The organism is Streptomyces sp. 7-21 (assembly GCF_016741785.1).
In the GTDB taxonomy this organism is placed as follows: domain Bacteria; phylum Actinomycetota; class Actinomycetes; order Streptomycetales; family Streptomycetaceae; genus Streptomyces.
Genome location: NZ_JAERRL010000017.1, coordinates 57,672 through 104,960, shown reverse-complemented (window position 1 = coordinate 104,960; position 47,289 = coordinate 57,672). Strand labels below are relative to the sequence as shown.

The following is a 47,289-nucleotide window of genomic DNA, read 5'->3' as shown; positions in this document are numbered from 1 at the left end:
CTCGCCCGCCGCCTCGCGGCTGATGCCCCGGGACTCACGCAGGCGCCGCAGGTGCGTGCCGAGCACGATCCGCAGCACGGTCGGGCCGCCCTGTGGTCCGGCGAGGAGATCCCGCACCGACGAAGCCGGATCCGGCTGTCGTGACGCCATGTGTGTCCCCAGAAGTCTCGTATGCCCGCTGTTCCCTGCCGCCGGGCACGGCGCACCGTGGCTCCGGCGGCACCGAGGGTAACCCGTTCCGTCCCCGGAGTGCGGGGCCGCACGACCGGGCGCGCTCGCCGGGCGCCGCCGCCCGGCCCGTGCCATGGTGAGGCTGACGGCGCTGGGTGCGCGTGGGACGCGAGCGGAGGCCGGTGGCATGGAGTGGTCGCTGACGCGAACGGCGAGACGGTCGGCGTACTGGCTGGGCGCCGCGCTCGAACGGCACGCCGGGGTGCGCGTGTCGCGGGTGGAGCGGCGGCCGGCCGGACGGGCGGGGCGGCCGGGGGCGTCGGTGCGGCCGCCCGCCGACCCGGTGGCCGACCGGCTGCTGGTGGCGCCGGTGTTCGTGCTGTCGGCGCCGCGCTCGGGCTCCACGCTGCTGCGCGTGCTGCTGGACAGCCACCCGGAGCTGCACGCCCCCATCGAGACGCACGTGCGGCGGCTGTCGGTGCGGTGCACGACCCGGCTGGCGCGCGCCGCGATGGAGGCGTTCGGGCACAACACGGCGGATGTCGAGCACCTGCTGTGGGACCGGCTGCTCCACCGCGAACTCGTGCGCAGCGGCAAACGGGTGCTCGTGGAGAAGACGCCGAGCAACGTGTTCGTCGCCGAGCGGCTCGCGGTGTGCTGGCCTGACGCGCGGTTCGTGTTCCTGCTGCGCCACCCGGCGTCGGTGGCGCGGTCCTGGCACGAGGCCGATCCGGTGCGGCGGCCCATGAACCGGGCGGTGCCGCACACCCTCGCCTACATGGAGGCGCTGGAGCGCGCCCGGAAGCGGCTGGCCGGGCTGACCGTCAGGTACGAGGACCTGACGGCGGATCCGGCGGCGGAGACCCGGCGGCTGTGCGACTACCTGGGGGTGCCGTGGGCGCCGGAGATGCTGGCGTACGGGCGGCAGGACCACGGGGAGTTCCGCAAGGGCATGGGCGACTGGCGGGAGAAGATCCGCAGCGGCGCGGTCCAGCCGGGCCGCCCGCTGCCGGCGCCGGACGCGGTGCCGCCGGCGCTGCGGGAGATGGCACGGCGGTGGGGCTACCTCCCGGTCCCGGTGGCCGGCTGACGGCGGGCGGTGCGGGCGCTGCGGGCCGCAGCCGTGAGCGGGCGCGCCACCGGGGAAACCCCTCCGGAAAATACCGGTCGTTTTCCGGAGAGGTGAGCCCTTCTTCTCTCACGTGAGTCGCGCGCGGACGCGTCTCAGGGAGTCTTGACGGCCTTGACGGGCGCTTCTATCGTCCCGTCAGCCGCCCCGCGTTCGGAAGTTTTTCGGCGGCAGGCGCGCGCCGCGCGCTGTCTTCCCTCCGCTTCTCGCCGTCAAGGGGGAGTTCCCGCCGATGAAGAGACCGAAGATTCCGCACGTCGTCGCCGTGTGCGCGCTCGCCGCCGCGCTGGGTCTGTCGTCCGCCTCGGGTTCTTCGGACACAGCCAGCACACCCGGCACCGCCGCCGCCCCGCAGGCCGCCGAGCCCGCGGCGGCCGGGGGCGAGCACTGGGTCCACACCTGGGCCGCGATGCCGCAGCTGACGGAGCCGGAGAACATGCCGCCCCCGCCGTTCACCGCGGACGACGCCGTGCTCGCGGACACCACGCTGCGGCAGACCGTGCACGTGACGACCGGCGGTGACCAGATCCGGCTGCGGTTCTCCAACGCCTTCGGCGACGTGCCGCTGACCCTGGACGCCGTCTCCGTGGCGCTGCCCCTGGACGGGGCCGCGGGCACGGACGCGGTCGAGCCGGGCAGCGTCCAGCAGGTGACGTTCAGCGGCCGGGCCGGCACCACCATCCCGATGGGCGCCCAGGTGGTCTCCGACCCGCTGGACCTCGACCTGGCGCCGTCCTCCAACCTGACGGTGACGGTCTATCTGGAGGAGGGGCTGCCCTCCCAGAACCTCACCTCGCACCCGGGCTCGCGCACCACCTCCTACCTGCTGGCCGGGAACCACACGGACGCGCAGTCGCTCCCCGGCGCGACGCCGGTCGACCACTGGTACCTGCTGTCCGGCGTGGAGGCGTGGTCCAGCGGCCGGACGTCGGCGGTGGCCGTGCTCGGCGACTCGCTCACCGACGGCCGCGGCTCCACGACCAACGGGAACGACCGCTGGCCCGACCAGCTGCTCGAGCGGCTCCAGTCCCGCCCCGCCACGTCCGACGTCGCGGTGCTCAACCAGGCCGCGGGCGGCAACCGTGTCCTCAACGACGGGCTGGGCCCCAACGCGCTCGCCCGCCTGGACCGTGACGTCTTCGCGCACAGCGGCGTCGAGTGGCTGATCGTCTTCGAGGGCATCAACGACATCGGCACCGCGGAGGCCACCCCCGAGGCGCAGGAGCGGGTGGCCGCCGACCTGATCGCCGCCTACGAGCAGATCATCATCCGCGCCCACGCCCAGGGCATCCCCGTCTACGGCGCGACGCTGCTGCCGTTCGGCGGCAACGACCTCTACGACGACCCGTCCGGGAACCGCGAGGCGGCGCGGCAGACGGTCAACGAGTGGATCCGCACCAGCGGCGCCTTCGACGCGGTCATCGACTTCGACCGCGTGGTCCGCGACCCGGAGCAGCCGGACCGGCTCCTGCCGCACCTGCACGACGGTGACTGGCTGCACCTGAATCCCGAAGGCTACGGCGAACTCGCCGCGGCGGTGCCCGACCGGCTGTTCCGCTGACGCCGGGGGGCACCGGCCCGGGCGCCCTCGTCCGCCCGGGCCTGGCCTAGCGCCGGACGAGGGCGTCCCTGACCGAGGACCACGACCGCAGCACGTCCCGCTCCGGCCCCTCGGCCGCCGCCACGGCGTCGGCGTGGGCCGCGCCGAGCACCTCGTCGAGGCTGACCTGGCGGCCGGTGCGGGCCGACTCGACGGCGGCGGCGACCATCGCCAGGCTCATCGCGTTCTCGTGGACCTCACCCCGGGGCACCGTGCCGGTGCGCAGGGCGCGGACGAACGCGGCCAGCGCGCCCGCGATGCCGTCGGGGATGCCGTCGGGGATGCCGTCCGGCGCCGCCGGGGGCGTCTCCCCCGCCGTCGCCGCCCCCGTCTCCAGCTCCAGCTCGGGGGCGTCGTCGCCGTTCCACCGGGCGCTGCCATGGCGCCCGCTGACGCGCCAGGAGCCGTTCCAGGAGGTCTCCAGGCCCGGGCTGCACCAGCTGGCCGTGTACACGTAGCGGATGCCGCCGGTCATCTCGAAGAGCGCGGTGGCCGCCGCGTCGCCCCGGTACCAGCTCCAGGACGGGTTGTACTCCTGGCAGTAGACACTGACCGGCTCGGCGTCCAGCAGGTACCTGGCGGTGTCGAACGGGTGGATCGCCATGTCGAGCAGCAGCGGGTGCGCCATGGTGTCGCGGAACCCGCCGAAGCGCGGTGCCCGGAAGAACTCGGTGGTGCAGATGCCCAGCCCGCCCAGGGCCCGGGCCTGTTCCCGGAAGCGGTACAGCCGCGCGTCGTACCGGCGGGACTGGCTGACCATGAACAGCAGGCCGGCCGCCTCCGCGGCGGCGGCCAGGCGCAGCGCCTCCGGCAGCGTGGCGGCCGCGGGCTTCTCGCCGAGCACCGGCAGCCCGAGGCCGAGCGCCTCCAGGGTCACGGGCAGGTGTGCGGCGGGCACGGTGACGTCGATGACCGCGTGGGGTGCCGTGCGGGCCGCGAGCGCCGTCAGGCTGGTGCCGGTGGGGATACCGGGCGCGCCCGTCTCCTCGGCGGCGGCGCGGGCGGCGGCCGGGTCGAGGTCAACGATGCCCGCGAGACTGACGCCGGGCGACCCGGCCACGGCGCGCAGCCAGCCCCGCCCCATGGCGCCCGCGCCGACGACGATCACCCGCAGCGGTCCGGTGTCCGGCGGGAGGGTGCGGAAGGCCAGCGGAGTCACGCCGGGGTGCCCTCCTTGCCGAACCAGCCGGAGTCGCAGCGGGTCAGCTCCGGCTCCCGGCGCTCCGGCGCGGCGGGGACGGCCCACGTCACGGCGTTGGCGAGGACGCGGCGGACGCCGGGGTGGTGGTAGACGGGGTAGTCCTGGTCGCCGGGGCTGAAGTAGAAGATCTTGCCCTTGCCCCGGCGGAAGGCGCAGCCGCTGCGGAAGACCTCGCCGCCGGAGAAGGAGCTGACGAAGACCAGCTCGTCGGGGGCGGGTATGTCGAAGAACTCGCCGTACATCTCCTGCTCGTCGATGATGAGCGGGTGCGGCACCCCGGCCGCGACCGGGTGCGAGGGGTTGACCGTCCAGACCAGCTCGCGGTCGGTGCCGTTGCGCCACCGCAGCGAGCAGGTGGTACCCATCAGCGTGCGAAATATTTTCGAGAAGTGTCCGGAGTGGAGGACGACCAGGCCCATCCCGGCGAGCACGTGGCGCTGGACGCGGGCGACGACCTCGTCGGACACCTCGTCGTGGGCGATGTGCCCCCACCAGGTGAGCACGTCCGTCCCGGCCAGCACGGACTCGGTCAGGCCGTGCTCGGGCTCGTCCAGCGTGGCGGTGCGGACGACGGCGCCGCTGCCGAGGTGCTCGGTGATGCCGCTGGCGACAGCGCCGTGGATGCCGTCGGGGTACAGCTCCGCGGTGCGGCCGCCCTCCTGCTCGTGGCGGCCCTCGTTCCAGACGGTGACGCGGATCGGGGCGGGTGGTGGTGCGGACATGCAGCCTCCTTGCGGATCGGGGAAACGCACCGGGGAAGGCACCGGAAGACGCGGGGGCGGCGCCCGAGAACGGGAAAGAAGTTGCGAAACAATTTCCCCTCGACGCTACGGTCCGCCCCCGGCACCGTCAAGGCGTCCGCCGCTTGCCTGCCCTTCGGGGAAGCGGCCGGAAACCGCCGGTCCCGTGGACTACAGTGGTCCGAAAAATTTGCCGGAAGGCCCCGGGAGCGAACGTTGGCCGCCCATCAGTCACCGCGCCCCACCCTCGCCCGGATCGCCGCGGCGGCCGGGGTGTCGGTCTCGACCGTCTCGAAGGTGCTCAACGGCCGCGACGACGTGTCGGACGCCACGCGCCGCCGTGTCGACGCGGCGCTGCGGCGGCACGGCTACGTCCGCCGCGGCGTGCCGGCCCTGGGAGCCGCGCCGCGCACAGTGGACCTGGTGATGGGGTCACTGGACGGCTCGTGGCAGGCCAGCGTGGCCAGCGGCATGGAGGAGGCCGCGTACGAGGCGGGGCTGCACGTGGTGATCTCCGCCGCCCGCCAGGGCGGGCACGGCCCGGACTGGCTGGACCGGATCCTGGAGCGCGGCACCGCCGGCGTCGTGCTCGGCCTGGTCGAGCCCACGGCGGAGCAGCTGGCGCGGCTCGCCGGTGCGGAGGTGCCGTGCGTGGTCATCGACCCGCTCAGCGACCCGCCCCCCGGCGTCACGTCCGTCGGCACCAGCAACTGGGCCGGCGCCTACGAGGCGACCATGCACCTGCTGGAGCGCGGCCACCGCCGGATCGGCCTGGTGACCGGGCCGCCGCAGCACCTGTTCGCGCAGGCCCGCATCGCCGGGTACCACTCCGCACTCGCCGCGGCCGGGGCCGAGGCCGACCCGGACCTGGTGCGGCACGGCACCTACGACCGGGCCAGCGGCGGGGCGCTGGTGCGCGCCCTGCTGGCGCTGCCCGACCCGCCCACGGCGCTGTTCGTCTGCTCGGACCACATGGCCATCGGCGGCTACGAGGCGCTGGCCGGGGCCGGGCTGCGCGTGCCGGAGGACATCAGCGTCGTCGGCTTCGACGACCTGCCCGAGGCGGAGTGGGTCTCCCCGCCGCTGACGACGGTGCGGCAGCCCCTGAAGGAGATGGGCGGCAACGCGCTGCGCGTCCTGGCCCGCCTGATCGCCGGCGAGACCCCGCAGACTGCGCGGATCGAGCTGGCCACCACCCTGGTCGTCCGCGGCAGCACCCGTCCGCGGGACTGACGCCCCGGGCTCCGGAAGCGGCACCAGGGCTCACCGGGGGCAACACCGGGGGGCAACACCGGGGGCAACACCGGGGGGAGGTACCCGCCCGGCACGGCCAGGGGATATCTTGATGTCGAGACGATGACGGCGTGAAGCGAAGCGGAGCATCGGTGACTGAGTCGACCATCATCTACACCCACACGGACGAGGCCCCGGCACTGGCCACGTACTCGTTCCTGCCGGTGATCCAGGCGTACGCCGGGGCGGCCGGGGTTCCGGTCGAGACGCGGGACATCTCCCTGGCGGGGCGGATTCTCGCCGCCTTCCCGGAGCGCCTGCGCGAGGACCAGCGCGTCGACGACGCCCTCGCCGAGCTGGGCGAGCTGGCGAAGACGCCGGGTGCCAACATCATCAAGCTGCCGAACATCTCGGCGTCCATCCCGCAGCTGAAGGCCGCCATCGCCGAGCTGCGCGAGAAGGGCTACGACCTGCCCGAGTACCCGGACGAGCCGTCCACCGACGAGGAGCGGGAGATCCGCGAGCGGTACGACCGGGTCAAGGGCAGCGCCGTGAACCCGGTGCTGCGCGAGGGCAACTCCGACCGCCGCGCCCCCGCGTCGGTGAAGAACTACGCCCGCAACCACCCGCACCGCATGGGCGCCTGGTCCCCCGACTCGAAGACCAACGTCGCCACCATGGGCGCCGATGACTTCCGCTCGACCGAGAAGTCGGCCGTCATCGCCGAGGACGGCGCGCTGCGGATCGAGCTGGTGGGCGCCGACGGCTCCGTGACCGTGCTGCGGGAGTCCGTGCCGGTGCTGGCGGGCGAGGTGGTGGACGCCTCCGTCATGCGCGTCGCCGCGCTGCGGGAGTTCCTGGCGGCCCAGGTCGCCCGCGCCAAGGCCGAGGGCGTGCTGTTCTCCGTGCACCTGAAGGCCACGATGATGAAGGTCTCCGACCCGATCATCTTCGGTCACGTGGTGCGTGCCTTCTTCCCGAAGACGTTCGCGGCGTACGGCGAGACGCTGGCCGCCGCCGGGCTCAACCCGAACGACGGCCTCGGCGCGATCCTGGCCGGCCTGGACTCGCTGCCGCAGGGCAAGGAGATCAAGGAGTCCTTCGAGAAGGAGCTGGCCGAGGGCCCGGACCTGGCCATGGTCGACTCCGACCGCGGCATCACCAACCTGCACGTGCCCAGCGACGTCATCGTCGACGCCTCCATGCCCGCGATGATCCGCACCTCCGGCCACATGTGGGGCCCGGACGGCCAGGAGGCCGACACCCTCGCCGTACTGCCCGACAGCAGCTACGCCCCGATCTACCAGGTCGTCATCGACGACTGCCGCGCCAACGGCGCGTTCGACCCGGCGACCATGGGCTCGGTGCCCAACGTCGGCCTGATGGCGCAGAAGGCCGAGGAGTACGGCAGCCACGACAAGACCTTCGAGGTCCCGCACGCCGGGACCGTGCGGGTCACGGACGGCTCCGGCGCCGTCGTGCTGGAGCAGGAGGTCGCCGAGGGCGACATCTTCCGCATGTGCCAGACCAAGGACGCCCCGATCCGCGACTGGGTCAAGCTGGCCGTCACCCGCGCCCGCGCCACCGGCGACCCGGCGGTGTTCTGGCTGGACGAGAACCGCGCTCACGACGCCAAGCTCATCGAGAAGGTCCGGGCCTACCTGCCCGAGCACGACACCGAGGGCCTGCGCATCGAGATCATGGCGCCCGCCGACGCGATCAGGTTCTCCCTGGAGCGCATCCGCCGCGGCGAGAACACCATCTCCGTCACCGGCAACGTGCTGCGTGACTACCTGACCGACCTGTTCCCGATCCTGGAGCTGGGCACCAGCGCCAAGATGCTGTCGGTCGTGCCGCTGATGAACGGCGGCGGCCTGTTCGAGACCGGTGCGGGCGGCTCGGCGCCCAAGCACGTGCAGCAGCTGGTCAAGGAGAACTACCTGCGCTGGGACAGCCTGGGCGAGTTCCTGGCCCTGGCGGTCAGCTTCGAGCACTACGCGCAGACCACGGGCAACACCCGCGCCAGGGTCCTGGCCGACACCCTCGACCGGGCCACGGCGACGTTCCTCAACGAGGACAAGTCGCCCAGCCGCCGCCTGGGCGGCATCGACAACCGCGGCAGCCACTTCTACCTCGCCCTGTACTGGGCGCAGGAGCTGGCGCGGCAGACCGACGACGCCGAGCTGGCCGAGAAGTTCTCCGGCCTCGCCCGCACGCTGAGCGAGCAGGAGTCCGCCATCGTGGACGAGCTGATCGCGGTGCAGGGCTCGCCCGCCGACATCGGCGGCTACTACCGGCCCGACCCGGCCAAGGCCTCGGCCGTGATGCGCCCGTCGAAGATCTTCAACGAGGCGCTGGCGTCGCTGGGCTGACGGCCCGCACGCACCTGGCAGGCCGGGCGCCCGCTCCCCGCACGGGGGCGGGCGCCCGGCCGTTTCCGTGCCCGCGCGCCCCGGCTCCGCCCGCCGTACGGGCGGCGAACGGTCACCAGGTGCGCCCGAACGGGCATCGCCGCCCCGCGGACACCGCCCCCGCGTGCGCGTTCGACCGGCCGGACACGCCCGGAACGGGCAGGAACGGGCCCCGATCGCCCGGCGGCAGACCTGTTCCGCGCCCGGGAACACCGGTACAACAGGGCACACGGGCCCGAACGGGCACGGCAACGGCGCCGGGCGACCGGAGAAAGGGGCACGCCATGACCGCGGAAGAACGTCACCGCGCGATCGTCGGCATGGCCCGCCGCGACGGCTCCGTGGAGGTGACCCGGCTCGCCAGCGAGCTGGGCGTGGCCAAGGAGACCATCCGCCGCGACCTGCGGGCGCTGGAGGCCCACGGGCTGCTGCGCCGGACGCACGGCGGCGCCTACCCCGTGGAGTCGGCGGGTTTCGAGACGACCCTGGCCTTCCGCTCCACCATGCACGTGCCGGAGAAGCGGCGGATCGCGGCGGCCGCGGCCGAGCTGACCGGCGAGGCCGAGACCATCTTCATCGACGAGGGGTACACCCCGCAGCTCATCGCCGCCCACCTGCCGCGCGACCGGCCGCTGACCGTGGTCACCGCCTCGCTGGCCGCCGCGGGCACGCTGGCGGGCGAGCCGTCGGTGACGGTGCTGCTGCTCGGCGGACGGGTCCGGGGCGGCACGCTGGGCACCGTCGGGCACTGGACGGGCGCGATGCTGTCTGACTTCGTCATCGACCTGGCGTTCATCGGTGCCAACGGCATCTCGCGCGAGCACGGCCTGACCACGCCGGACCCGGCGGTCGGCGAGGTGAAGCGGCGCGCGGTCGCGGCCTCCCGGCGGCGGGTGTTCACGGGCATCCACACCAAGTTCGGCGCCTCGACGTTCAGCAGGTTCGCGGACGTCTCCGAGATGGACGTGATCGTCACGAGCACCCGGCTGAGCGTCACCGAGGCACACCGCTATTCCCTGCTGGGGCCGCAGGTCATCCGCGTGTGACCGCGCGCCCCACTCCGGCACACAGCGACCAGACGACGGGCCGTGCGGGCGCGCACGCCCGCACCACCCCCGGGAGTTGCCCATGAGGAGTTGGAGACACGGCGTCGCGCGCGCCGTGGCCTGCGCCGCGAGCGGGACGCTGCTCGTCTCGTGCGCCGGGTTCGGCGGCGCCGGGTCGCAGGGCGGCGACAGCATCAATGTGCTGATGGTCAACAACCCGCAGATGACCCAGCTGCAGAGCCTGACCGAGGAGCACTTCACCGCCGAGACCGGCATCAGCGTCAACTTCACGGTCCTGCCGGAGAACGAGGTCCGCGACCGGCTCAGCCTCGACTTCGCCAACCAGGCGGGCCAGTACGACGTGGCGACCCTCAGCAACTACGAGACGCCGATCTACGCCGGCAACGGCTGGCTGTACCCGCTGGACGACTACCTCGCCAGCGACGAGGACTACGACGCGGAGGACATCCTGCCGCCGCTGCGCGAGTCGCTGACCGGCGAGGACGGGCGGATCTACGCGCAGCCGTTCTACGGCGAGTCGTCGTTCCTGATGTACCGCACGGACGTCTTCGCCGAACACGGCCTGGTCATGCCGGAGCAGCCGACCTGGCACGACGTCGCCGAACTCGCCGCCGCCGTCGACGAGGCGGAGCCGGACATGAGCGGCATCTGCCTGCGCGGCCTGCCCGGCTGGGGCGAGCTGCTGGCGCCGCTGACGACGGTGGTGAACACCTTCGGCGGCACCTGGTTCACCGAGGACTGGGAAGCGGCGCTGACCTCGCCGGAGTTCATCGAGGCCACCGAGTTCTACGTGGACCTGGTGCGCGAGCACGGGCAGGCGGGCGCCGCCCAGTCCGGCTACGCCGAGTGCCTGAACAACATGGTGCAGGGCAACACGGCGATGTGGTACGACGCCACGGCCGGGGCGGGATCCCTGGAGACGGAGGACTCCCCCGTCCGCGGCAGGATCGGCTACGTGCCCGCGCCAGTGGAGCGGACGGAAAGCTCCGGGTGGCTGTACACGTGGGCCTGGGGCGTGCAGCGGTCCTCCGACCAGCCGGACGCCGCCTGGGAGTTCATCTCGTGGGCGTCCAGCGCGGAGTACGAGCGGCTGGTCGGCGAGGTCTACGGCTGGGCGAACGTCCCGGCGGGCAAGCGGGCGTCGACCTACGAGAACCCGGAGTACCTCCAGGCCGCCGGCGCCTTCGCGGAGGTGACGCGCGACGCCATCGCCGACGCCGATCCGCTCGACCCGGGAGTGCAGGCCAGGCCCGCGCCGGGCGTGCAGTTCGTCGGCATACCCGAGTTCACCGAGCTCGGCACGCGGGTGTCCCAGGAGATCAGCGCGGCCATCGCCGGACAGCAGAGCGTACGGGACGCGCTCGAGGCATCCCAGGGCCTGGCCGAAGAGGTAGCGGAGGAGTACCGGGACGAATGAGCGCCGCGACACACCAGACACCAACCGTCCAGGCGCCCCGGCCCGCCGCCGGCGGCACCGCACCGGCCAGGCCCGAGGGCCGCTGGGACGCCCGTTCGTGGGCGCGGCGGGCTCCGCTGCTGCCCGCCCTGGTCTTCCTGATCGCTGTCACGCAGCTGCCGTTCGCGGCCACGCTCGTGATCTCGCTGTTCGACTGGAACGCGTACCACCCGGACAACCGGTCGTTCACCGGCTTCGGCAACTACCAGGAAGTGCTGTCCGATCCGCTGCTGCGTGACTCCGTCCTCACCACCGCGGTGCTGACCGCGACCGTGGTACTGGTCAGCCTGGTGCTCGGGCTGATGGCGGCGCTGCTGCTGGACCGGAGGTTCCGGGGCCGGGGCATCGTCCGCACGATGATGATCACGCCTTTCCTGCTGGTGCCGGTGGCGGCGGCGCTGCTGTGGAAGCACGTGCTGTTCAACCCGGAGTACGGGCTGTTCAACGGCGCGCTCACGTGGCTGGGCGACCTGTTCGGCTTCGATCCGCCGCAGCCGGACTGGATCTCCGAGATGCCGCTGATGGCGGTGGAGGCGGCCCTGATCTGGCAGTGGACGCCGTTCATGATGCTCATCCTGCTGGCAGGGCTGCAAAGCCGCTCCGCCGAACTGGTCGAGGCCGCCCGGCTCGACGGCGCCGGGGCATGGCAGATCTTCCGGCACCTGACACTGCCGCACCTGCGGCGTTATCTGGAGCTGGGGGCGCTGCTCGGGTCGGTCTACGTCGTGCAGCACTTCGACGCGGTGTTCACGCTGACCGCCGGCAGCCTGGACACGGCGAACCTGCCGTACGCGGTCTACCAGGAGTTCTTCCGGGCGCAGGAGTACGGCGTGGCGTCGGCGGCCGGGGTGCTGGCCGTGCTGGGGTCGCTGCTGATCGCCGTCTTCGCGCTGCGCGTGGTGTCGTCGCTGTTCCGTGAGGAGGGCAGCCGGTCATGACGGTCGTGACGGCGCCCGCCGCCGCTGGCGGCGGGACGGTAACGGGGCCCGCGGCAAGGCTGCGGGCCAGAAGGCGGGCCGGCAACGCGGCCCTGGGCGTGCTGGCCTGGCTGGTCGGGCTGGTGTTCTTCCTCCCCGTGGCGTGGATGGCGCTGACGTCGTTCCACTCGGAGCCGGACGCCGCCACCAACCCGCCGTCGCTGACGGCGCCGCTGACGCTGGACGGCTACCGCGAGTTCTTCGGCGCCTCGACGGGGGCCAGTCCCTGGCCGCCGCTGCTGAACTCGCTGGGGGCGTCGGTCGGTTCGACACTGCTGGTGCTGCTGCTGGCGCTGCCCGCGGCGTACGCGCTGGCGCTGCGCCCGGTGCGCAAGTGGCGGGACGCGCTGTTCTTCTTCCTGTCGACGAAGATGCTGCCGGTGGTCGCCGGCCTGCTGCCGGTCTACCTGTTCGCGAAGAACACCGGGATGCTGGACAACGTCTGGCTGCTGGTGCTGCTGTACACCTCGATGAACCTGCCCATCGCGGTGTGGATGCTCCAGTCGTTCCTGGCGGAGGTGCCCTCGGCGGTCATCGAGGCGGCCCAGATCGACGGGGCGCGGCTCCCGGTGATCCTGGCCCGCGTCATCGCGCCGATCGTGATGCCGGGCATCGCGGCGACCTCCCTGATCTGCTTCATCTTCAGCTGGAACGAGCTGCTGTTCGCCAGCGTGCTCACGGGGATCGTGGCCGAGACGGCGCCGGTGTTCCTGACCAGCTTCATCACCAGCCAGGGCCTGTTCCTGGCGCAGGTGTCCGCCGCTTCACTCGCCATCTCCCTGCCGGTACTCGCGGCGGGGTTCGCCGCCCAGGACCGCCTGGTCCAGGGCCTGTCGCTAGGAGCAGTCAAGTGAAAGCAGCCGTCATCGAATCTCCGGGCACCATCACGCTGACGTCGCTGCCGGATCCCGCCCCCGGGCCGCGGGAGGTGGTGGTGCGGGTCGCCGCATGCGGCCTGTGCGGCACCGATCTGCACATTCTCCAGGGGGAGTTCGCCCCGTCGCTGCCGATCGTTCCGGGGCACGAGTTCGCCGGCGAGGTGGTGGCGACCGGCTCGGAGGTCACCGAGCTGTCGGCCGGTGACCGGGTGGCGGTGGACCCGTCGCTGTACTGCTACGAGTGCCGGTACTGCCGCTCGGGGCACAACAACCTGTGCGACCGGTGGGCGGCGATCGGGGTGTCGGTGGCCGGGGGCGCGGCCGAGTACGCGGTGGCGCCCGTCGCCAACTGCGTGCGGCTGCCTGACCACGTCGGCCTCCAGGACGCCGCGCTGATCGAGCCGCTGTCCTGCGCGGTGCGCGGGTACGACGTGATGCGGTCCGCGCTCGGCGCCCGGGTGCTGATCTACGGTTCCGGCACGATGGGGCTGATGATGCTGGAGCTGGCCAAGCGGACCGGCGCCAGCGGCGTGGATGTCGTGGACATCAACCCGGACCGGCTGGCCACCGCCCGGAAGCTGGGCTGTTCACGCGCGGCTGCCTCGGCCGACGAGCTGGACCGGCCGGAGGGCTGGGAGATCGTCATCGACGCCACGGGCAACGCCCAGGCCATCCAGGACGGCCTGGGCCGGGTCGCGAAGGCGGGCACGTTCCTCCAGTTCGGCGTGTCCGACTACGCGACGACGGCCGTGATCGAGCCGTACAAGATCTACAACCGGGAGATCACCATCACCGGTTCGATGGCGGTGCTGCACAGCTACGAGCGGGCGGCGGACCTGTTCGCCGCGGGCGTGCTGGACCCGGAGGTCTTCATCAGCGACCGGCTGCCGCTGGCCTCCTACGCCGAGGCGATCGACCGGTTCGCCGCCGGCCGCGGCCGCAAGATCCTCGTGCTGCCCTGACCGGCGGCTGACGCGGGCGGCCGGGGGCGTCCCGGCCGCCCGGCCGGAGGCGTGGGCCGCCTGCCGCGCGGCGGTGTGCTCACACCCCGGCGGCCTGGGCCCCGCCCCGGGAGAGGAAGTCGGCGAGCGGGAGGGTGGCGGCGCCGACGGTCACGGCGTCGGGGCCCAGCCGCCCCATCTCGATGCGCGCCCGCCCCGCCGGGTGGCGCAGCGCGTACCTGCGGGCGTACCGGCGCACGTCCGGCAGCAGCCGGGGCCCGAGGATCAGCCCGGCCCAGCCGCCGAGCAGGATGCGTTCCGGGTTGAAGAGATTGACGAGGTCGGCGATGCCCGCGCCCAGGTACTCGGCCGTTTCGGCGAGCACCGCGGCGGCGCCCTCGTCGCCGTCGCGGTCGGCGTCCAGCAGGGCGGCGACGGCGCGTTCCGGGCCGTCGCCGAGCGGGCGGCCGCCCGTCTCCGCCCACCGCCGCACCAGCGCGTCCGCGCCCACGTACGCCTCCAGGCAGCCGCGCGCGCCGCACCGGCAGGTGCGGCCGCCGACGGTCACGGTGGTGTGCCCCCACTCCCCCGCCGCGCCCGCCGGGCCGCCCAGCGTGGCGCCGCCCGTCACGACACAGGCACCCACGCCGGAGCCGAGCAGCGCCACGACGACGTCGCCCGCGCCGCGCCCGGCACCGAACCACATCTCGGCCTGCCCGAAGGTCCGGGCGCCGTTGCCGACGTAGCACGGCACGTCGGCGGGCCAGCCCGGGGTCCGCCGCAGCAGCGCCTCCAGCGGCACCGCGTGCCAGCCGACGGCCTGGCCGTGCACCACCGCGCCGGCGGGGGTCTGCTCGACGATGCCGGGCACGCCCACGCCGACCCCCAGCAGCCGCCCGGCCGCGCCGGGTACGTCGGCGAGCACCGCGCTGACCCCCTCGCCGATGCGTGCCGCGACGTACTCCGGGTCGTGCACCGGCCCGGCCAGCGGGTACTCGGCGCACGCCATTTCGTCCAGCGTCAGGCCGAACAGGCTTACCCGCACCCGGGTTTCGCCGACGTCGACGCCGATGAGCCGGCCGCCGTCGGGCGCAACGGCCAGCAGCGTGCGGGGCCTGCCGCCGTCGGACTCCACCGAACCGACCTCGCTGATAAAGCCGTCGGCCAGCAGACCGGCCGTCACATTGCTGACGGTTCCCGAACTCAGACCCGTCGCCGGGCCCAGCTCCTGCCGGCTGAGCGGTCCGTCGAAAAACAATCGCCGCAGCAGCAGCGCCCGGTTGCCTCGTCGCAGGTCGTGCACGGTCCGGCCGGTTACCGCTGTCATATGCCCCTCCGCCCCCGGTGGCTGGTTACCGTCCGGGCTCTTGACTCCCTTCACGCGAGCCACTTAGCTCACTTCTTAATTTAAGCCCCCCATGCCTTCAAGCCGTGCATCCAACCTGCCGCTGAGGAAGGGTCGATCATGCGCAGAACCCGAATGGCCACGGCTGCCGCCGCCCTGCTGGCCCTCGCCGCCACCGCGTGCGGTGGCGGTACCACCACGGGTGGCGGCGGTAGCAACGACAATCCCGGCACCCTCACGTACTGGGCCAGCAACCAGGGCATCAGCCTGGAACACGACGAGCGGGTGCTCCGCCCGCAGCTGGAGCGCTTCGAGGAACTGACCGGCATCGAGGTCGAACTCGAGGTCATCGACTGGGACCAGCTGCTCGACCGCATCCTCGCGGCCACCACCTCCGGCGAGGGCCCCGACGTGCTGAACATCGGCAACACCTGGTCGGCCTCGCTGCAGGCGACCGGCGCCCTCATGCCGTGGGGAGACGAGGAGTTCGAGGCCATCGGCGGCCGCGACCGGTTCGTGGAGTCGGCGCTCGAGGCCTGCGGCGCACCGGGCCAGGACCCGGCGGCCGTGCCGCTGTACTCCCTGGCCTACGCCCTGTACTACAACCGGGAGCTGTTCGACGAGGCGGGCATCGAGGAGCCGCCGGCCACGTGGGAGGAACTGATCGAGGTCGGCCAGCAGCTGACTGACGACGACACCTACGGCCTCGCGATCGAGGGCGCCAGCTACACCACCAACGCGCACCACGCCTTCACCTTCGGACAGCAGCACGGCGCTGACTTCTTCGACGAGGAAGGCAACCCGACGTTCGACACTCCCGAGGCCGCCCGCGCTATCGAGCAGTACATCGACCTGCTGGGCGAGGCGGACATCGCCGCGCCCGGCAACGCCGAGTACGCCCAGAACCAGTCCCTGTCCGACTTCTCCTCCGGCCGCGCCGCGATGCTGCTGTGGCAGGCGGCGGGCCGCGCGGTGCAGGAGCAGGGCATGGACCCCGACGCGTACGGCGTCGCGCCGGTGCCGTTCCAGGCCAACCCGCCCGAGGGCGGCCGGCACGTCAACTCCATGGTCGCCGGCATCAACATCGCGGTCTTCGGCAACACCGACAACCTCGACGGCGCCCTGGAGTTCGTGGAGTTCATGACGAGCGACGAGACGCAGCGCGCCCTGAACCAGGAGTTCGGCTCGCTGCCGCCGGTCCTGTCCGCCCAGGAGGACCCCGTGTTCGACACCGAGGAGCTGAACGTGCTGCGCGACACCCTCGCCAACAGCGCGGCCCCGCTGCCCCAGGTGCCGGAGGAGTCGCAGTTCGAGACGCTCGTCGGCACGGCCATGACCGAGCTGTTCGCCGAGGCGGCCCAGGGCAGGGACGTCACCGAAGAACGCGTCCTGGAAAAGCTGACCGAAGCCCAGCAGCAGATCCAGCAGTGATGACCACCACCACAACACCCGCGCCGGCTCCGGCGCTCGGCAAGAAACCCGGCCGCCGCCGCTGGCGGCGGCCGGGGCCCGGTTTCGCCCAGCGAGCCCTGCCCTACCTGCTGCTCCTGCCCGCCGTCGTGATGGAGCTGCTGGTCCACCTCGTGCCCATGGTCGTGGGCGTCGTGATGAGCTTCCGCGACCTCACCCAGTACACGATCGGGAACTGGGCCGAGGCCCCCTGGGCCGGGCTGACGAACTTCCGTGTCTCCGTCGACTTCAACGCCCCGATCGGTGAAGCGCTGCTGCACTCCTTCACCGTGACGTGCCTGTTCACCATCGCGGCGGTCACGCTGTCCTGGCTGCTCGGAGCCGCGGCCGCGGTGCTGATGCAGGACAAGTTCGCGGGCCGCGGCCTGCTGCGGGCGCTGTTCCTCACGCCGTACGCGCTGCCGGTCTACGCCGCCGTGATCACCTGGGCGTTCATCCTCCAGCGCGACAACGGCATGCTCAACCACGTCCTCCACGACCAGCTCGGCCTCACCAGTGAGCCGTCGTTCTGGCTGATCGGGGACAACAGCTTCATCTCGCTGGTGATCGTCTCCGTCTGGCGGAACTGGCCGTTCGCCTTCCTGATCCTGATGGCCGCGATGCAGAACATCCCCAGGGAGCTGTACGAGGCCGCGCAGATCGACGGGGCGAGCATCTGGCAGCAGATCCGCCGGGTGACGCTGCCGTCCGTCCGGTCCGTCAACCAGGTCCTGGTCCTGGTGCTGTTCCTGTGGACCTTCAACGACTTCAACGTGCCCTACCTGCTGTTCGGCCGGGCCGCACCCGAGTCCGCCGACATCATCTCGGTGCACATCTACCAGTCGTCGTTCGTCACCTGGAACTTCGGGCGCGGCTCCGCCATGTCCGTGCTCCTGCTGCTGTTCCTGCTCGTGGTGACGGCCGTCTACCTGATCGTCACCTCGCGCGGGCGGAAGGAACCCGATGTCTAAGCCGGTGATGTCCCCTGCGGCGTCCCGCCGGTCGCCCACGGCGCCGCCGCCGTCGTTCGTGTGGACCCGCCGCATCGTGCTCACGCTGCTGACGGTGTTCTCGGCCGCGCCCATCTACGTGATGCTCAGCAGCTCGCTGAAGCCGCTGGCGGACGTGAGCGGGCAGTTCAGCTGGATACCGAGCGAGCTGACGATCCAGCCCTACCTCGATATCTGGGAGACGATCCCGCTCGCGCGGTACTTCATGAACTCGCTGATCGTGGCGGGCTCGGCCACCGTGCTGTCGGTGGTGATCGCCATCTTCGCGGCCTACGCGGTCAGCCGGTACCGCTTCCCGGGGCGGCAGCTGTTCAGCGTGACGGTGCTGTCGACGCAGATGTTCCCCGGCATCCTGTTCCTGCTGCCGCTGTACCTCATCTTCGTCAACATCGGCAACACGACAGGCGTCGCGCTGTACGGCTCACGCGCCGGGCTGATCCTGACCTACCTGACGTTCTCGCTGCCGTTCTCGGTGTGGATGCTGGTCGGCTACTTCGACTCCATCCCCCGGGGCCTGGACGAGGCCGCTCGGGTAGACGGGTGCGGGCCGCTCGGGGCGCTGTTCCGCATCGTGGTGCCGGCCGCGGTGCCCGGCATCGTCGCGGTCGCCGTCTACGCGTTCATGACGGCCTGGGGCGAGGTCCTGTTCGCCTCGGTGATGACGAACAACAACACCCGCACTCTGTCGATCGGGCTCCAGAGCTACTCGACGCAGAACGAGGTGTACTGGAACCAGGTGATGGCCGCCTCGCTGGTGGTGAGCGTGCCGGTCGTGGCCGGGTTCCTGCTGCTCCAGCGCTACCTCGTCGCCGGCCTGACGGCCGGGGCCGTCAAGTAGCCGGCGCTCACGCCGTGCCCGCCGCGCAGGCCGCCGCGATCCGGCGGAGGATCTCCCCTGCGACGGCGGGCACGTCGGCGTCGACGACGCGCGCACCGGAGCCGAAGACGGCGCGCACGGCGGTCACATCGCTGGCGACGTTGTGTTCGGGGCCGGCGTGAGGCGCGACGTTCCCGGCCGTCAGGCACACGGTGCGCACCGCCGTGGCCCAGGCGGGGGCGCGGCGCAGGGCGAACGCGAGGTTGGTGAGCGGCCCGATCCCCGCCACCGCCACCTCACCTGGCCGGGCGACGCGCGCGGCCTGCCCCTTGGCAGCGCCATTAATTCATATTTAAATGGCTGGCGACGAACCACCCGGGCGGCGCCGCGGTGCCGCCCCGCTCCGGCCGCCGCCGTCCCTGGGAGGATCCGTGCGCTCATCACCGCCCCGCGAGGGCCGGTTCGCCGGCCGCTGCGTCATCGTCACCGGAGCCGCGTCGGGCATCGGCGAGGCCACCGCCCGCCGACTGGCCGCCGAGGGCGCCGCGGTGCTCCTTGGCGACGTGAACGACGAGGCCGGCGAGGCGGTCGCCGCACGGCTGCGCGAGGAGGGCGGCCAGGCCGTCTACCAGCACTGCGACGTCGCCGACGAGGAGCAGTGGCAGCGGGCCGTCCGGGTCGCGGGCGAGCGGTTCGGCCCGGTCTGGGGCCTGGTGAGCAACGCCGTCAGCGTCACCATCGCCCCGGCCGACCGCACCAGCCGGGCGGAGTGGGACAGCCAGCTGGCGGTCGGCCTGACCGGCTCGTTCCTCGGCTTCCGCGCCTGCCTGCCGGGGCTGCGCGAGACCGGCGGCAGCGCCGTGCTGGTCTCGTCCGTGCACGCCAACTTCGGTCTGCCGGGGCGCCCCGCCTACGCCTCCCTCAAGGCCGGCCTGACCGGCCTGACCCGGCAGCTCGCCGTGGAGTACGGCCCCCAGGTGCGGGTCAACGCCGTGCTGCCCGGCCCGGTGCTCACGCCCGTCTGGGACGGCATCAGCGAGGAGGACCGGCGCGCCACCGCCGGGCAGACGGCCGCGCGGCGGCTCGGCCGCCCTGAGGAGGTCGCCTCCGCCATCGCCTTCCTCCTCCACGAGGACGCCTCCTACGTCACCGGCGCCTCGCTCGTCGTCGACGGCGGCTGGAGCGTGCTGAAGACGAGTTCCTGAAAGCACAGCCCCGCCGCACGACCGCACCCACCCGCCGGCGCCGCGCCGCACGGAGGCAGGAGCACCGCCCGTGAAGATCACCCGCATCGAGACGTTCGCCGTACCCCCGCGCTGGCTGCTGTGCCGGGTGGAGACCGACGAGGGCATCACCGGCTGGGGCGAGCCGGTCGTGGAGGGCCGCGCCGCGACGGTGCGCACGGCCGTGCACGAGCTGTCCGAACTGCTGCTGGGCAAGGACCCGCTGCGGATCGAAGACCACTGGCAGGTGATGACCAAGGGCTCGTTCTACCGCGGCGGGCCGGTGCTCTCCAGCGCGGTCGCCGGGCTCGACCAGGCGCTGTGGGACATCGCGGGACGGACGCTGGGCGTCCCCGTGCACGTGCTGCTCGGCGGCCCGGTCCGGGACCGGGTGCGCGCCTACAGCTGGGTCGGCGGCGACGAGCCGGGCGAGGTCGCGGACGCGGTCGCGGCCCAGGTCGAGGCGGGCTTCACGGCCGTGAAGATGAACGCCAGCGGCCGGATGAACCGGCTCGCCACCGTCTCGGACATCCGCCAGGTGGTGGCGCGCGCCGAGGCCGCCCGGGAGGTCCTCGGGCCGGACCGCGACCTCGCCGTCGACTTCCACGGCCGCTTCACCGTCGCCAACGCCCGCACGGTGCTGCCGCACCTGGCGCCGGTCAACCCGCTGTTCGCGGAGGAGCCGCTGCTGCCGGAGTACACGCACCGGCTCGGCGAGCTGGTCGCGGCCTCGCCCGTGCCGGTGGCGACCGGCGAGCGGCTGTACGGGCGCACGGACGTGCTGCCCGCGCTCCAGGCGGGGATCGCCGTGATCCAGCCCGACCTCTCACACGCCGGGGGGATCTCGGAGGTGCGGCGCATCGCCTCGCTGGCCGAGACCTTCGACGTGCTGCTGGCGCCGCACTGCCCGCTCGGCCCGGTCTCCCTGGCGGCGAGCCTTCAGGTGGCGTTCGCGACGCCGAACTTCCTGATCCAGGAGCAGAGCATCGGCATCCACTACCACACCGGGGCCGAGCTGCTGGACTACGTGTCCAACCCCGAGGTCTTCCGGTTCCACGAAGGCCACTTCCTTCGCCCGGCCGGCCCCGGTCTGGGCATCGAGGTCGACGAGCGGGCTGTGCGGGCCGCCGACGGCTCCGCACCGGACTGGCGCGGGCCGGTGTGGCGCCACCCGGACGGCTCGTTCGCCGAGTGGTGAGCCAGCGCCGTGGTGAGCCAGCACCAAGGGCAGGCCCGGAAACCAGCAGCCCCAGTACCACAAGCGACGTAAGTGGCGAGGAGCGTACACCCATGACCAGCGAGAACGGCGGCGCGGATACCGCCGCGTTCGTCACCCGGCTGCGCCGTGAGCGGCTGGCAGCCATCGTCCGGGGCGGTGACCGGCACGCCGCGCTGCGCACCGTGCTGGCGCTGGCCGAGGAGGGCGTCGGCCTCATCGAGGTCTCGCTCACCTCAGCCGACGCCACCGGCGTCATCGCCGAGGCCGCGCGGGAGACCGCCGGGGCCGCCTGGATCGGCGCGGGCACCGTCGTCACCCGCGACGACGCCGCGCGGGCCCGCGACGCCGGCGCCTCGTGGATCGTCACCCCCGCGCTGGGCGAGGGCGTGACGGCCGCCGCCGAAGCGGGGCTGCCGCTGCTCGCCGGGGCGCTGACGCCCACGGAGTGCGTGGCCGCCATGGCGGCAGGCGCGACGGCGGTGAAGCTGTTCCCGGCCTCGGCGGTGGGGCCCGGCTACCTGCCGGCGCTGCGCGGCCCGTTCCCCGGCCTGCCGGTGGTGCCGGTCGGCGGGGTGGACGCGGAGGCGGCGCGGGCCTACCTGGCGGCCGGGGCCGTCGCCGTGGGCGTGGGCTCGCCGCTGGTCGGCGACGCCGCCGACGGCGGGGATCTCGCCGCGCTGCGGGCCCGTGCCCGCACGTTCCGGGCCGTCTGCGGCGGGCACGGCAAGGAGGCGGACGCATGAGCGGCGAGGCGGTGGCGGCTGCCTCCGGCGGGAGGGGGCCACGCTGGGACGTGCTGACGTTCGGTGAGGCCATGCTGTCCGTGCGCACCGGTGGCCCGCTGGCGGTGGGTGCCGACGCCCGGGTGGCGGTGGCCGGGGCGGAGGCCAACGCCGCCATCGGCCTGGCCCGGCTCGGCCACGCGGCGGCGTGGGCGGGACGTGTCGGCGCCGACGAGCCGGGGCGGCTGGTGCTGCGGGCGCTGCGCGGCGAGGGCGTGGACGTCACGTACGCCACCACGGACGACGAGGCGCCGACCGGCGCGATGCTGCGGGAGACACGCCTGGGCGATGTGTGCCGCGTGCACTACTGGCGGGCCGGCTCGGCGGCCTCCCGGCAGCGGCCCGGCCACCTGTCGGGGGCGCTCGCGGCGGGCGCCCGGATGCTGCACCTGACCGGCATCACGGCCGCGCTGGGCGCGGGTCCGCGCGAGGCGGTCGGCGCGGCGGCGCGCCACGCCCGCGGGCACGGCTGGCAGGTGGTGCTGGACGTCAACCACCGCGCCCGGCTGTGGTCGGCCGAGGAGGCCACCGCGGCGCTGCGGCCGCTGCTGCGGTGGGTGGATGTGCTGATCGCTTCCGATGACGAACTGCCGCTCGTCGCCGGCTCCCCGGCCGCCGCGCTGCGGGAGGGCGTGCGCGAGGTCGTGATCAAGCGGGCCGGGGAGGGGGCCGAGCTGCACACCGGCGCCGCCGCACCGCTGCGGGTGCCGGCCCGCCGGGTGCCGGTGCGCGACACCGTCGGCGCGGGCGACGCGTTCTGCGCGGGCTACCTCTCCGGGCTGCTGGACGGCCTGGCGCCGGCCGCGCGGCTGGACCGGGCGGTGGCCTGCGGCGGCTTCGCCGTCGCCACCGAGGGCGACTGGGAGGGGCTCCCCCACCGCGACGAACTGCCGCTGCTGGACGCCGCCCCCGGCTCGGCGGTGCGCTGAGGCGTGCCCCGGCGCGGCTCTCAGGCCCGCAGCAGGGCGTTGCACTCCCGCTGGAGGGTGACGTCCTGCCACATCGGGTGGTGCGGGGCGGCGTTGGAGCACACCACGGTGCCGAGCGCGCCGACGCGGGCGGCCTCGGCGACGGCGCGGCGGCAGATCGCGGCGCCGACCGGTCCCTCCTCGAACGTGCCGTGCAGCGGGGTGTAGCCGACCCAGCCCTCGCCGAAGACGAGCGGCACGCCGGTGTCCGCGGCCCAGTCGGCCGCCGCCTCGATCCAGGTGACCAGGCGCTGCTCCATCGCCAGGCGGTGGGTGGCGTAGCGGTCGTACAGCCAGGCGTCCCACTTGCCCGGGTCGCACCAGTCGTGGGTGTACATCTCGCGCTGGCTGACGACCGTGGCGTCCAGCTTCCAGCGCGCGGACTCGGGCAGCGCCCACTGGGCGAGGCCGGGGGCGCCGTCGCGGAGCAGGGCGCGGCGCACGGCGTCCTGCGGGAACGGGCGGCTGGCGTCGCGCAGTGCGAAGGTCTGGATGAGCTCGCCGAGGACGCCGTAGACGTACGGGTGGAAGACGGCCACGTCCACCTCGCGCGGCACGCCGCGCAGCGAACCAACCGGCACCTCGGCGTAGTTGACGGTCACCGGCCTGCCCGGCTGGCGCTCGCGGAAACGGGCGAGGCCGCGTTCGAGGCGCGGGCGCAGCTCCGTCACCGGGTCGCGGCCGGGGAGGCCGTCGGTCAGGTGCCCGGCCTGGACCTCGTTGTGCAGCTCCGTGAAGGCGACGCGGTCGTCCAGGCCGCCGTGGGCGGCGAGGAAGTCCAGCATGTCGGCGAACGCGTCGGCCAGCGCCTCGGGGCGGCGCTCGGGGTCGATGGCCATCACCGCGTCGTACCAGGCCCGGTCGGCGGCGAACGACGGGCTCTGCTGGTACTCCCAGCTGGAGAGGATGACGTAGAAGTCGTGGCGGCGGGCGGCCTCGAAGAGCGCGAGCAGGTGCGCGCGGCCGTCGATCTCGGTGGCGGCGCGGACGTCGTACCAGCGCACGCGCTGCCCGTAGCCGCCGCCGAGCGGTTCCAGGCGCAGCCGTGAGGTGTCGATACCGGTGCCGAAGAGCAGCAGCGGCATGGCGCACACGCGGATGGTGTTGTAGCCGCGGTCGGCGGCCTCCGCGAAGGCGCGGTCGAGGTCGGCGAACGGCTCCCCTGGCCCGGTGCGGGTGTACCAGGTGAAGTCCCAGAGGGTGATGGTGAGGGCACGCGGCAGGTGGCCCGGCAGCGGAGTGGGCACAAAGGGTCCTTTCCAGGGCGCGGTGCCCGGTGAGGCGGCTCGTGCGGGGGTCGGGTTCATCGTCGGCGGCACGCCCGGGCCTGTCAAGAAGTATTAATAAATAATGCTCACGGTAGGATGGGGGCGCGCGGACGGCGAGGAGAGGAGGGACGTCGATGGCGTCCTATTCGCAGCGGGGCGTGCACGGCCAGGTCGTGCACCGGCTCGGGGCCCGGATCGTCCGCGGTGAGTACGCGGAGGGCGACACCCTCGACGTGAAGGCGCTGGGCCAGGAACTGGACGTCAGCCTCACGGTCCTGCGGGAGTCACTGAAGGTGCTGGCCGGCAAGGGGCTCGTCGACGCCCGGCAGAAGCGCGGCACGTTCGTGCGCGCCCGGTCGGCGTGGAACCTGCTGGACCCGGATGTCATCCACTGGCGCGCCGAGGGCGGCGACTCGCACCAGCTGATGCGGGACCTGGCCGACGTCCGCACCATCGTGGAGCCCGCCGCCGCCTACCGCGCCGCACTGCGGCGCACCGAGGACGACCTGGCGGCGCTCGACGCGGCGCTGTCCGCCATGGCCGGCAGCCGGGGGGACTCGGCCGCCGCTGCCGAGGCCGACGCCGCCTTCCACCGCGCGCTGCTGGCCGCCACCGGCAATGAGCTGCTCGAGCGGCTGGAGCTGCTGCTGGAGCCCGGGCTGCGGGAGCGTGACCGGCTGGTCCACACGCACCTGGCGGCGGCCGACCCGGTGCCCAGCCACCGCGCCGTGCTCACCGCTGTCCGGGAGCGGGACGCGCCGCGCGCCCAGCTGGCGATGCTGGAGCTGCTCGCCAAGGCGTCCGACGACTTCGGCCTGATCGAGCCGCACCTGAAGGGTGCGCCGGAGGTGCCGGCGGCACGGTCCTGACGGCGGCCCGGATGACCGGTCGCCCCAGGCGCCGGCGAAGCGGGCACACCAAGGGCCCCGGTGCGGCGGGACGTCCGCGCCGGGGCCCGGCTGCCTCGGCGCCGTCAGACGTTGACGCCGAAGTCCGCGGCGATGCCGGCCAGACCGGAGGCGTAACCCTGCCCCACGGCACGGAACTTCCACTCGGCGCCGTGGCGGTAGATCTCGCCGAAGACCATGGCGGTCTCGGTGGCGGCGTCCTCGCTCAGGTCATAGCGGGCGATCTCAGCGCCGCCGGCCTGGTTGATGACGCGGATGTAGGCGTTGCGCACCTGCCCGAAGTTCTGCTGGCGGGCCTCGGCGTCGTAGACCGAGACGGCGAACACGACCTTGTCCACGTCGGCCGGCAGCGCGGCGAGGTTGACGTTGATCTGCTCGTCGTCACCCTCACCCTCGCCGGTGCGGTTGTCGCCGGTGTGCACGATGCTCTGGTCCGGCGACTGCTTGTTGTTGAAGAAGACGAAGTGCGCGTCGGAGTAGACACGGCCTGCGGCGTTGACAGCGATGGCGCTGGCGTCAAGGTCGAAGTCGGTCCCGGTGGTGACCCGGACGTCCCAGCCCAGGCCCACCGTCACGGCGGTCAGGCCGGGAGCCTCCTTGGTCAGCGAGACGTTCCCACCCTTGGTCAGCGAAACAGCCATGCTTTTCCTTCCCCTTGGTCCGGCTCGCCAGTTTCCCCCGGGGCCGGTCGGACAGTAAGAGGAATCTACGTCACTCCCCTGCTGCTTGCCCGCCCCGGGCGCCCTCCCGCAGCCCTCCCGCAGCATCGCCGCCTTTTCTGCCGTCCCGTCACGGGTCAGCTCCGGCCCGGGAAACGACGCCTGGCGCTGACGCGCGGACAGCACGGCGACGGCACGGGCGGCGGCAGCGACCAGCCGCCCCCCTTCGCTCCTCGCCTCCGGCCAGGCGTCCGGCCGGCTCAGCTCACCGCCCTGGCGATGAGCGCGCTGATGCGTTCCTCGTCGGCCTCGGTCAGCTCCTTGACGGCGAAGGCGGTCGGGAACACGGTACCGTCGTCGAGCGCGGCCTCGTCGCTGAAGCCCAGTGTGGCGTACCGCGTCTTGAACTTCCCCGCGGGCTGGAGGTGGCAGACGACCTTGCCGTTACGGGCATAGGCGGGCATCCCGTACCAGAGCTTCGCCTTCAGCTCGGGGGCGGCGGCCTTGACCAGGGCGTGGATCCGCTCGGCGATCACGCGGTCCGCCTCCGGCATCCCGGCGATCTTCGCCAGCACGTCCCGCTCCGCCGCGGCCTCCTTCTCGGCCCGCGAACCGCGCCGGGACGCCGCCTTCTTCTGCTCCTTCGCGTGCTCCTTCATCGCCGCCCGCTCCTCGGCGGTGAAACCCTCGTGCGTGTCCGTGGTCGAGCGCGCCATGGTGGCCGTCCTCTCAAGTGCCTGGCGGAAGAGCTGCCTGCCGGGACCGCCGGCGCGCCGGCCCGGGCCGGTGCCGCGCGGTCGCCGTGGTCCTCACGCTACGCCGGGCGCGGCCGCCCGGCTTCTTGATTCCTGACCGTCCCGCGGCGCCGGGCGCGGGCGGCGCGGCGGAAACGCGGTTGACACCCGCGCGGGGCCGGCGGTCGGATGGCGCTATGAGCCCTGGCAGCCCTCCGCCCGACGACGGCCTGGTCCGGCGGCTGGTCGCGGGCCAGTTCCCGCAGTGGGCCGGCCTGGCCCTCGAGCGGGTCTCCCCCGGCGGCACGGTGCATGCCCTGTACCGGCTGGGCGATGACATGGCCGTGCGGCTGCCGCTGGGGCCGGGCGGGGCCCGCGACATCGCAAGGGAACGCCAGTGGCTGCCGCGGCTGGCGCCCCTGCTGCCCGTGCCTGTCCCGGAGATCCTCGGCAGCGGGCGGCCCGCCGAGGGGTACCCGTGGCCGTGGTCGGTGTACCGGTGGCGCGACGGGGCGCACCCGCAGCCCGGGGCGCTGCGGGATCCGGCCGGGCTGGCCGGGGACCTGGCCGGGTTCGTGTCGGCGATGCGGCGCGTCGCGCTGCCCGGGGCACCGCCGGCCTACCGCGGCGGGCCGGTTGCCTCGCTCGATGCGGCGACCCGGGCCGCCCTGGCGGAGCTGCGCGGCGTGCCGCAGGAGGACGTCGACTGCGACGCCGCCGCCGCGGTGTGGGAGGAGACCCTCGCCGCACCGGAGTGGGACGGCCCGCCGGTGTGGCTGCACGGCGATCTGCTGCCGGGCAACCTGCTGACGGCGGGCGGCCGCCTGGCCGCCGTCATCGACTTCGGCTGCATGGGCGCCGGCGATCCGGCCTGCGACCTGTTCCCGGCGTGGCACCTCCTGCCGCCCGGGGCCAGGGACCTCTTCCGCGAGGCCCTGGGCGTGGACGACGCGACGTGGCGCAGGGGCCGGGGGCGGGCGCTGTCGCAGGCGCTGATCGCCCTGCCGTACTACCGGATGAGGAACCCGGCGATGGCACGCGCCGCCCGGCACGTGATCCGCACGGTGCTCGCCGACGCCGGGTGAGGGACGGCGGAAGCGTCAGCGGCAGGGCTCACGGCGCAGCAGCAGGCGGCCCCGGCGGAACCGTTCGCCCGCGGCCGGCGGGCGGAGTACCCGGCCGGTCTCGGTGAAGCCGGCCTCCCGGGCCAGCCGCGCGAGCTCGTCGACGGGCCACCGGTAGGCCGTCGCCACCTTGTGGTCAAAGGCGGTGACCGGCTCGCCCTCCGACGCGAAGAACGCCAGCAGCAGGTGGCCGCCGGGGGCGAGCACCCGCCCGAACTCGGCGAAGCAGGACGGGAGTCCGGCGGGCGGTGCGTGGATGACGGAGTACCAGCAGACGATGCCGCCCAGCTCGCCGTCGGCCAGGCCGAGGGCGTCCATGGAACCCGTCTCGAACCGCAGCCCGGGGTACCGCTCGCGGGCGAGGGAGATCTTCGCCGGGGACAGGTCGACACCGAAGACGTCCAGCCCCAGGTCGCGCAGGTGCGCCGTCACGGGCCCGGGGCCGCAGCCCAGGTCGGCGACGAGCCGGGGCTCGGCGCCGCGCATCAGCTCGGCGAACGCCGCGAGCACGGCGCGGTCCAGCGCAATGGTTTCAAGGTCGTCCCGGGCGAGCGCGGCGTAGGGGACGGCGACGGCGTCGTACGCGGCCGACGTGGCGCGCAGGTGCGGGGAGAGCCCGGAGAGCGGGCGGGGTCGTTGCGTCACCGCCCCGGCCCTAGACCGGTCCGCCGCGCTGGCCGGCGCCGGGCCCGGCGGGACCGGCGCCGGCTTCCTCGTCACTCGTTCGGGAAAATGGCACGCTCTTTACCAGCCGTACCCGTAGGGTTACCGCGGACGAGATCCGGTGGGGAGCACGCCATGACAGACCAGCGGGCCCCGCTGGGCCCCACGGTCCCGGCCGACGGTGCAGGCGCTCCGTGGCTGCCGCCCGCCGGAAGCGCGGCCTGCCTGGTGGCATGCGGCCGGTGGTTCGATGCCGTGTGCCTGCGGTCCTTCGACGCCGTGTGCGCGCTGAGCCGGCTGCGCGAGCGGTCCGGCGCGCTGCTGGAGAACCAGGACGTGTGGCGCATGGCGTGGCTGGTGGAGCCGCGCGCGGCGGACGGCTGGGAGCTGAGGGGCGTGCGGATCCTCGGCCGCGGCGCGTCGCTGACGGTGCCGCCGGCGGACGCCACCGGCTCCGGCGCGCGGCTGCGGTGGCTGCTGCCGCCGGGCGAGCACGGGGCGCTGACCGATCCGGCGGAGTTACGACGGGCCCTGGCAGCGACGCTGGGGCGGCGGCGCCGGTGGCGCTAGCCCGCCCGATGGCAGCACCGGACATACCTGCCTATCGTGAGAAAAGCCGCAGGTCCGGCACGCCGGGCCGTTCTCTGCCCCTGCTCTCAAGGCCCCGGGAGGCTGACATGGACGACAGGTTCACCGGCAAGACAGTCCTCATCACGGGCGGCGGCTCCGGCCTGGGCCGGGCAGCGGCCGTGCAGGTGGCGTCCGAAGGGGCACGGCTGGCCCTGGTCGACGTCAGCGAGGAAGGGCTTCAGGGCACGTCCGCCGAGGTGGAGCGGGCCGCCCCCGGGACCGAGATCCTGCACCTCACCGCCGACGTCTCCCGGGAGGAGGACGTGCGGCGGTACGTCTCCCAGACCACCGAGCGGTTCGGCCGTGTGGACGGGTTCTTCAACAACGCGGGCATCGAAGGCAAGCAGGACCTCACCGAGGACTTCAGCACCGGCGAGTTCGACCGCGTCATCGCCATCAACCTGCGGGGCGTCTTCCTCGGCCTGAAGTACGTGCTGCCGGTGATGCGCGCCCAGGGGCACGGCAGCATCGTCAACAGCGCGTCCGTCGGCGGCATCCGAGGCGTGGGCAACCAGTCGGGCTACGCGGCCGCCAAGCACGGCGTCGTCGGGCTGACGCGCAACTCCGGCGTTGAATACGGCCAGTACGGCATCTCCGTCAAGGCGATCGCACCCGGCGCCATCCTCACGCCGATGGTGGTCAACTCCTTCAAGCAGATCGACCCGGAGAACTGGGAGGAAGTCGGCAAGGAGTTCGTCAGCGGCAACCCGTCGCGGCGGCTCGGCCGGCCGGAAGAGATCGCCTGGCTCGTGGCCTTCCTGCTGTCCGACCAGGCATCGTTCATCAACGCCACCGTAGTGAGCATCGACGGCGGTCAGTCCGAGAAGTACTGACCGGCGTGCCGCCTTCGCCGCCGCGCCCGGGCCGGGGTTTCCGGCCCGGGCGCGTACGGTTTTTTCCCTGACGGCACCTCAGCCGACCGCGGCAGCAGCGGTTTTCGCCGTCCGCACGGGTGCCGTCCGGCCGCGCCGCGGGTAGGATCCGGCCGCACCCCCGGAAACCGCCGACGACCCCTGCCCGGCCGCGCGGGACGGACGACCCCGCGATCCGGCCGTCTGCCCCCGGCGCCGCCGCGCCCGCCACCGGAACGAGGTTGCCCGCCGCCATGCCCTGGTATGAGGACGACAGCTTCTGGACCGACTTCGCCGAGGTCATGTTCTCCGGCGCGCGGCGCGAGCAGGCCGCGGCCACCGTCGCCACATCGCCGCTGCTGGACTTCCCCGAGGGCACGCGCGTGCTGGACCAGTGCTGCGGCCCCGGCGTATTCACGGTGCCCCTGGCGCGCCGCGGCTGCCAGGTGACCGGGCTCGACCTCAGCGTCCCGATGCTCGACCGCGCCCGCGCCGCCTGCCAGCAGGCGGGCGTCACGGTCCGGTTCATACGCGGGGACATGCTCACCTACCGGGAGCCCGCCGCCTACGACGTCATCGTCAACCTGTACACGTCGTTCGGCTACTTCGACGACCCCGCGGACAACCTGCGGGTGCTGCGCAACGCCCGCGACTCGCTCGTGCCCGGCGGCCGGCTGCTGCTGGACCTGATGGGCAAGGAGGTCCTGGCGGGCTGGATCGGCCGCCCCCAGCTCGTCGAACTCGCCGACGGCTACGTCATCCAGCGCGACACCATCCTCGACGACTGGACGCGGCTGCGCACCGACTGGACGCTGGTGCGCGGCGGCACCGCGCGGGAGGCGTCGCTCACCTCTTTCGTCTACAGCGCCGCCGAACTGCGCGGCCTGCTGGCCGAGGCCGGCTTCGGCTCCGTCACCTGCTACGGCGACTTCGACGGCTCCCCGTACGACCAGCGGGCGCGGCGCCTGATCGCGTGCGCCACCCGGACCGGGGCAGGTGAGGACCGGTGACCATCGCGGCGCTGGAGGCTCTCACGTTCGGCCTGGGCCGGATGGCCGAGGCCGCGCGGGCGGCCGGGCACCGGCTGTGCCTGCTGACCGGCGACCGGAGCGTGTACCGCCACGAGCTGGCGCACCTGCCGCCGGGCGCGCGCGACGCCCTCGACATCGTGGACGTCGACACCGGCGACCGGGACGCCTGTGCCGCCGCGCTGGCGAAGCTGGCGCCGAGCGGACTGATCAACTCCACCGACACCTGGAGCGTCCCAGGCGCTGACCTCGCCGCCGAGTTCGGCCTCCCCGGCCCGGACCCGGCGTCGGTGCGGCTGCTGCGCGACAAGCTGCGGGTGCGGGAGCTGCTGCGTGAACGCGGGCTCACCCGGGTCAGGGCGCTCGCCGTGACGCCCGGCCCCGGGGCGGCCGCGGCGGTGCGCGACCAGATCGGCCTGCCCGCCGTGCTGAAGGACTCGGCCGGCACGTCCTCCCGCAGCGTGTGGCTGGTGCGGGACGAGCGGGAGCTGGCCGGGGCGCTGGCCCAGGCCGCCGACGCCCCGCTGCACGGGCGGCTGTTCGCCGAGACCTACGTGCCGGGGCCGCTGTACAGCGCGGAGACGCTCAGCTGGCGGGGCCGCACCCGGCTGCTGGGCGTGCTCAGCCGCCAGCTGTCGCCCGCGCCGCACGTGCGGGAGGAAGCCGCCGCGTTCCCCGTCGCCCTGCCGGAGGCGGAGCGGCGGCGGACCGAGGAGTGGGCCGGCCGGGTACTGGCGGCGGCCGGGCACCTGGACGGGTTCGCGCACGTGGAGTTCGTGCTGACCGCCGACGGGCCGGAACTCGTGGAGATCAACCGCCGCATCGGCGGCGCCCTGGTCGGCGAGGCGCTGTGCCGCTCGCTGGGGGTCAACGTCTACGAGGCGCTGGTCGACACCGCGCTCGGCCGCCGCCCTGCTCTCCTCGACGGCCCCGGCCACACCGGGCCCGCCACCGGCTTCGTCCTGATCTATCCCGGCCAGGCCGGCACGCTGCGCGGCTGGTCCGGCCTGGCGGAGCTGGCGCGCTTCCCCGGCACGCCCGAGTGGTACCCCACGCGCGCGCCCGGTGACGAGGTGGTGCACCTGGCCGACCAGCGCGGCTGCACCGGCATCGTGCTGGCCGAGGGGGCCACGGCCGAACTGGCGCTGCACCGCGCCCTCAGCGCCGCGGGCAGCGTGCGGCCGGTCATAGCGCCGCAGGCGTCCGGGGCGGCCACATGACCGGTGCTGCTTCCTGACCGGATCACGACCGGCGCGACCGGCGGACCGGGGCGGCCGAGGGCTGGATCGCTCGCGAGCACGCGCAGGCGGCGCGGATCGCGGGAGCAAGAGAGCGACGGGACACCACCGGGAGCAGACGCGGTGCTGAGAAGCACGACGCGGCTGTCGGCAGACAGCCTGACCGCCCATCTGGCGCAACGGGCGGCAGCACTCGCGGCACGAGCCGTCACCCTCCCCGATGAGCGTCCCGCCGGGCAGCCGGCGAGGCACGCTCTGTCCTGCCGAAGCCGCCGTTGCGTCGCCTGTCGCGTCGCATTGCAGTGGCCGGAACCAGAGAATCCGCCTCCTTGTACTGCGACGCGCACCAAATGAGGGTGGGTTCCCCGCTCAGCAGCTGCCTTCGGGCCACGGGGGACGAAGGTGTTCCTCGCTCCAAGCCAGCAGGAGCATGGCGCCCCTCAGCGGCCCTGTGCCTGGCGGGCGGCGGCCACCTGGCGCAGCACCTCGGGCAGTACCTGGCTGCCCGAGGGCGGCAGCGGCGGCTCGTACGTCCAGGCGTGGCCGACCCACGGGTCGGCCAGGTGGTCCTGGGGTACCGGCGTCAGCCGCAGCAGCGCGCGCCACAGCGGGTCGAGGACGGGGCCGTAGGCGCGGGCGTCCTCCCGGTCGGCGATCATCATCAGGTGCACGCCGACGGAGGGGCCCTCGTCGGCGAGGTAGCGCAGCTGGTTGACGCCCCGGTCGTCGAAGCCGTGCGGGAAGTCGTGGACGATGAGCAGCTGTTCCGCCAGGTCGAAGCCGGGCGGCAGGGCGTCGGTGGCGCGGCTGCGCACGGCCATCTGCACCAGGTCGACGCGCTGGGTGAGCCGCTCCAGCACGCGGGCGGTGCCCGCGGCACCGGCGGCGGGCGGCTCCTGGAGCGCACCGGTGTCCAGCAGCGACGCCAGGGCGTCGGCGGCGGATCCGGCCGGGTCGATGACGTGGAGGGTGAGGCCGTCGGCCGGGTGGGCGGCCAGCAGCCGGGCGGCGACGGCGGTGGCCGTCGCCGCGGCGAGGCGGCGCGGTTCGTCCGTGCCGGCCAGGGCCTGGGCCGGGCCGCTGCGGGGGCGGCCGCTGTCGATCCACAGGCCGCGTTGCAGCGGCAGCCGCACCAGCATGGGGATGCGCAGGCGGGGACTGTCGGGCAGGCTCAGGTCCCCCAGACGCACCGCCATGGCCGCCCGTTCCGGGACCTCGTAGCGCTGCCAGACGGGGTTGTCCCAGCGGGCGTAGGCGGGCGGCAGGGCGGGCTCGACGACGTCGGACTCGGCGGCGAGCTGCGCCACGTCGCGCTCGAAGACGGCGCGGGCCTGGTCGACGAGCTGGGTGTGCTGGGCGCGGGCGGCGGTACGGGCGGCCTCGGCGGCGGGGCCGACGCGGGCGGAGGGGTCGGCGAGCACCCGGTCCAGCTCCCGTTCCAGGCGGGAGTCGGCGAAGTCGACCGCGCGGCGGTGGTGCGGGCCAGGTCCTCGAACATGCCCCAGACCTGGTTGTAGAGCCGCTCGTCCATGTCCCGGCCGCTGGCGTCGCCGGCGACCGGGCGCGGGGACTGGTCACCGCCGGTCCCGTTCTGCCCGGCCGGCACCGGCTGGTCGGCGGGCGCGGCGGGCGCGGCGGTACGACGGGGGTGGCGGTAGTCGATCCGGCCGCCCGTGGTGCCGGCCTCGCCGCGCGGGGCGGCCGGCGTCGCCGGGGGCCTGGTGCTTTCCGGGGAGGCGGGCGGCGGCGCGACGGAGCGTGCCATGCCGGCGGCGACCGCCTCGTTGATGGTGCCGGCCAGCTCCTGCGCCTGGGGCAGCCCCTGGTCCGCCAGCATGGCGGCGAGGCCCTCGGCGAAACCCTGGCCGACGGCGCGCACCTTCCAGGCGCCGTTCCTGAGGTAGAGCTCCAGGGCGACGACGGCGGATTCGGCCCCGAGTCCGGTGATGGTGTAGCGGGCGGCCTCGGTGCCGTCCAGGGCGGTCACGGCGAGCGAGGGCGCGGGCAGGTCGCCGAAGCGCCGCGGCCCGCCGGGCACCGTGGGCAGCGCGAGCATCACGTTGACGCGGTGCACGTCCTCCGGCAGGGCGCCGAGGTCCACGGCCAGCCGGTGGTGCGCGGCGGCCTGCCGGGAGACCTCGAGACCGGGCAGGCGCGGCGAGGCCGGGTGGGCTATCCACGCGGCGTCCCGCATCCGTCTGGCCTCGTCGTTGAGCGTCGCTCCGGCGATGACCGGCTGGCCCGCCTCGACCCGTATCTCCAGCCGGGTCTGTGACAGGGGGTGGTTCTGTCCGCGGATCAGCTCGACGGTCATCGCTCGGTGGCCTCGGGTGTTCTCTCGCTCGTCAGCGTCGTGGATCGTGGTGCGGCCGCGCGTTACAGGTGGGGCACCAGCGCGGGGAGCAGGTCCTTGAAGGTGCGCCCCTGGGCGGCCTCGCCGATCGCGGTCATCTGCCAGCCGCCGCCCTGGCGGTGGACCTTGGCCATGATCTGCGCGGTGTACGGGCCGCCGCCGGTGAGGGTGTAGCGGGCCAGCTCCTGGCCGTTGGTCTCGTCCACCAGGCGGCAGAAGGCGTTCTGCACCTCGGCGAAGGTCTGGCCGGTGAAGGAGTTGACGGTGAAGACGATCTGGTCAACGTGGACCGGCACGCGCTGCAGGTCGACGAGGATCGCCTCGTCGTCGCCGCCCTGGCCGGCGCCGCCGACGAGGTTGTCGCCGGTGTGCCGCACGGAGCCGTCGTCGCTCACCAGATGCTGGAAGAAGACGACGTCCACGGGCTGCTTGTCGGCGAAGAGCACAGCGGAGGCGTCGAGGTCGATTTCGCGGGTGCGCGACCCGAACAGGCCCCGGCGCGGGGCGGCCTGCCAGCCCAGCCCCATCCGCACCGCGGTCAGGGTGCCTCCGTCGGACTTCTGGAGGCTGATCGCCTGGCCCTTGGACAAGTTGACGCTCACGGGCTGTCCCTTCGTTGTGGTCGCGGTCCGCCGTAACGGCGCTGTGCTGGCACCCTATGCAGCCGGACGGCGGCCGGGCCGGGCCCGGGCCCGCTTTGTGTCACTCCTGCAACACTCCGCGGGCGCCGGGGGGTTTCGCCGGGGGTCAGCGCCGCCGGACCGGGTGGGGGCCGACGCCCTCCAGCGTGGGGACGACCGGCCGCATCAGGCCGTCCGGGCCGAACGTCAGCCGGTCCACGCAGGTCTCGCGGTGGGTGCCGTCCCCGCCGGGGATGGCGAACCGGTGGTACACGAGGTACCAGTCGTCCGTGCCGGGCACGTTGAGCACCGAGTTGTGGCCGGTGCCGAGGATGCCGCGCGCGGGGTCCTTGCGCAGGATGACGCCCTGGTAGGTGAACGGCCCGGTGGGGCTGGCGGCGGTGGCGTAGCCGACGCGGTAGTCCTCGCTGCGGGTGTCGTCGATGGAGTACGTCAGGTGGTAGATGCCCTGGCGCTCCACCATGAACAGGCCCTCGCGGAAGCCGGTCAGGCCCTCGATGCGGATGACGCGGCCGGGGTCGAAGGAGACCATGTCGTCGTTGAGCGGCACCACCCAGGCCGAGCCGTTGCCCCAGTACAGGTAGGACTGCCCGTCGCGGTCGGTGAAGACGGCGGGGTCGATGGCCTGGCCGCTGCCGTCGGGGTTGGCCTCGATCAGCGGGGCGCCGGTGTCGGTGAACGGCCCGGTGGGTGAGTCCCCGGTGGCGACGCCGATCATGGCCTCGGCGCAGAAGTAGAAGTAGTAACGGCCGTCGCGCTCGGCGATGGCGGGGGCCCACGCCCGGGCGTCGGCCCAGGAGACGCCGGGGCCCAGGTCGAGGGCGACGCCGTGGTCGCGCCAGTGGACGAGGTCCGGGGAGGACCAGACGCTGAACGTGGTGCCGCTCCAGTCCGGGTGGCCGTCGGTCGTCGGGTACAGATAGTAGGTGTCGCCGAAGACGGCGATGTTGGGGTCGGCGTGGTAGCCGGGCAGCACGGGGTTGCCCCGCGCGGCGGCGGGCCAGTGCTCGGCGAGGCGCTCATACTCGTCGCGGGTGAGGGGGATGACGGTGCCGTGGCGCGGTGAGGCGGGCAGCTGGTACTCAGCGGGGACGGTCCACTGGCCCGAGGCGAGGTCGGTGGTCTCGAACGGGACGTAGCCGCGGCCGCCGAACTCGTCGATGAACAGGTACCACTTCTCCTCGGTGTTGGACGCGAAGACCGTCGGCCCCTCGCCGCGTTCGAGCGCGGGGCTGCCGACGCACTCGGCGACGAGTTCCCAGGAGTCCGCCAGCAGGGAGCGGGCGCGCTCCTGGACGATGAACTTCCCGCAGGGGTTGTCGGCGGAGGCGTCGCGTTCGTCCTTGGTGAAGCGGTAGTAGAAGCCGTCGTGGGCGATGACGGTGGAGTCGATCACCGAGTGGCCGGGGTCGTGCCAGACCCGCGCCTCGCTGAACGTCACGAAGTCGCGGGTGGTGGCGTACATCATGCGCTGGTGGCTGTCGCCGGTGTGGTCCGGGTCGTCCTCGGCGTAGAGCTTGGACGCCCAGAACACGACGTAGGTCTGGTTCTCGGCGTCCCAGTACGCCTCCGGGGCCCAGGTGTTGCCCGCCGCAGGGGGTGAGACCTCGACAGCCCGCTGCTCGGACCAGGTGACCAGGTCGGTGGACTCCCAGATCATGATCGACCGGCTGCCGTGGCGCTGGGCGCCGTCCCAGTCGCCGTTGCCGTGGATGCGCAGGTCGGTGGCGAGCAGGTAGAAGCGGTCGCCGTGAGGGGAGCGGATGAGGAACGGGTCGCGCACGCCGCCCTCGCCGAGCGTGGAGGTGAGCACGGGGCGGCCGCCGTTGAGTTCGCGCCAGCGCAGCGGGTCGTTGCCCTGGCTCAGGGCGAAGTAGACCTGCTCGCCGTCGGCGGTGCCCTCGCCGGTGAAGTAGGCGAACAGGTAGCCCGCGTAGCTCTGCTGCCGGGGGTGCGGCGCCGGTGCGGTGACGGCGGATGCGGCAGCGGAGCCGGTGGCGCCGGCGGAGGCCGTGAGGAGGAGCGCCGCGCCGGTGCGCAGGGTGGCGCGGCGGGTGAGTGAGCGGGGGCTGGGCATGGTGGGGTCCGCCTTCCCGAAGCGGCACGGAGACCGTTCGAAATGTCGAATCTCGTTCGGAATTGTGGAGGACAGTGGGAACGTAGAGCGCTGCCACGTACCTGTCAATGGAGCGGGCACGGGCCGTCCCGGCCAGGGGCGGCCGGAGCACCGGTGGCGGCTCCACCTACCGTGGGTGCCCATGAATGAGGCGATGACGGCGGCCGGACGGGCCGCGTGAGCGGCCTGGGAACGGGCGACATAGCGCTGCTGTGCCTGGCGGCGGTGCTGTCGGGGTTCGCCAAGACGGCGATCGGCGGCGTGGGCAGCATCAGCGTGGCGGTCTTCGCCGCCGTGCTGCCCGCCAAGGAGTCGACCGGCGCGCTGCTGCCGCTGCTGATTGTGGGCGACGTGTTCGCGGTGCGCGCCTACCGGCGCCACACCGACTGGGCGGCGCTGCGGCGCCTGTTCCCCTCGGTGGCCGCGGGCGTGCTGGCCGGGGCCGGCTTCGTGGCGTGGGTGGGCGACGCGGGCATGCGCCGGACGATCGGCGGCGTGCTGCTGGCGCTCACGGCCGTGCACCTGGCGCGGCGGTGGCGGGCGCGCGGCCAGCACCAGCCGCCCCGGCCGCACCGCGCGGCGGCGCCGTTCTTCGGCCTGCTGGCCGGGTTCACGACGATGGTGGCGAACGCCGGGGGCGCGGTGATGTCGCTGTACCTGCTGTCGTCCGGCTACGCCAAGCTCGGCTTCCTGGGCACCGGCGCCTGGTTCTTTCTCCTCGTCAACACCTTCAAGGTGCCGTTCAGCGCGGGCCTGGGGCTGATCACGGCGGACTCGCTCAGGCTGGACGCGGCGCTGGTGCCGGCCGTGGTCGCCGGGGCCCTGATCGGGCGGCGGGTGGTCGCGCACCTGAACGGCGCGGTGTTCGAGCGGCTGGTGCTGCTGTTCACGGTGGCCTCCAGCGTCAACCTGCTGCTCTGACGGCCGCAGGGGCCGGACCGGCCGGGGAGGCGGTCAGCCGGCCGCGAGGTCCTCGGACGTGCGGCGCGGGCGGACCTCGACGACGCCGCCGGAGACCCGGGTCTCGAAGGCGGGCTGCGGGGCGGTGGCCGGGCCGCCTACGTTCCAGCCGTCGGAGAGCCGGAACAGGCTGCCGTGCCAGGGGCAGCGCACGCAGCTGCCCTCCAGCTCGCCCTCCGAGAGCGGCCCGGACATGTGGCTGCACCGGTCGGCCAGGGCGTGGACGCGGTCGTTGGCGACGCGGACGATGAGCAGCGGCTCGTCGTCCACCACGCGCCGCACGGGGCGGCCGAGCGGGAAGTCGCCGAGGTCGCCCACCGGGTGCCAGCCGGGCGTGACGACGGCGGTGACCTCCTCGGCGTGGTTGACGCTCGCCGCCAGCCGGTACGACAGGTGCCCGCCGAGCGCGCCGCCGAGGCTGACCGCCGCGAGCCCGGCGTAGCCGAGCCCCCGCCCCCGCAGGCCGCGCCCGCGCAGCCGCGCCGAGAGCGAGGCGGCGTACAGCGTGACGGCCAGCGAGTTGGCGGCGGCGTGCACGAGGCCGACGCGCATCTGCGGCTTGCGCAGCTCGGCCCAGTCGGCCCACCCGGTGGCCGCCGTGGGGACGGCTCCGGCGAGCCCGAGGGCGACGAGGGTGCCCGCGCTCTTGCGTCCGCCGGGGAAGAGGTCGAGCACGGCCGCCGAGATCCAGGCGCCAAGAGGGACGTGCACCAGCGCGGGGTGGGCGGGATGGCCCAGCCACCTGCCGTGCAGCACGTCGCGCGTCTCAGAGGGAACGGTATGCACCGCCTGCCGCAGCGGGCCCAGCAGCGCGTCGGCGCGCGTGGAGGACTCCAGCGCGGCCATGGAGGACAGCAGGCGTCCGGGCTCCGCCGTGAGAGAGGGCGTGAACGACGACGCCAGGGACGACCTGGGGAACGACGTGAGGGTGCGGGCAAGCGAGCGGGCGAGGGCGGGCGGAGCGGCCTTGACGGCCGGTACAAGACGGGCAAAACGCTCAGTGAAGACCATACCGTTCGGTACCCCGCCGCCGGCGGTTGAAACCGCACCCCTCACTGGGCCTCCACTTTGCACATGTGCGGCGCAGAGTTTTGCAAGAAGGTGCGGAACTTTCTCTTGACGGCGCGGAAAGTGGTTCTTACGTTGTTGACCGCTGAGACGGGCGCCACAAGGACGGCGCCCCGAGGACCGAAGCCGCCACCCCCTTCCGCCGTTTCGCACGTAACCCACACCCCCTCTGTCCACAGCAGGGGCGGCCAGCTCCGCCCACTGTCATGAGCACACCCCGTGCCGACCGCCCTGCCCCGCGCGGCAGGCGGCGGCCCGTCACGAGCGAGACCCTCAGGAGCCGCCCATGTGCTATGGATTCCCGAACCACGCGGCACGCGCCGCGGCGCGCACCGGACGCATCGCGAGCAGGAGATCACTGCTGAGAGGCGCCGTCCTCGGCACGGCCGGCGCCACGCTCGGCCTGGCGATGGCCTCCGGTGGTGCCCAGGCGGCCCCGCGCGGCGGCGGACGGGGCCGTCCGCTCGTGCCGCCGGGGCTGATCAGCATTCAGCTCTACACCATGCGCGACGCGCTCAACGGCTCCCCGGGCTACGACGAGACCCTGCGCCACATCGCCCGCACCGGCTACCCCCGGGTCGAGCAGGCGCTGGGCTACTTCGGCCGCACCGCCGAGGAACTGCGCGCCTTCTACGACGAGCTGGGCATCAAGGCCACCTCGAGCCACGAGGACCTCAGCGAGGACGAGGCCGCCCTGGAGACCAAGATCTCCAACGCCGTGACGCTCGGCCAGTCCTACCTGGTCGTGCCCTGGCTCGACTCGGAGAACCTGGACGAGTGGAAGCGGTACGCGGAGCAGATGAACCGCGAGGCCGAGGCGGCCCGCCGCGCCGGGCTCCGCTACGGCTACCACAACCACGCCCACGAGTTCACGCGCGACCTGGGGGGCGGCGTCACCCCCTGGCAGGTGCTCACCTCCGAGCTTGATCCGTCCCTGGTCCACCTGGAGATCGACATCTACTGGGCGGTCACCGGCGGCATCGAGAGTGGCGACGGGGCCGACGACCCCGAGGGCTTCACCCTCGACGTCATCCGCTCCGCGCCGCAGCGCGTGCTCCAGTACCACGTCAAGGACCGGGACCCGGTCACCGGGGACATGGCGGACCCCGGCACCGGAATGATCGACTTCCCCCGCATCTTCCGGGGGCACCGGGTGCGCGAGTACATCGTCGAGAACGACACCCCCGATGTGACGCCCGCCCGAACCGCCGAGGTCGGCTACGCCTACCTGCGCGGCGTGTGCCGCTGACCCCGTCCGGCCGCGCCACCGGCAAAAACCGCACGAAAGGTCACCATGCGCAAACTCCCGTCACTCGTGACCGCTGGCCTGGCGGCCGCGGCACTGCTGGCGACGCCGGTTACCTCCGTGGCCCACGAAGGCCACGAGGGCCCGGAACCGCCGCAGCCCGCGCCCACCGGGTCCGGCTTCCAGAAGGTCACCCTCAACGACACCCCCGGCGAGCCGATTGACCTTGTCGTCCTGCCGGACGGCCGGGTCCTGCACACCACCCGCAACGGCCAGATCTGGCTCAACGACCCGGACACCGGCCTGAACACCCTCGCCGCCGAGCTCGACGTGTACGAGCACGACGAGGAGGGCCTCCAGTCCATCGCCATCGACCCGGACTTCGGCCGCACCAACAACTGGATCTACCTGTACTACGCGCCGCCGCTGGACACCCCGACGGACGACCCGTCGACGCCCGACATCAACGAGGGTGACGCGCCGGAGACCGGCAGCCCCGAGGACTTCGAGCCGTTCCACGGCTACAGCCTCCTCTCGCGCTTCGAGCTCACCGGCGACACCATCGACCTGTCGACCGAGCAGCAGATCCTTCAGGTCGAGACCGACCGCGGCCTGTGCTGCCACGTCGGCGGCGACATCGTCTTCGACAGCCAGGGCCTGCTGTACCTGTCCACCGGTGACGACACCAACCCGTTCTCCTCGGGCGGCTACACGCCGATCGACGAGCGGGAGAACCGCAACCCGGCCTTCGACGCGCAGCGCACCTCGGGCAACACCAACGACCTGCGCGGCAAGGTGCTCCGCATCGACGTCCAGGAGGACGGCTCGTACACCATCCCCGAGGGCAACCTCTTCGAGCCGGGCACCGAGGGCGCCCGCCCGGAGATCTACCTGATGGGGCTGCGCAACCCGTTCCGCATTGAGATCAACCGCGCGAACGACGAGCTCTACGTCGGCGACTACTCGCCCGACGCGAGCAGCTACGACCCCGAGCGCGGCCCGGACGGCCAGGGCCGGTGGATCGCCACGCAGGAGGCGGGCAACTACGGCTGGCCGTACTGCGTGTCCCCGGACATCGCCTACGTGGACTACGACTTCGAGACCGGCGAGTCCCGCGGCGAGTTCGACTGCGCCAACCTCGTCAACGACTCGCCGAACAACACCGGCCTCACCGAGCTGCCGCCAGTGGAGCAGCCCGACGTGTGGTACGGGTACGACGAGTCGGAGGAGTTCCCCGAGCTGGGCACGGGCGGCATCGCCCCCATGGCCGGCCCGGTCTACGAGTACGACCCGCGGAACTCGCGGGGCCGCCACCCGGTGGCCTGGCCCGAGGAGTACGCCGGCATGCCGCTGTTCTACGAGTGGACCCGGCACTACATCAAGGCCTTCCACCTGGACGAGTCGCGTGAGCTGACCGAGATCACCGACGTGCTGCCGGACATGGAGTTCTCCGGCATCATCGACATGGAGTTCGGCCCGGACGGCGCGCTGTACCTCCTGGAGTACGGCGAGGGCTACTTCGCCCAGAACCCCGAGGCGCAGCTGGCCCGCATCGACTACGTCGGCCCGGACGGCAACTACTCGCCGGTGCCGCGTGCCTCGGCCGACGTGACCAGCGGCCAGGCCCCGCTGACGGTCCAGTTCTCCAGCGAGGGCACCGAGGACCCCGAGGGTGACCGGCTGCGGTACGCCTGGGACTTCGACTCCGACGGCCGGATCGACTCCCGTGACCCGAACCCGACCTACACCTACGAGGAGAACGGCGCCTACACAGCCAACCTCCGCGTCACCGACGTCGGCGGGCCGCAGCGCGGCCGGGCCGTCTCGGCCGAGGTGCAGATCGTGGTCGGCAACGAGGCGCCGGTGGTCACCTTCATCACCCCGCAGGACGGTGACGAGTTCGCCTTCGGCGACACCATCGCCTTCGAGGTCGAGGTGGAGGACGACCAGGAGGTCGACTGCTCCCGGATGACCGTGACCTACATCCTGGGCCACGACAGCCACGGTCACCCGCAGACCTCGGCGACCGGCTGCTCCGGCACCATCCGCACCACGGACCCGGAGGGCCACGACCCGGAGAACGACAACCTGTTCGGCGTGTTCAACGCCACCTACACCGACCCCGGTGACGACGACCTGCCGCCGCTCACCGGCAGCGCCGAGGTGATTCTGACCCCGACGCACTGACGGACGCGCCGGCGGCGCACCGTCCGCACCACCGCTGACGCCGCCCCGGTCCGGGAGCCGCATGGCCCCGGAACCGGGGCGGTCTCATGCCGGCCGCGGCGGTTCTCAGGGCGCGCAGCCGATCCGCTCCGTGCCCAGGGCGAGGTCGTCCAGCATGACGTCGTAGGCACCGGGCTCGGAGCCGCCCTGGTACAGCTGCCAGCCGAAGCGCACGGTGTCGAAGTCCGGGAAGACGAAGTCCACGGGGTTGCCGCCGTGCCGGGTGGTGGTCACCGTCAGCTCCGGGTGCGGCTCGCCGTCGATCCACACCGAGACGCGGTTGTCGCTGGCGTCCTGCTCCCACTCCAGGCAGAGCCACTCCCCCGCCTCAGCGGGCGCCGACTCGCGCCAGTCGGTCCAGTCGCCCGTTGGCCCGCCGTCGGAGCCGACGCCCCACAGCGGCGTACCGTCCCCGGCCGTGTCCCCGGCCGCAGGGACGTGCTGGCCGCCGATCGGGCGGACGACGCTGCCGTCGCCCTCGCCCGTCGCCTCCACGAGCGTGAAGTGGGCCCAGTCGGGGGCGGTGGGGAAGGCGTCCACGCGCACCCGCATCCGGCCGAAGAAGCTGTTGTCCGGGGCGTCGAAGTCGTCTACCTCCACGAAGGCGTGGCCGTTGTCCTCGGTGTGCACGGTCAGCACCTGCCCCGGGCGCCGTTCGCCCGGGTCGCTGAGGCGGTCGGGGCCCACGGTCAGCGTGCCGTGGCGGGTGTCCACGCCCCAGTGAAGGCTGGTGGCGCCGCCGCGCGGCAGATCCTCGAAGTCCTCGCAGAACAGCAGCCCGCGGTCGTCTCCGTGCCCGGCGCAGCCGCGGTGCGGGTGCCCGGGCCCGTCGCCGTGGTCGTGCGCCGGGACGGTGCCGCCGGTGGCCAGCGCGGCGGCGGTCAGCGCCAGGGCGACGGCGCCGAGCACGGTGACGCGCCCGGCGTGCGGCTCCGGGGCGAGGTGCGGCAGGAGTCTCATCGGGTCCCCTCGGGATGGACGGTGCGGTGGCGTGGAAGCGCTCCCATGAACCGTCCGGCACCTTAGAGCAGTTGCCCCCGCCCTGCCAGGGGCCTGACGCCGCCACCCCGGCCGCCTGCGGCGGCGGATGCGGCAGCGGCGGTACTGTCACAGGTGCCGGCCCGCCCGGCACACCCGACCGCACCGCCGCCGTGCCGGAAGAACGGGGAACGCGTACCCCCGCCCGGTGCGGCACGGGTGCGGCGGTCCTCCGCACGCACGACCGCCCCGGTTCCGGGGCTCCGAGGAGAACCGTGACCTACGCCGCCCTGGACTCTCGCTACGACACCATGCCCTACCGCCGCACCGGCCGTTCCGGCCTGCGGCTGCCCGCCGTCTCGCTCGGGCTGTGGCACAACTTCGGAGGTTCCGACGACCTGCAGACGCAGCGGGCCATCCTGCGGCGCGCGTTCGACCTGGGCGTGACGCACTTCGACCTCGCCAACAACTACGGTCCGCCTCCCGGCTCCGCCGAGAGCAACTTCGGCCGCATCCTCGCCAGCGACTTCCGCCCGTACCGCGACGAGCTGGTCATCTCCACCAAGGCGGGCTACCTGATGTGGGAAGGCCCGTACGGCGAGTGGGGCTCGCGCAAGTACCTGCTGGCGAGCCTCGACCAGTCCCTGTCCCGGATGGGGCTGGAGTACGTCGACATCTTCTACTCCCACCGCCCCGACCCGGACACCCCGCTCGAAGAGACGATGGGCGCGCTGCACACGGCCGTGCAGCAGGGCAAGGCCCTGTACGCGGGCATCTCCAACTACTCGGTGGAGCAGACCCGTGAGGCCGCCCGCATCCTGGCGGACCTCGGCACCCCGCTGCTGATCCACCAGCCGTCGTACTCGATGGTCAACCGCTGGATCGAAAAGGGCCTCACCGACGTCCTCGACGAGGTCGGCGCGGGGGCGATCGCCTACTCGCCGCTGGCGCAGGGGCTGCTGACCAACCGCTACCTGTCGGGCATCCCCGAGGGCTCGCGGGCGGCCGGCGACAGCCCGTTCCTGACCGAACGGGGGGTGACCCAGGAGGCTGTCACGCGGGCGCGCGCCCTCAACGCGATCGCCGAACGGCGGGGCCAGAGCCTGGCCCAGATGGCGATCGCCTGGGTGCTGCGCGACGGGCGGGTGACGTCGGCGCTGGTGGGCGCCAGCAGCGTGCCGCAGCTGGAGGACAGCGTCGGCGCGGTGGCCAGGCTGGACTTCACGGACGAGGAGCTGGCCGAGATCGAGACGCACCTCCCCCGGCCCTGACCGGGTTTCTCTCCGCGGCTCCTCATCTTCGTGTCCCCTTTTTCAGGTTTCCTCGGGTTTCCTCGTGGCTCGTCTCCTCGTGGCCACCGCGGCCCGGCCGGCGCGCACCGGAAGTCTTCCGGAAGTTTGCGGGCGCACCGGCCGGGCACCGGCGTTCTTCCCGGCCTGCCGGCACTGTTGACGCTCGTCAGGGGTGTCTCTATCTTTCCTGCGGATATGACAACTGCCGGAAATTTTCCGGCACTTGCCCGGACGGGGCACGGGCTCCCACGTGGCGGGGCCCGTGTCACGTGACCGCGCTCAGGTGCGCCGCCGCGCCACGGACGGGCGGCGCCGAGGGACGGCAGCCGCGGCCTCGGGCCTTCCACGACCGCATGTCCGCGAAGGACTTCGACACAACGAGTACGAGGACGAGGACAAGAGCATGTCCCAGGTGTCTTCCCTGCCCCGCTCCCCCCGCAGGGCGGTGAGCCGGCTCCGCGCGCTCGCCGCCACGCTGGCCGGCTGCGTGCTGCCGCTGCTGGCGGCGCTGTTCGTGACCGCTCCCCCGGCGTCGGCGGCGCAGCTGACCGAGGTCACCGGCTTCGGCGAGAACCCGAGCGGCCTGCGCATGCACGTGTACGTGCCGGACAGCGTGGAGCCGGAACCCGCCGTGCTGGTCGCGGTGCACTACTGCACGGGCTCCGGGCCGGCGTTCTACGCCGGCACCGAGTTCGCCTCGCTGGCCGACCAGTACGGCTTCATCGTGATCTACCCCTCCGCCACGCGCGACGGGCAGTGCTTCGACGTCTCCTCGCCCGAGGCGCTGCGGCGCGACGGCGGCAGCGACCCGGTCGGCATCCGCTCGATGGTCGACTACGTCGAGCGCACCTACGGCAGCGACCCCGACCGGGTGTACGCCGTCGGCGCCTCGTCGGGCGCGATGATGACGAACGTGCTGCTCGCCAACTACCCGGACGTCTTCGCGGCCGGGGCGGCGTTCTCGGGCGTGCCGTTCGGCTGCTTCGCCACGACCGACGGCTCCGGATGGAACAGCGCCTGCGCCAACGGCCAGATCAGCCACACCCCCGAGGAGTGGGGCGACCTGGTGCGGGCCTCCTACCCGGGCTACACGGGCCCGTGGCCGCGCATGCAGCTGTGGCACGGCACGGCCGACGACACGCTCCGCTACCCGAACTTCGAGGAAGAGATCAAGCAGTGGACGAACGTGCACGGCCTGAGCCAGACGCCGTCGTCCACGGACTACCCGCAGCCCGGCTGGACCCGCACCCGCTACGGCGGCACCGGCGCGCAGGCGCCGGTCGAGGCGATCAGCCTGGAGAACACGGGCCACACGCTGCCGTTCAGCGGCATGGCGGCCATGGCGATCGACTTCTTCGGGCTCAGCTCCTGACGGGCCGCGCGCCGCGGGGCGGGTGAGCCCGGGCCGCCGGCGGGCGGGCCCCAGGCACGGCACGTACCCTGGCGCCATGCCCGAACTGCCCGATGTGGAGGGTTTTTCGCGCACCTTCGCCGCCTGCGCCCGGGGACGGCGGGTGACCGGCGTGACGGTGGCTGACGCCGGTGTGCTCCACCAGGTCAGCGCCGCCGGGTTCCGGCGCGCGCTGACCGGCCGCCGCTTCCGGGCGCCGCGCCGCCACGGCAAGTGGCTGCTGGCGCCGACGGACGGTCCGGAGGTGGTGCTGCTCCACTTCGGCATGACGGGCCGCCTGGTGTGCGGCACGGACCCCGCCCCGCACGACCGGATCACCTTCACGCTCGAGGGCGGTCGCGTGCTGCGCTACCGCGACCAGCGCAAGCTGCGCGGCATCTGGCTCGTCCGCTCCGGCACGCAGGCGCAGCGTGTCATGGGGCGGCAGGGTCCGGACGCGCTCGCCCTGGCCCCCGGCGAGCTGGGGCGGCTGCTGGCGGGCCGCCGCGGCGGCCTGAAGTCCGCGCTGCTCGACCAGTCGCTGCTCGCCGGCCTGGGCAACCTGCTGGCGGACGAGGTGCTGTGGCGGGCCCGCCTGCACCCGGCGCGGCCCGCCGCCGGCCTGGCGCCGGCGGAGCGGCAGCGGCTGGAGCGGGCGCTGCGCACGGTGCTGGGCGCGGCGGTCCCCGCCGGTCGCGTGCCGGACGGACGCGGCTGGCTCACCGGACGGCGCGGCCGCCCTGACCCCGCCTGCCCGCGCTGCGGCACGCCGCTGGCGCGCACCCGCGTGGCCGGGCGCACCACCGTCTGGTGCCCCCGCTGCCAGCCGCAGCCGGACGGCCGCCGGCGGTGAGGCGTTCTGCCCCGTTTTCCCGGCGTATGAGCGGGAAACCGGGGGGTGAGGAAGAAGGAGGCGAGCGCGCATGCCCGGCAGGGAAGAATGGGCCATGGGCGACCAGGTCTACCAGCCGCCCCTCGGTACCGACGACGAGAATCCCTACGACGTCGATCTCGACAACGCGATCGACGAGCCGCAGCTCGACGAGACCCTGGACCAGGGGTACTCACCTCCCGAGAAGCCCCTGGGCGCCACCCACCACGGCATCACCGCGGCCGAGCAGCGCGCCCGGGAGACCCTCGACGAGCGGCTCCGCGAGGAGACGGCGGACGTGCGGCCACCGGAAGGCGACGGCATCGGCGACCAGCCGGGCATGTGGGGTGAGCCCATGGACGACGAGGTCGGCGACGCCCGCGCCGGGCGGCTGCTGCGCGCCGACGAGCTGGCGCCCCGCCGCAACG

General features: G+C 73.4%; 41 protein-coding genes and 2 pseudogenes (1 of these 43 cut by a window edge). 29 read left to right on the top strand and 14 right to left on the bottom strand.

Annotated elements, in window-relative coordinates:
* Positions 1–150, bottom strand: a pseudogene (locus JK356_RS19420) (transcriptional regulator); the annotation flags it as partial.
* A 208-nt stretch (positions 151–358) separates the two neighbouring features.
* On the opposite strand from JK356_RS19420, the gene JK356_RS19415 reads away from it, so the two are divergent.
* Positions 359–1,261: a sulfotransferase gene (locus tag JK356_RS19415; RefSeq protein ID WP_201869946.1), complete on the top strand. Its 903-nt coding sequence runs from the start codon at positions 359–361 to the stop codon at positions 1,259–1,261.
* Positions 1,262–1,532: 271 nt separating this feature from the next.
* The gene (locus JK356_RS19410) at positions 1,533–2,861 is read left to right on the top strand and encodes an SGNH/GDSL hydrolase family protein (RefSeq protein WP_201869945.1); all 1,329 of its coding nucleotides are present in this window, start codon (positions 1,533–1,535) and stop codon (positions 2,859–2,861) included.
* A 46-nt stretch (positions 2,862–2,907) separates the two neighbouring features.
* Here JK356_RS19410 and JK356_RS19405 read toward each other — a convergent pair whose 3' ends face one another.
* Positions 2,908–4,059, bottom strand: coding sequence for a Gfo/Idh/MocA family protein (locus tag JK356_RS19405; protein ID WP_201869944.1), 1,152 nt, complete (start codon positions 4,057–4,059; stop codon positions 2,908–2,910).
* The gene (locus JK356_RS19400; protein WP_201869943.1) at positions 4,056–4,823 is read right to left on the bottom strand and encodes a ThuA domain-containing protein; all 768 of its coding nucleotides are present in this window, start codon (positions 4,821–4,823) and stop codon (positions 4,056–4,058) included. The genes JK356_RS19405 and JK356_RS19400 overlap by 4 nt, the downstream gene beginning before the upstream one ends.
* A 234-nt stretch (positions 4,824–5,057) precedes the next feature.
* Here JK356_RS19400 and JK356_RS19395 point away from each other — a divergent pair, with 234 nt between their 5' ends.
* The 7 genes from JK356_RS19395 (at position 5,058) to JK356_RS19365 (ending at position 13,825) form a co-directional block, all read left to right on the top strand.
* Complete coding sequence (locus JK356_RS19395) at positions 5,058–6,074, top strand: LacI family DNA-binding transcriptional regulator (RefSeq protein WP_201869942.1); 1,017 nt, start codon at positions 5,058–5,060, stop codon at positions 6,072–6,074.
* A 152-nt stretch (positions 6,075–6,226) separates the two neighbouring features.
* Positions 6,227–8,446, top strand: a complete 2,220-nt coding sequence (locus JK356_RS19390; RefSeq protein WP_201869941.1) for an NADP-dependent isocitrate dehydrogenase — start codon at positions 6,227–6,229, stop codon at positions 8,444–8,446.
* 323 nt (positions 8,447–8,769) lie between these two features.
* The gene (locus JK356_RS19385) at positions 8,770–9,531 is read left to right on the top strand and encodes a DeoR/GlpR family DNA-binding transcription regulator (protein WP_201869940.1); all 762 of its coding nucleotides are present in this window, start codon (positions 8,770–8,772) and stop codon (positions 9,529–9,531) included.
* Between the two features lie 82 nt (positions 9,532–9,613).
* Positions 9,614–10,969, top strand: coding sequence for a sugar ABC transporter substrate-binding protein (locus JK356_RS19380; RefSeq protein WP_201869939.1), 1,356 nt, complete (start codon positions 9,614–9,616; stop codon positions 10,967–10,969).
* Entirely contained in the window at positions 10,966–11,946 is a 981-nt protein-coding gene (locus tag JK356_RS19375; protein WP_201869938.1) for a carbohydrate ABC transporter permease, read from the top strand. The genes JK356_RS19380 and JK356_RS19375 overlap by 4 nt, the downstream gene beginning before the upstream one ends.
* The gene (locus JK356_RS19370) at positions 11,943–12,839 is read left to right on the top strand and encodes a carbohydrate ABC transporter permease (RefSeq protein WP_201869937.1); all 897 of its coding nucleotides are present in this window, start codon (positions 11,943–11,945) and stop codon (positions 12,837–12,839) included. Before JK356_RS19375 ends, JK356_RS19370 begins: the two co-directional genes overlap by 4 nt.
* Positions 12,836–13,825, top strand: a complete 990-nt coding sequence (locus JK356_RS19365; RefSeq protein ID WP_201869936.1) for a zinc-dependent alcohol dehydrogenase family protein — start codon at positions 12,836–12,838, stop codon at positions 13,823–13,825. The genes JK356_RS19370 and JK356_RS19365 overlap by 4 nt, the downstream gene beginning before the upstream one ends.
* 79 nt (positions 13,826–13,904) lie before the next feature.
* On the opposite strand, the gene JK356_RS19360 is transcribed toward JK356_RS19365, so the two are convergent.
* The gene (locus tag JK356_RS19360; protein ID WP_201869935.1) at positions 13,905–15,131 is read right to left on the bottom strand and encodes an ROK family transcriptional regulator; all 1,227 of its coding nucleotides are present in this window, start codon (positions 15,129–15,131) and stop codon (positions 13,905–13,907) included.
* A gap of 138 nt (positions 15,132–15,269) precedes the next feature.
* Between JK356_RS19360 and JK356_RS19355 the strand changes: the two genes are divergently transcribed.
* From JK356_RS19355 to JK356_RS19345, 3 genes are read left to right on the top strand one after another with little or no spacing between them, the layout of a single operon-like run.
* A complete protein-coding gene (locus JK356_RS19355; protein WP_201869934.1) occupies positions 15,270–16,580 on the top strand; it encodes a sugar ABC transporter substrate-binding protein in 1,311 nt (436 codons plus the stop codon).
* Positions 16,580–17,569: a carbohydrate ABC transporter permease gene (locus JK356_RS19350; RefSeq protein ID WP_201869933.1), complete on the top strand. Its 990-nt coding sequence runs from the start codon at positions 16,580–16,582 to the stop codon at positions 17,567–17,569. Before JK356_RS19355 ends, JK356_RS19350 begins: the two co-directional genes overlap by 1 nt.
* 7 nt (positions 17,570–17,576) lie before the next feature.
* Positions 17,577–18,446 carry a carbohydrate ABC transporter permease gene (locus JK356_RS19345; protein WP_201869957.1) on the top strand — a complete coding sequence of 290 codons (870 nt, stop codon included), beginning with the start codon at positions 17,577–17,579 and terminating at the stop codon, positions 18,444–18,446.
* Between the two features lie 7 nt (positions 18,447–18,453).
* Here the strand turns inward: JK356_RS19345 and JK356_RS19340 are convergent, their stop codons facing one another.
* Positions 18,454–18,720, bottom strand: coding sequence for a nucleoside hydrolase (locus JK356_RS19340; RefSeq protein WP_374100681.1), 267 nt, complete (start codon positions 18,718–18,720; stop codon positions 18,454–18,456).
* A 136-nt stretch (positions 18,721–18,856) separates the two neighbouring features.
* On the opposite strand from JK356_RS19340, the gene JK356_RS19335 reads away from it, so the two are divergent.
* From JK356_RS19335 to JK356_RS19320, 4 genes are all read left to right on the top strand, one after another.
* Entirely contained in the window at positions 18,857–19,630 is a 774-nt protein-coding gene (locus tag JK356_RS19335; protein WP_307815760.1) for an SDR family NAD(P)-dependent oxidoreductase, read from the top strand.
* A 70-nt stretch (positions 19,631–19,700) separates the two neighbouring features.
* On the top strand, positions 19,701–20,846 hold the full coding sequence (dgoD, locus tag JK356_RS19330; protein ID WP_201869930.1) for a galactonate dehydratase: 1,146 nt from the start codon (positions 19,701–19,703) through the stop codon (positions 20,844–20,846).
* A 92-nt stretch (positions 20,847–20,938) separates the two neighbouring features.
* The gene (locus JK356_RS19325; protein WP_201869929.1) at positions 20,939–21,610 is read left to right on the top strand and encodes a bifunctional 4-hydroxy-2-oxoglutarate aldolase/2-dehydro-3-deoxy-phosphogluconate aldolase; all 672 of its coding nucleotides are present in this window, start codon (positions 20,939–20,941) and stop codon (positions 21,608–21,610) included.
* Positions 21,607–22,578: a sugar kinase gene (locus tag JK356_RS19320; protein WP_201869928.1), complete on the top strand. Its 972-nt coding sequence runs from the start codon at positions 21,607–21,609 to the stop codon at positions 22,576–22,578. Before JK356_RS19325 ends, JK356_RS19320 begins: the two co-directional genes overlap by 4 nt.
* A 20-nt stretch (positions 22,579–22,598) precedes the next feature.
* Here the strand turns inward: JK356_RS19320 and JK356_RS19315 are convergent, their stop codons facing one another.
* Positions 22,599–23,864 (bottom strand): cellulase-like family protein, encoded by a 1,266-nt coding sequence (locus tag JK356_RS19315; RefSeq protein WP_307815759.1) that lies wholly within the window; start codon positions 23,862–23,864, stop codon positions 22,599–22,601.
* 155 nt (positions 23,865–24,019) lie between these two features.
* On the opposite strand from JK356_RS19315, the gene JK356_RS19310 reads away from it, so the two are divergent.
* Positions 24,020–24,754 (top strand): FadR/GntR family transcriptional regulator, encoded by a 735-nt coding sequence (locus JK356_RS19310; RefSeq protein ID WP_201869927.1) that lies wholly within the window; start codon positions 24,020–24,022, stop codon positions 24,752–24,754.
* Positions 24,755–24,858: 104 nt separating this feature from the next.
* Here the strand turns inward: JK356_RS19310 and JK356_RS19305 are convergent, their stop codons facing one another.
* The gene (locus JK356_RS19305) at positions 24,859–25,434 is read right to left on the bottom strand and encodes a TerD family protein (protein WP_201869926.1); all 576 of its coding nucleotides are present in this window, start codon (positions 25,432–25,434) and stop codon (positions 24,859–24,861) included.
* Between the two features lie 278 nt (positions 25,435–25,712).
* Complete coding sequence (locus tag JK356_RS19300) at positions 25,713–26,168, bottom strand: iron chaperone (RefSeq protein WP_201869925.1); 456 nt, start codon at positions 26,166–26,168, stop codon at positions 25,713–25,715.
* A gap of 215 nt (positions 26,169–26,383) precedes the next feature.
* On the opposite strand from JK356_RS19300, the gene JK356_RS19295 reads away from it, so the two are divergent.
* The gene (locus JK356_RS19295; RefSeq protein WP_201869924.1) at positions 26,384–27,271 is read left to right on the top strand and encodes an aminoglycoside phosphotransferase family protein; all 888 of its coding nucleotides are present in this window, start codon (positions 26,384–26,386) and stop codon (positions 27,269–27,271) included.
* Between the two features lie 15 nt (positions 27,272–27,286).
* Here the strand turns inward: JK356_RS19295 and JK356_RS19290 are convergent, their stop codons facing one another.
* Positions 27,287–27,955, bottom strand: a complete 669-nt coding sequence (locus JK356_RS19290) for a class I SAM-dependent methyltransferase (protein ID WP_201869923.1) — start codon at positions 27,953–27,955, stop codon at positions 27,287–27,289.
* A gap of 153 nt (positions 27,956–28,108) precedes the next feature.
* Here JK356_RS19290 and JK356_RS19285 point away from each other — a divergent pair, with 153 nt between their 5' ends.
* The 4 genes from JK356_RS19285 (at position 28,109) to JK356_RS19270 (ending at position 31,702) form a co-directional block, all read left to right on the top strand.
* Entirely contained in the window at positions 28,109–28,543 is a 435-nt protein-coding gene (locus tag JK356_RS19285; RefSeq protein ID WP_201869922.1) for a hypothetical protein, read from the top strand.
* A gap of 107 nt (positions 28,544–28,650) precedes the next feature.
* On the top strand, positions 28,651–29,436 hold the full coding sequence (locus JK356_RS19280) for an SDR family oxidoreductase (RefSeq protein ID WP_201869921.1): 786 nt from the start codon (positions 28,651–28,653) through the stop codon (positions 29,434–29,436).
* Positions 29,437–29,708: 272 nt separating this feature from the next.
* Positions 29,709–30,464: a class I SAM-dependent methyltransferase gene (locus JK356_RS19275; protein ID WP_201869920.1), complete on the top strand. Its 756-nt coding sequence runs from the start codon at positions 29,709–29,711 to the stop codon at positions 30,462–30,464.
* Positions 30,461–31,702 carry an ATP-grasp domain-containing protein gene (locus JK356_RS19270; protein WP_201869919.1) on the top strand — a complete coding sequence of 414 codons (1,242 nt, stop codon included), beginning with the start codon at positions 30,461–30,463 and terminating at the stop codon, positions 31,700–31,702. The genes JK356_RS19275 and JK356_RS19270 overlap by 4 nt, the downstream gene beginning before the upstream one ends.
* A 458-nt stretch (positions 31,703–32,160) precedes the next feature.
* Here the strand turns inward: JK356_RS19270 and JK356_RS19265 are convergent.
* From JK356_RS19265 to JK356_RS19255, 3 genes and pseudogenes are all read right to left on the bottom strand, one after another.
* A pseudogene (locus JK356_RS19265) lies at positions 32,161–34,034 on the bottom strand (TerD family protein).
* Positions 34,035–34,096: 62 nt separating this feature from the next.
* The gene (locus tag JK356_RS19260) at positions 34,097–34,675 is read right to left on the bottom strand and encodes a TerD family protein (RefSeq protein WP_201869918.1); all 579 of its coding nucleotides are present in this window, start codon (positions 34,673–34,675) and stop codon (positions 34,097–34,099) included.
* Positions 34,676–34,820: 145 nt separating this feature from the next.
* Positions 34,821–36,791, bottom strand: coding sequence for a family 43 glycosylhydrolase (locus JK356_RS19255; RefSeq protein WP_201869917.1), 1,971 nt, complete (start codon positions 36,789–36,791; stop codon positions 34,821–34,823).
* A 216-nt stretch (positions 36,792–37,007) separates the two neighbouring features.
* Between JK356_RS19255 and JK356_RS19250 the strand changes: the two genes are divergently transcribed.
* A complete protein-coding gene (locus tag JK356_RS19250; protein WP_307815757.1) occupies positions 37,008–37,751 on the top strand; it encodes a sulfite exporter TauE/SafE family protein in 744 nt (247 codons plus the stop codon).
* Positions 37,752–37,784: 33 nt separating this feature from the next.
* Here JK356_RS19250 and JK356_RS19245 read toward each other — a convergent pair whose 3' ends face one another.
* The gene (locus JK356_RS19245; protein ID WP_201869954.1) at positions 37,785–38,636 is read right to left on the bottom strand and encodes a Rieske (2Fe-2S) protein; all 852 of its coding nucleotides are present in this window, start codon (positions 38,634–38,636) and stop codon (positions 37,785–37,787) included.
* A 508-nt stretch (positions 38,637–39,144) separates the two neighbouring features.
* Between JK356_RS19245 and JK356_RS19240 the strand changes: the two genes are divergently transcribed.
* Complete coding sequence (locus JK356_RS19240) at positions 39,145–40,107, top strand: sugar phosphate isomerase/epimerase (protein ID WP_201869916.1); 963 nt, start codon at positions 39,145–39,147, stop codon at positions 40,105–40,107.
* Between the two features lie 45 nt (positions 40,108–40,152).
* On the top strand, positions 40,153–42,291 hold the full coding sequence (locus JK356_RS19235) for a PQQ-dependent sugar dehydrogenase (RefSeq protein ID WP_201869915.1): 2,139 nt from the start codon (positions 40,153–40,155) through the stop codon (positions 42,289–42,291).
* Positions 42,292–42,396: 105 nt separating this feature from the next.
* On the opposite strand, the gene JK356_RS19230 is transcribed toward JK356_RS19235, so the two are convergent.
* The gene (locus JK356_RS19230; protein ID WP_236671593.1) at positions 42,397–43,290 is read right to left on the bottom strand and encodes a hypothetical protein; all 894 of its coding nucleotides are present in this window, start codon (positions 43,288–43,290) and stop codon (positions 42,397–42,399) included.
* Positions 43,291–43,583: 293 nt separating this feature from the next.
* Between JK356_RS19230 and mgrA the strand changes: the two genes are divergently transcribed.
* The 4 genes from mgrA to JK356_RS19210 all read left to right on the top strand — a co-directional run.
* On the top strand, positions 43,584–44,579 hold the full coding sequence (mgrA, locus tag JK356_RS19225; RefSeq protein WP_307815755.1) for an L-glyceraldehyde 3-phosphate reductase: 996 nt from the start codon (positions 43,584–43,586) through the stop codon (positions 44,577–44,579).
* A 424-nt stretch (positions 44,580–45,003) separates the two neighbouring features.
* Positions 45,004–45,972: a PHB depolymerase family esterase gene (locus tag JK356_RS19220; RefSeq protein ID WP_201869913.1), complete on the top strand. Its 969-nt coding sequence runs from the start codon at positions 45,004–45,006 to the stop codon at positions 45,970–45,972.
* Positions 45,973–46,048: 76 nt separating this feature from the next.
* On the top strand, positions 46,049–46,843 hold the full coding sequence (locus JK356_RS19215) for an Fpg/Nei family DNA glycosylase (protein ID WP_201869912.1): 795 nt from the start codon (positions 46,049–46,051) through the stop codon (positions 46,841–46,843).
* A gap of 70 nt (positions 46,844–46,913) precedes the next feature.
* Positions 46,914–47,289 carry the 5' portion of a DUF5709 domain-containing protein gene (locus JK356_RS19210; protein ID WP_201869911.1) on the top strand. 119 nt of this gene lie beyond the right edge of the window, so only the first 376 of its 495 coding nucleotides appear in the window; its start codon is at positions 46,914–46,916; the stop codon falls past the right edge of the window.

Bases quoted from the DNA above. Each gene is read 5' to 3' on its own strand.
- JK356_RS19415 (WP_201869946.1), top strand. From the start codon at position 359: ATGGAGTGGTCGCTGACGCGAACGGCGAGACGGTCGGCGTACTGGCTG.
- JK356_RS19410 (WP_201869945.1), top strand. From the start codon at position 1,533: ATGAAGAGACCGAAGATTCCGCACGTCGTCGCCGTGTGCGCGCTCGCC.
- JK356_RS19400 (WP_201869943.1), bottom strand. From the start codon at position 4,823: ATGTCCGCACCACCACCCGCCCCGATCCGCGTCACCGTCTGGAACGAG.
- JK356_RS19385 (WP_201869940.1), top strand. From the start codon at position 8,770: ATGACCGCGGAAGAACGTCACCGCGCGATCGTCGGCATGGCCCGCCGC.
- JK356_RS19380 (WP_201869939.1), top strand. From the start codon at position 9,614: ATGAGGAGTTGGAGACACGGCGTCGCGCGCGCCGTGGCCTGCGCCGCG.
- JK356_RS19375 (WP_201869938.1), top strand. From the start codon at position 10,966: ATGAGCGCCGCGACACACCAGACACCAACCGTCCAGGCGCCCCGGCCC.
- JK356_RS19370 (WP_201869937.1), top strand. From the start codon at position 11,943: ATGACGGTCGTGACGGCGCCCGCCGCCGCTGGCGGCGGGACGGTAACG.
- JK356_RS19360 (WP_201869935.1), bottom strand. From the start codon at position 15,131: ATGACAGCGGTAACCGGCCGGACCGTGCACGACCTGCGACGAGGCAAC.
- JK356_RS19355 (WP_201869934.1), top strand. From the start codon at position 15,270: ATGCGCAGAACCCGAATGGCCACGGCTGCCGCCGCCCTGCTGGCCCTC.
- JK356_RS19350 (WP_201869933.1), top strand. From the start codon at position 16,580: ATGACCACCACCACAACACCCGCGCCGGCTCCGGCGCTCGGCAAGAAA.
- JK356_RS19345 (WP_201869957.1), top strand. From the start codon at position 17,577: ATGTCCCCTGCGGCGTCCCGCCGGTCGCCCACGGCGCCGCCGCCGTCG.
- JK356_RS19325 (WP_201869929.1), top strand. From the start codon at position 20,939: ATGACCAGCGAGAACGGCGGCGCGGATACCGCCGCGTTCGTCACCCGG.
- JK356_RS19320 (WP_201869928.1), top strand. From the start codon at position 21,607: ATGAGCGGCGAGGCGGTGGCGGCTGCCTCCGGCGGGAGGGGGCCACGC.
- JK356_RS19310 (WP_201869927.1), top strand. From the start codon at position 24,020: ATGGCGTCCTATTCGCAGCGGGGCGTGCACGGCCAGGTCGTGCACCGG.
- JK356_RS19305 (WP_201869926.1), bottom strand. From the start codon at position 25,434: ATGGCTGTTTCGCTGACCAAGGGTGGGAACGTCTCGCTGACCAAGGAG.
- JK356_RS19300 (WP_201869925.1), bottom strand. From the start codon at position 26,168: ATGGCGCGCTCGACCACGGACACGCACGAGGGTTTCACCGCCGAGGAG.
- JK356_RS19295 (WP_201869924.1), top strand. From the start codon at position 26,384: ATGAGCCCTGGCAGCCCTCCGCCCGACGACGGCCTGGTCCGGCGGCTG.
- JK356_RS19285 (WP_201869922.1), top strand. From the start codon at position 28,109: ATGACAGACCAGCGGGCCCCGCTGGGCCCCACGGTCCCGGCCGACGGT.
- JK356_RS19280 (WP_201869921.1), top strand. From the start codon at position 28,651: ATGGACGACAGGTTCACCGGCAAGACAGTCCTCATCACGGGCGGCGGC.
- JK356_RS19275 (WP_201869920.1), top strand. From the start codon at position 29,709: ATGCCCTGGTATGAGGACGACAGCTTCTGGACCGACTTCGCCGAGGTC.
- JK356_RS19255 (WP_201869917.1), bottom strand. From the start codon at position 36,791: ATGCCCAGCCCCCGCTCACTCACCCGCCGCGCCACCCTGCGCACCGGC.
- JK356_RS19245 (WP_201869954.1), bottom strand. From the start codon at position 38,636: ATGGCCGCGCTGGAGTCCTCCACGCGCGCCGACGCGCTGCTGGGCCCG.
- JK356_RS19240 (WP_201869916.1), top strand. From the start codon at position 39,145: ATGTGCTATGGATTCCCGAACCACGCGGCACGCGCCGCGGCGCGCACC.
- JK356_RS19235 (WP_201869915.1), top strand. From the start codon at position 40,153: ATGCGCAAACTCCCGTCACTCGTGACCGCTGGCCTGGCGGCCGCGGCA.
- JK356_RS19230 (WP_236671593.1), bottom strand. From the start codon at position 43,290: ATGAGACTCCTGCCGCACCTCGCCCCGGAGCCGCACGCCGGGCGCGTC.
- JK356_RS19220 (WP_201869913.1), top strand. From the start codon at position 45,004: ATGTCCCAGGTGTCTTCCCTGCCCCGCTCCCCCCGCAGGGCGGTGAGC.
- JK356_RS19215 (WP_201869912.1), top strand. From the start codon at position 46,049: ATGCCCGAACTGCCCGATGTGGAGGGTTTTTCGCGCACCTTCGCCGCC.